The following is a 57,671-nucleotide window of genomic DNA, read 5'->3' as shown; positions in this document are numbered from 1 at the left end:
TTGCGCCTGTTTGAGCAATATCTTCTCTTGATAAAACTGTAATTGGTACTGTTGTTTCCATATCAGTACGTTTGATACGAGAACCAGTAACTTCAATACGCTCGACTTTTGCACCATCTTCTTCCGCAGCAAATACGCCGAATGTACTTAAGGTTGTTGCTGTCACACCGCTAATCAATGCGAAACGCACTGATTTAGCTAATAAATTATTCTTATGCATTGCCTATCTCCCTTGACATACTATGTCTTTATTATTTTTCATCGACATCTCACTGACGACTTTTCCTCTAAGCTCGACACCAAAAAATCACACGCCGACACATAGATAAACCAATAAAATCACATTTAAAACACTTAATCAACAATTGAAGCGGAAATAACACAACAATCGCCGTTTGTGAATAGTTTAAAACTGATGATTAGCCATAAGCTTTATCTAGTGTCAAATTGAATAAAACTCATAAGAACATGAAAATTAAGAATTTATTTTAAGATGATGGAGAGTTCACCATTATCAAATTGAAAAACAACTCAAACATAAATACTTTCAAAAAATTAACACTTAAACCCACTTTTAAGTATAAGTGCTCAAAAAACCTGACATTTTATGGCTAAATTTTGTTCAGCAAAAAATGGGGAGATCATTACAACATGGGAATAATTTTCAACAAACAACCTCAATTCTGCTTAAACATGCACTTTTAACCAAAGTGATTTTAATACCGATATTTGACTGGATTTGACTTGTCCTTGATTGCCAATAAGAACAATGACCAAAGACGTCTGTAATATTTAACGTGCACGGGCAGAACTGACGAGTTCTGAAAATGTGTCGAACAGATAACAATAAAAAATTTAATTACCTTCCATTTGAGAAGAACTCGTTATTTAAGGTGACCAAATCATTGAAATAAATGACTTAATCTAAATGACCATTACGCTATTACCAGTTAGTTTTCCATTTTTTCATTCTGATGATAAAAAACCCCAAGTTGCCTCAGGGTTTTTATTATTAAAGCTGGAACAGAATAATGACTCCCGCTAACGAGGATTTAGAACTTCATACTCGCACGAACAAAGAAATAACGACCTAACATTTCATAAGTATATGGATCTGTGTTTGAGTCATTATTACCTGTGTAATAGGGAGGCTCTTTATCGAACAGGTTATTGATACCACCTGATAGGCGAATATTTTGAGTTAAATCATAAGATCCTGATAGATCATGGTATATAACACTCCCTACCGTTGGCGCATAACAACTAGATTCTTTGCCTTTACAAGCAAATGAGTCCATCCCATCAATATAACGAGCTTCATAAGTAAAGCTCCAGTCATCTGCACTAGCAGTGATGTTCATATTACTCTTGAATTTAGCATATGCTCCCGTACCGCCGGTAATGTAACCACGATAATCCACAGCAACACCATCAGGATCGAATTCTTCATATTCGGTCAGAATTGATGTATCCCAACCAGCTTTCCAATCCAATCCCATAGCTGAAAATGCATAAGCAACATTAATGTCATAACCCGCGGTGTTCGTCGCACCGATATTTTGTAGACCATTGTCAAACTTAATACGACCACTGTTATCAATCTGAATATTAGAAGATTGACACAATACAGTATCTGTATTGATCTTATTACCTGCAGCATCTAAACATTGGTTAGCAATATAATTGTTGTCAACAGAAGTTATAGTGTTTGTTAATTCAATATCGTAGTAATCAACAGTCATAGACAGACCATCTACGAAGCTTGGTGAATAAACTAAACCTATCGTCGTAATGTCGGCTTCTTCTGGGGTTAATAACCCATTACCGCCAACAGTGACTTCAGCTTGGTCTTGTTCTGTTGCAGGATGAACAATTTGTTCGAAGGATGGTGACTTACCACCATATAACTCATCAACAGTTGGAGCACGGAATGCAGTAGACAACCCCCCACGGAACATAAGGTCATCATATACTCGCCAAGTTAAGCCTAGTTTCCATGTAGTGTCATCACCAAACGTGCTGTAATCAAAATAACGCATTGCAGCACTTAGATCGAGTTGTTCCACTAGTGGTAACCCACTTAACAATGGGATAGCCAATTCAGCATAAATTTCATTAACGCTAAAATCACCACCGGTAGGTTCTACCCGAGGATCATTAGCTAACCCCTGTGCTGTTAATGAATCTGGTGTAAACTTTGCTGCTTCTTTACGATTCTCGTATCCAGCAGCAAAGCCCATCATACCCGCTGGTAACTCAACAATATCACCGGATAAGGTTGCAGCAATAATATCTAACTCACTTCCACCACTATTTACTTCGGTATAGATGAATGGAGTGATGCTCTCACCCTCCCATGAAGACTGTAAAAAAGGATCAAATTCCCCCTTTAAAACTGCTGCATTAATTGAACCTAAATTATGTAGATTTGCCAGAGTATCAACAGAGTCGTTGCGACCTTTATTATAAGAGGCATCCCAACTCCAGCCATTATCAAATTCACCTTCAACGCCTAAAACAATACGGATAGTGTCTACAACTTGACTAAAGTCACGGGTACCGGACTCAACCATGCGACGACCATAAGAGAGTTCCTCTCCAGGCTTAACCCATGGCAGCAGGTCATCGGTCATCCAACCACCAGCTGAAATAGGATTATAAACCCATGCATCGCTGTTCCAAATTGGTTGAGGAGCCATTTGTTGATTTGACCAACGCTTTGAATACATAGCCTCAGTAAAGAAACGAGTTGTATCTGTCAACTCATAGGTTCCAGCAGCCGTGAGATTCAAGCGTTCCATTGGCGTCGATAGATAACTATCTTTCGCATAGTTATATGCATCATTTGCAGTAACATAATCATGGTAAGTACCACCTCTACCACTTAGATCTGCAGTATCGCCCCAAATATGACCACCTTGAGAATAACCACTACCACCGCAAAACAAGCTAATTTTACCACTTGCTTCAGGCTTAGTTTCTGTTACAGGGCAATCAGAAAAATCACGGTCAGCTTGGCTTGCCTCGCCACGCTTTGTATACTGTGCGCCTATAACGACATTGCCTTTATCAAAGGTGTTACCCAAAGTCATATCAATCGTAGACTCGTCAGCATCACCTTCTCCAGAAATGCCGGTTTGGGCGTTGACTTCAAAACCTTCAAAGTCTCTTTTCAAAATTACGTTAACCACACCAGCAATAGCATCTGTACCATAAACCGCAGAAGCACCATCTTTAAGTACTTCAACTCTTTGGATCATAGAAACTGGAATCGTATTAAGGTCAACAGTAGAAGCAGCTCCTGTACCAGAAGCAATCATTCGACGACCATTAACCAAAACTAGAGTACGGTTAGTGCCTAATCCTCTGAGGTTTATGCGAGAATTACCACCAGAACCATTATTTATGCCAGCGTTAGTCATAGCACCGCCAGCCGAAGTCATTTTCTGCAAAACATCATCAATCGATATTGCACCAGAGGAAATAATGGCTGAAGCATCAATCACGCTAACAGGGCTAGCCGTTTCCATATCTGCGCGTTTAATTCGCGAACCAGTTACAGCTATACGCTCAACTTTTGCTCCATCTTTATCATCTGCAAATGTAAAAGGTACATTTAATACCGTAGCAGTCACACCGCTAATCAGTGCAAAGCGCACAGATTTTGCTATCAAGTTTTTTTTATGCATTGTCAATCTCCCGGGAAAATCATGTTTTTATTATAATTTGCTTATTTAATAAGCAGTTTTAAACAAGAGCACCTTAAACATTCCGAAGTGCTGCGGGAGCATAAAATCATATGAGAGACATTTAATCAACAAAAAGATAACCAAATACAAACAAAAAATACACAACGCCATTTTGTTACAAATTGACTTATCGTTAAAAACAAAAAAGCCAGTCATTACTGACTGGCTTTTTGTTAAAACAGTGGTTTCTACTATATAGAAACTGGAAACTTAAAGTGTGTAACGGATACCAATTGCAACACCGTCAGATTCTGAAAGCGCCATTCTAGCTTCTTGTTCTTTATCTGCACTGGTAAAATCGCTGTAATCTTTACGTGCTTCTACGTAAAGCACTGTGTTTGGGTCCCATACAAAGTGCAAACCAACCACGACAAACTGACGTTTGAACTCATCATTAGGATCGGCATTAAAGTTAGGTTGAATGACATAGTCTTTACCGGCATCAAGCACGTTGTAAGAAATGAATGGGCGTAATCCATTGTCAAACTTGTAAGAAACTAAACTTTCAATACCATAGGCGTCTTTAATCAAACGACCAATATTGTCTGTGTCATGATTTTCTTGTCTGTTAACGTTTGCAGCAGCGTATAAGCCATTGCTATCGAAGTTACCCCAAGTGATACCCGCACCGTAGATAAGATCAACCGCAGTGGTTTGTTCGCCGTTACCAAAACTCACATCAAACTCACCGCGGTTAACACCCGCAGTTAAGGTCAGCATATCAGTGGCTTTATAGGTCAGCGCGCCACCATAAGTATAATTGTATTCTACTTGTTGAGCCGCTTTATCACCGCTTTCCCAGTTCGCTTGACACTGAGCTTGTGAAATATCATCCGTTGTATCACAGGTATAGAAGCTGCTGTTTTTCAACTGTGCTTGAACTGCAAAGCTTACATCGCCAAATGCATTGCGATATTGAACTGTTTTATCACCACGGCCAACACCGTTTACCGCGCCATCATCTTTATTATAAGTGTAAACACCTGCAGTGTTACCGTCCCACACAAAACCATAGTTAGTGTTGTAAACGACATCGTACCAAGCGCCCCACTGCTTACCAATAGTCAGTGTTCCATAAGTGTCATGGGACAGACCAGCGTAACCTAAACGGTTATAAAAGAACTCTTCTTGAACAGATTCGAAGCGATTGTTATAGACTATGTCGCTACTACCTACAGGGTTCACACCCCATTCCAATTTAGCAAATGCTTTCCAACCGTCAGTCAACTCACGATTAAAACCAAAATTAATGCGAGATGCGCCGTTAACAACCTCTGTTTCCCCTTGAGTGTTGATCACGCGTGCATCAATAAAACCACCGATTTCTACGGCATTTTTATTATCTTTATAGATCTCGATAGCTGAGACTGATGGAACTAAAAAAATTGCTGCAAGCGCAGTTGCTACTAACGTCTTGTTCATTTGGTGCTTAACCTTTTTTGTTTATGTTCTGTCAACGTCATTCCGTTGTTATATTTCCTTACAATTTCCTCTTAAAGGGTAGCAAACTTTCAATATTCCCTCAAAGCTAAACCTAAAGAATATGTCGATTAACATCACAAAAACAAACCAGTTAACCTCTACAAAACAGGTTAAAACGCTACATTCGCCACCCTACGCAACACATAAAGAACATTAAAAACACTATATTAACAGTAACTGCTTTGACGCAATATCCATGTAGTTTAGTTTCATTATCGAAAAAACAGGCTCGGCAATAGGGCCAATTTGCTTATCAATGTAGTATTGGTAATCAATTAGTGACGTTCTGTACAGTAAGGATTCCGGTCCATTTACAGTAATCAGATAATCAATCTGCGCCCCACGCTTGCCAAAAGAGGCATCTCCTGTTAAGTCGCATAATTGTTGAGCGACTTTAACATGGGGAGAAGATTTAGCCGTGTAATCTTCAATATTGCGTCGCATACGTTTGCGAAATACCAAATCATCATCCAACTCACCATCAAGCAGCTTTTCAAACACACTGGCCAAATAAACACTGATATCCCTTTGGTTAAACATCCGTTCATAGAGTGACTCTTGAACTTTGCGCGCTAAAGGGCTCCAATCACTGCGCACTTGCTCCATACCTTTAAAAGTAAGCTCAAGTTCATCGCTCGCATTACGCCACGCGCCAACATAACGTTTTTTACTGCCTTCTAACGACCCTCTTAAGGTCGGCATAAAAAACTGCTCATAGTGGCGTTCAAACTGTAACTCGAGAAAACTCTCAACTTGATGATCTTCAGCGATCTTAGCCTGCCACTTAGCATTAATTTCCCGCGCCAGAGTGTTACCTAAGGCGTTAATGTCTGAGAGATCAGGCTCGCTGCCAAGCCAGACAAAGGTCGAATCCGTATCGCCGTAAATCACTTGATAGCCCATCTCTTCTATCCATGCGCGGGTTTGTTTCATGATTTGATGGCCACGCATAGTGATCGAACTTGCTAACTTTGCATCGTGGAAAACACAACCTTGAGAACCTAAAACCCCATACAACGAGTTCATGATAATTTTTATCGCTTGGGATAAAGGCGCATTGTGCTCACTTTTGGCCTTTTCGCGCTGCTCAGATAATGTTTGGATAAGCTTAGGTAAAATGGGCTGTTGCCGACTGAAACGGCCACCGAGAAACCCCGCAACACATTCAAACTCGGGCAATAGCAAACCTTCAATTAATCCCTTAGGGTCAATCAAAAAGGTACGAATAATGGAGGGATATAGACTTTTAAAATCGAACACTAAAATATGCTTATAAAGTCCCGGCACAGAATCCATCACATAGCCACCGGGGCTTTCGATCCCATCACTCGCAGGAGCATCGGGTGCGACGTAACCGGCTCGATGCAAATGCGGTAAATACAAATGATTAAATGCCGCCACCGAAGCCCCAACCCGCCCCAGCTCTAAACCTGTTAGTTCAGCTCGCGCGAGGGCGAACTCCCATAATTGAGTATAACTAAAAATATCCCACACCAGACGGCTGTCAGTAAGATTGTAATGCGCTAATGCTTGTTTATTGGCCTTAAACAGCTGATCAATTTCTTCAACGCGATTATCCACGTTATGAATAGCCTTGCCTTCACCCAATAATTTCCGCGAAACAAATTCCAACGAGAACCGCTCAAAATGATAGAAAGCCGCCTTGAGCCAATCAATACCATCAAGAACCACTCGGCCCGGTAAAACTAAGGTTTCTGGCCGAAATTTATTGTCAACTTTCCACTCAAGCTTTGCCCCTCCGCGGCCAATGGTGAGCGGAATACGGTGTAATAATGCACGGCGTGACAAGAGTGCGAGGTCAAAACTCACCACTGACCAACCTATGACAAAGTCAGGATCAAACTCATGGAACCACGCGATTAATCGATGAATGAGTGCAGCTTCATCGGCCACCCATTCAATATATTCGGGAGAGTTTGATTCAGCCTCACCCACCATAATCACTTTTTCATAAGTCTGCTTGAGACTGTCTTGCTCTTCGTCTCGGCCACTGTCTTGACCATATAGTGCAACCGAATAGAGTAAACCCTCAAAGCTACATTCAAAATCCAGTGAGATACAGCGCAAATGTACAGCCGTTAAAGGGGCAATACTCTTAGCACGCTCGGCGATAAACACAGGCAGCGAATTAGCCTCAAAACTGTCGCTAGTCGGCGCAGAGAAATGCCCTAAAAATGCCACATCCAGCGCCACAAACCGCTCGATTAAATAACGCTGTTCAGGGCGAATGTCGGCTTCAAATAAGGGGATGTCGGCATCTTTAGCGATGCGTTGTAAGGTACGTAAGCTATTGCTCGATTTGGCATAAACACCACTGACCGCGCCGCCTTTAAAGCTTTTGAGCGCTAACGGTACAAACCGCAATGCTTGACCCGGCGTTTGCAACTGCAAAGCCGTGACATCAGTTTGATGACAAAAACAAATGTGTTCAGTGCCTTGCACTTCCACCAGCACAGGGCCTTGGGCGGTAGCCAGATAATACTGCAACACTAAACTCCCATGACGATGAATCGCATGGCGTGTTAAGACTCGACCTTGTACACTAACGGCCGCGGTAGCCTCTGACTTCATCGCATGGGTTCCCAAATCGCGTAGCTAGTCAATTTAGATGGTTCCTCAATTTAAATGCCGCCAAATGGCAGAAAAGTTTCTTAGGCTATGCAATCACTGTTATTATGTACAGCATTAATTCGATAAAGTAGTGACGCATGTTACCTGACAATGTAAAAACCCAGATCCGCGCCATCTATAAGGATATTGCTACCGCCTTGCCTAATTTTAGGCCGCGCCGCGAACAAAACTATATGGTGGCGGAAATCTCTAAGACCCTCGCCGGCGACTATGATAAAGATAGGCGCATCATTGTGGTCGAAGCAGGCACTGGGATCGGTAAATCATTGTCTTATATCCTCGGTACCATTCCACTGGCATTAGCGAGCAAGAAAAAGGTCTGCATCGCTACCGCAACCGTCGCTTTGCAGGAGCAATTACTGCATAAAGACTTGCCCTTCTTCCTTGAGCAATCCGGCTTAAATTTCCGCTTTGGCTTAGTTAAAGGTCGACAACGTTATGTGTGTCTATCGAAACTGGCGATGCTCATCGGTGACGACAACAGTACACAAATGGCCATGTGGCAAACTAAACCAGACAATAGCCAAGTGGCTATGATGCACGGCCTATTAAAAGACTATAACGAAGGTCGCTGGAACGGCGAAATCGATACCTTAGCCGTGCCGCTGCCCGATCACCTGTGGCAACAAATCGCCTGCGACAAACACAGCTGTCATCGTCAAGTCGCCAGCCACAGAAATTGCCCGTTCCATAAAGCCCGCGAAGATGTTGATACCTGGGATGTGCTCATCGCCAACCACAGCTTGTTATTTGCCGATTTAGAATTAGGTGGCGGCGTGATTTTGCCCGATCCCGAAGACGTGTTTTATGTTATCGACGAGGCACATCACTTACCGATTGTGGCGAGGGATTTCTCCAGTGCGCATGCCACGCTGAGGGGTGCCTGCGACTGGCTCGAAAAAATTGGTAAAACCTGCGCCAAGTTACAAAACCAAATAAAGAGCAACAATATCATTGCCCCCGCGCAGGCGATGCAAGATCATTTAGGCGATCTTATCAGCCAGCTCAATCAAGTGGCCCACTATTGCGATACCCAGACAAAGCACTTTGCCAATCCTGAAAACCGTCTGCGTTTTGAGCACGGCAAACTGCCGGACTCATTACTCATTCTCGCCGAAAACCTCGCCGTGACCTCTAATCTAGCCCTCAAACAGTTTAATAAAATGCTGTCACTGCTGGCCGAGGCGATTAAAGATGGCGACATTCCTAAGCATCAATCCGAAGCGCTATTGGCCGAAACCGGATTTATGCTGCAAAGGCTCGAGAATCTACAAAAATTGTGGAGGATGATGGCCAAGGAAGATAAACATAAAGGTGCCCCTATGGCGCGCTGGGTTGAACTTATCACAGGTAAACAAGTGGATTATCTGTTTAGCGCTTCACCTATCGAAGTCGGCTTTATGCTGGAATCCATGCTGTGGCAAAAGGCCGCGGGCGTGGTCTTATGTAGCGCCACGCTACGCGCACTCAATAACTTTGACCATTTCGTGCATCAAGTAGGTTTGTCACTCAACGATGGCAGTCGTTATTTAGCCTTACAATCGCCCTTCGATTACCCCAATAATGCGACACTTTATTTACCCAAAATGCGCACTGAGCCGACGGACGATGCCTATACGGCTGAACTTGCCGAACAAATCATCACCCTTATTGAAGGCGAAATGGCAACCTTAGTGCTATTCGCCTCCTACTGGCAGATGGAAAAAGTGGTTGAATTACTTGAAGGTAAACTCACCATTGAGCTACTTATCCAAGGCAATGCGCCACGGCAACAATTGTTAGAAAATCATAAAGCTAAATGCGATAAGGGCGAACCAAGTATCTTGTTCGGCACCGGCAGCTTCTCTGAAGGTCTCGACTTGCCCGGTGATTATCTGACTAACTTGATCGTCACTAAACTGCCCTTTGCCGTGCCAACCTCGCCCGTTGAGCAAGCGCATGCAGAATATGTCAAAGTCAAAGGCGGTAATCCCTTCTTACAACTGACGATCCCAGATGCTTCACGTAAGCTTATTCAAAGTTGTGGTAGATTACTGCGTAAAGAGCAAGATTATGGCCGAGTGACCATTTTAGATAGGCGGTTAGTCACTAAACGCTATGGCAAGTCCTTACTGGATGCCTTACCGCCCTTTAGACGTGTTATAGAGTAGGATTAAAATTTGGAGTTGTTACTCGAACCCAGTCATTGGGCCCTGTTGGCAGTCATAGGTCTTATCGCTGGATTCATTGATGCCGTCGTGGGTGGCGGTGGCCTATTGTCGATCCCCGCACTGTTAACCTTAGGCATTGCGCCGCATACCGTATTAGGCACCAATAAGTTAGCCGCAAGCTTTGGCTCTTTTATGGCGGCTTGGACCTATTATCGCAAGCACCTCTTTAAACCCTCGTTTTGGTACATGGCTTTTATCGCCACCTTTATCGGCGCGGTATTGGGCAGTTTTTTAGTCTATTTAGTCGATACCCAATGGCTCGAAAAAGTCCTGCCGCTGCTGATCATTGGCATCGCCATTTACAGTTTAGTCAGCCCCAATGCGATGTCAGACGTTAACTGCCAAGCACCAACCAGCAAGCCGCCAGCCAAGCAACAATGGCTACAGGGACTGGCTTTAGGCACTTATGACGGTTTTGCTGGCCCAGGCATTGGCGCATTTTGGACTGTCACATCCGGCTCTTTGTATAAACTGCCTTTACTGCACAGTTGCGGCCTCGCCCGTGCGATGACCTTCACCAGCAACTTGACCGCATTGACTATCTTTGGCTGGCTTGGGCAGGTAGAGTGGCAAATAGGTTTGTGGATGGGATTGTGCATGATGTTAGGCTCATTTATCGGCGCCCGCTGTGCGATTAAATTTGGCATGCCCTTTATCCGCCCACTGTTTATTTTGATCGTGCTAATGATTGCAGCGAATTTGGCATGGAGCGCATGGTTATGAACACCCAACAATTAATGGTGATGCTGAAGAATCAGCTTAAAGCCTTAGAACAAGAAGTGCTGCAACACGATAATCGACTCGCGCCGCCACAGCGCAAACTCCTGCAAGAAACAGAGCGTTTTAATCACTCGCTGTTTGTCCAACACGGCGCCCAACTCGGCCCCTGTATTGAACAAATTCGTAGCAGTATTATGCAGCTCGAAAAACAAATTAAGCTTAAACTCGCCCCCCAGACCATTGCCCTGAGCTGTGAGCGGATCCAAGATAGATTTACCGCAGTCAAACGAGCCTTGCTGACCACTTCTATTGACATTAAGTCTAAAACTCAGCAGCGTGCCAGTAGCCGTGCCCGTTTTGCACAGCGCCAGAATCAGTCTCACCAAGCCAGTGGTTTCGATTGGATCGCCAATAACGTGATGCAAAATAGTCATGAGATCTACGAAGAATTGAACAAACATCTTAATTGGGCGAAAAAATTTGAACAAAAAATTGAAGAAATGGAATCAAAACTTGAAAACTGTCATAGTGCTGACAAAATAAAATTGCAAAATGACATCCTTTTGATGCATCGTCGTCTAGGAAAATGCAGGCAAGCTATTAGTTATATAGAAGATCGCATTCAAATATTCGAACGCCCGTATCAGAGTAATAACCGTTAAGGAGTAACAATGAAATCACTTTTGCCAATTAGCAGCCTGCTAGTATTACTCGGTTCTGCCTCAGCCTTCGCTGCAGATCTGAACATTCCTATGTCATTTGAGTACCTTGCTCTTGATGGTAAAAAAGTCGAGTCGAGCGTATTCAACCATAAAAGCAGCTTAGAATTGGCCCCCGGCACTCACAAAATCGCCATTCGTTACCATGAAATGGTAGAGGATGATTTTAGTGACAGCCAAACCTTTGTTAAATCAGCTCCTTTCATCGTTACTTTAGATGTTGATGGCGACCATCAATATTACCTGCAAGCGGCTGAAGGTGAAGTCGTTAAAAAGCCTAAAGTTTACGCGCAAAACCCACAAATCAAATTAACCCGTAGTGACAAAGGCAACGTAAATTACCAAGTGGTGAATACCAATTTAGAAGAAGAAAGCTTCGTCTCTCGCCTTTTCAGTGGTAATCAAGCCGTTGACGTATCCGGTACTGCCGCAGCAGCAACCGGTGCCGCAGGTGCAGTAGTAGCCGTTGCACCAGCACCCGTGACAACATCGGCGACCGTTAACGCAACATCACTCACCGCCCCCGTAGACACATCTAAAGCAGCAGGAGCCAACCCACAACAAATGTTGCAATACTGGTGGCTACAAGCGGATGAAAAAACCCGTAAAGAATTTATGAGCTGGGCAATTTCACAGCTATAACAACTTGCGATAACGAGGTTTAGTCAATATTGACTCTGATCCCACTGGTTTATCACGCCAGCTATTCCAAGCTGGCGCTTCCTCCCCATCACAGATTTCCCACCACTAAATACGCACATTTACGGCAGTACTTACTCGATAACCACATTGCCACGACTGCACAGTTCCACACGCCAACGGCCATGACTGCAGAAGATGTAATGCAAGTGCATCAACGCGAATATGTAGAGCAATTTATCGCGGGTACCTTGCCAACAGCGGCGCTTAGACGGATTGGTTTCCCATGGAGTGAAGCCTTAGTTGAGCGTACCTTGCATTCTGTGGCTGGCACCACACTCACAGCTTCATTAGCCATAAATCAGGGTATTGCCCTGCATCTCACGGGGGGGCTACCATCACGCCCATTACGATTTTGGCAGCGGCTATTGTATTTTCAACGACCTTATCCTCGCGGCCAGAAATGCCATCGCGAGCCAGCAAGTACACAAGGTACTGATTTTTGATTGCGATGTGCATCAAGGTGACGGCAGTGCAACCCTTAGCCACCAACATCAAGGGATCATCAGTTGCTCGATTCACTGCAAAGAGAATTTCCCGAGTCGTAAGCAGCATTCCCACCATGATATTGAGCTAACCAAAGGCAGCGATGACAATCTGTACCTCGAAACAGTGGAGCAGACACTCGCCCTCCTTATCCGAATCCATCAACCAGATCTGATTCTTTATGATGCTGGGGTCGATATTCATCAAAATGACGATCTTGGCTTGCTCAATATCAGCCAAGAAGGACTGTTCAGACGGGATTTAACTGTGTTATCAATGGCAAAATCGGAAAATATTCCAATTGCAGCCGTGATAGGCGGCGGCTACAGCAGAGACGCACTACAATTAAGCCAAAGACACAGCCAACTTTTTATTGCGGCAAATCATTTGTGGTAGCAAACTCAATGAAAACCGTCATGGAGCATAACAATGCAACTCGAAATCCGTAATTACTACGAAGTTCTTTTAATGGAAATATTGTCAGATGAAGGACTTATGGACGAACTTCCTGAAGACTATCTCGCCGACTTATGTTGCGTGACCTTAAATCAACTGCCAGTGCGCTACATACGCCACCTCGTCGATACTTACTTCTTTGAAGACTATAACGAGCTACAGGAATTAAAGCGTGAGATCCAAACCGCACTCGAAAAGTCCCGCGCTTTTCTTAAACAAAATCTGCAAAAAAGATTACAGGAAGAAGCCGAAGCCAATCGTTGATTTAGTTAAAGGTTACTGTTGAGAGTATTTTTAGCCGTTGTAGTGGCAAGAACAGAAGCAGGCAATGGATTATCTCATTGTGCAGAAATATTAACGCTATAAATGATTAACAGCAGAAAACGGAAATAGTCTGCAAACTAAAATATTGAATAACATAAATTGAGTAGATATAGAGAAGTACAACGGAATAAACAGAGGGAAAGTTGAATTGGAGGTTCCCCTAGAGCCGACACCCCGGCACACGAGTCGCTTGCTGCGGTTGCTCCCTTCCGGGCCTGGCCGAGTTCACAAGTTATCATTGCGGGGGGACCCTAGGGTCACCATAACTTCGAACATTACTTTGAATGACATAAACCAAAGCATTGCTTGAACGCGAAGGATTATCCCCCATGGCCCCTATGGGATCAAGCGCTAATCGATAAGATCTCTTAATATCCCACCTAACTGCACAATCTATAAGCAAATGGAGTGATTGAAATGATAAAAGCCTGCAAATGCAGACTTTTATATATGTTTTACTGAATCTCTTATCATAAAAATCAGTAGGCTACAGCGCAATCATCGCCAAAGGTGGTTACAACTTGATCAAATGGCGATTTTGCTCAATTATCTTAGCCCCAACACCAGAGACATTCGCTAAGTCATCTATGGCATTGAACTTACCATTTTTAGTGCGATAGTCGACAATCGCTTGAGCCTTTGCGGCACCAATCCCTTTGAGTACGAGTAACTGCTCGGCTGAAGCGGTATTGATGTTGACTTGAGCGGCATCTGGCATAGCTTTCTTCACATCCGATGCCATTTCACCCGCTTCAGTTTTAGCCTCTACTTTCACGGCGGCCTTGGTTGGGGTTTCTGTTGCGATTGCTGGGCTTGCCAAAAAAGCCGTTAATGCTATGGCACTCATAAAAGCAGGTATACGATTTGTGGTTTTCATAACAATTCCTCTATTCCATGATTTGCGGCCTTTCGTCCTACTTCCGTGGCCTCAAATCAAAAATAGTCTAAGCTGTCCCGAAATACCAAATCGGCGTCATAAATATTCACTATCGCTAAACTTCTGTCTTCGGCTCAATGAGCCAGTGCTTGACTATGATAAAAAGATGCAAAAAGCATCCTTTTATCATTCAAATAGCTAACGGTCTTTAAAATAACAACATTCATTAAGCTAATCGAGCTAGCGCTTGGTTCAAGTCGGCGATGATGTCGTCACAATCCTCTAAACCAATAGAGATCCGCAGCAGGTTATCACCAATGCCAGCCGCCGCTCTTGCCTCTGGCGTATAAGGTGAATGCGTCATCGATGCAGGATGTTGGATCAGGGATTCAGCGTCACCTAGACTCACCGCAATTGAGAACAACTTTAGATATCCGACAAAGGCCATGGCTTCTTCTAAATTTGCCGCCAGTTCAAACGCGATAACACCACCAGCACGTTTCATCTGCTGGCCAATGAATTTATGCCCTTGATGAGATTTAAGCCCGGGATAATACACATGTGTAATGCTTGGATGTTCCGCCAAAAACTCTGCAACGCGCTGGGCACTATCGCAATGGCGCTGCAAACGCACATCTAAGGTTTTAAGGCCGCGTAAGATCAGCCAAGCATCATGTGGCGATATCACAGCGCCAATATCCTTTAAAATTTCATACTTCACTTTATGGAGCTGTTCTTCACTGCCACACACTATCCCCGCAATCACATCACCATGACCATTGAGATATTTAGTCGCACTGTGGATCACCAAATCAATACCAAAATCCAGCGGTCTCTGCAGTAATGGGGTCATAAAGGTATTATCGACAATACTGACCAACTGATGACGTTTGGCAATATTCGCAATTGACGCTAAATCAAATACCTGCAAATGCGGATTGACAGGGGTTTCACAGAAAATGACCTTAGTATTGGATTTGATCGCCGCTTCTATTTCTGTTACCGATGAAAAGTCCACTAGGGACACTTCAATACCAAAGCGGGCAAACTGAGTCGTCATTAGCGCATAAGTACAACCGTATACGGCATTCGACGCCACTAAGTGATCGCCCATCTGCAAATTAGCCAGCAATGCGGCGGATACTGCGCCCATACCAGAAGCGGTTGCGGCTGCGGCCTCAGCCCCTTCTAAAATCGCCATTTTACGTTCAAGCTCGGCAGTTGTCGGATTACCTAAACGCGTGTAAATATACCCCAGCTCATTGCCCGCAAATCGCTCACCACCTTGCTGTGCAGACTCAAACACAAAAGTCGCACTTTGGTAAAGCGGCGTCACTAAGGCACCAAAGGCCTCTCGCTCATGGCCGCCATGAATAACCTGTGTTGCCGCCTTCCACATCTTGCCTGACTCATCTTGCATACCTAGCTCCTTGTCATTGGCATTGAGCAGTTCCCGTTCTTGATTGATTGTTGGTGTGGAGCGCTCAATGCCCACATTATGGATAATCTAATAGATAAGTTAATGAAACATTAGTCCTATCGAATAAGCCCTACCATAACGCGGCCAAGCACTTAAGCCAGTAGCATGACGAAAATAGCAGCGTTCAAAAGTGTAATTAACTTGTTACATAGCACTTTTACGTCGCACTTAGTCATTCTCTTTATCTGCAAGAATCATAAAAAATGCGCTAAGGAACAAGTCCATTAGCGCATCTACTTTCGGCTATTTGAATCGTTTAATCATATGATATTCAATAGCATCTACTCTTTAGACTTATCTTTAGATGACCGCGATACCCTATCATCAACATCGGCGAATTGGCCTTTTAATGCGTCGCGACCTTCTTTGGTAAACAGCTTGCCTGAAAACTGCTTAAGTTCGATCAACAATTCCTGATGCACTTTAGACAATTTAGGCATTTGATCTTCTCTAAACACAATCGGCCGACACAGCGCCATGGCTTGATATCCAAGACGCGCCGTTAGCATACCGCCGCCTAAACCTTGGGCCAAGCGAGCAGACAATTTACCTGTCATTTCAACCGATAATAGCTGTGTTCCTAAATCTGTGACTAACTCACTGGTGCCCGCATAAATAATATTGATGATGATACTGCGGATAAGTTTAATTCGGCTCCAGTAACCCAGTTCTATGCCATAACAGCGGGCGACATCACGCAACATACGTTGATTACGCCAGAGGATAATCGCCATATCGAGCACTGCTAACGGACTGGCCGCCAGTAGCACTGCCGACTCAGCCGCATAGCGTCGCACGACTTTTTTGGCCAGTTCATCTCGCTCCGTCAGCACTAAGTCCTCGAATAACAAGACTTTCTCGGCATCATTATGTTCATCTTTTAATGAACGGCGAAGTTGCTGCAAACCTTGGCTGTCTTCATAGTGACAAACGATATTATCGATAAAGCTGTCTGCTTCCCCCATTTGCATGCTCTGCGCTAGCCTTGCACCCGTTTCTTGAGTATCGGCGACCTGTTTGAGTCGCTTGAGCTTACGGTATTCACTGACTGCACCCGCTAATGCCCACGCACTGACCACCCCAAGCACCACACCATAAAAACTAAACAACCAAGGGCTCTCAAGCCAAGCATCCCTCAATCCTAATCCTGTTTGAACGACTACAAGCAGCAATAAACTCACAGCTGCTAGACGAGCGAGCCAAGACCAACGCCGTGACTTGACGAGTTTAGGCGATACCGATTTAGCATCAATCATTTGGGGATGGGCTGACAGCGTTTCATCCATCAATTCCTCAATATCAGCAGCCACTTCTTGCACTGGCGTATGGGGATCAAAGGCTTTCGCCCCTTTGAGATCCTCTTTGCTGGGTTTAAGCTCCACTATTTGTGGGTCAAATAGCTGCTGCTTTTTCAGCGCCTTATACTCAAATGAGTGTACAGAGGAATTAGATGCCTGCTCATTTGGATTATCAGATAGCTTTAACGTCATTCCAACTTATCTCCCAGTAAGTACTGCAGCAGATGATCGAGACGAATATGGTCAAAATGCACTTGAGAAGGGTCAACATTAACATTGCTCGGCGGCGCGAACCCAACAAAATTAAACCCTTGGTCACGCCAAAAATGCGCTTCAGGTAAGCGAGTGGGCACTTCGCCGGGAAACAAGGTCAGGGCTTTACCATTGAGTCCCATCCCCCGCACGACTTCCACCTCGCCCTCTTGGGTCGTTACCATGCCATGGCGAGTCGCTTTAATGGCGCTAATCGCCATAGTCTCCACTTTACAACCATCGAAACTGGCAAAATGCTGGCTGTGTTTCAACATATCGGTCAGCAGGGACAAAACATGGCTCTGCTGATCGCGAGTCACATGGTCAACCTTGCTCGCGGCAAACAACAAACGGTCGATGCGGGGGGCAAATAAACGCCGTAAATAACTCGATTGGCCAAACTGAAAACTTTCCATAATGGCATTGAGCGCCGCGCCCATATCCTCAAATTGCTTTTTACCGCGATTCAACGCACTAAAACAGTCAACGAGTACTAGCTGCCGATCAAAACCGGCAAAGTGGTTTTTATAGAAAGGCCTAACCACTTTAGCCACGTATTCTTGATAGCGTTTTTCCAGTACATGGAATCCACTGTGTTTATCGCTTTGCGAAAGCGCAGCAAACTTTTCATCATTAACCAATAACAGGGGGAAAAAAGCCAATAAGGGAGCGCCCTGCCATTCACCCGGCAATAACATGCGTCCAGGTTGCGCTTGGTAATAACCTTGCACGTGCACTAAATCATTGAGTAATAGCTGATATTGATCGGCAATCTGCTTTAATTGCTGTTCATCGGCGCTCGCGGCTAAATCCAATGATGTCAAAGATTGCTCAAACTCGGCATACAAGGGAGAGCTTTTAAGATTCTCGATGCGAACTTGTTGAGCGCGACACCAAGTTACAAAGTCTTGGCGCAGCATAGGTAAATCGAGTAACCATTCGCCAGGATAATCGACTATATCCAAATACAAGGTGGCGGTATCAGAAAACTTGGCCAGTAAGCCCTTCTTAGGTTGGTATTTAATAGCCAATCGTAATTCAGAAATAGTACGGGTAGAGGCTGGCCAAGTCGCAGGTTCGGAAGTGAGCGCTAACATGGCGCCTTGATAATCAAAACTAGCGATTTCAAGATCCGGCTGCATGGCACGCTTAACACCGAGTAAACGCTGATCGCGGCTCACCTGCCACAGTGGCAAAGCGCTGTTGTTACGGGCGTGAGGTAAGGTTGAGACAGGTCCAGAATTGAGTAACTGATTGACTAACCCCGTGATAAACGCCGTTTTTCCCGCACCAGAAAGCCCCGTCACGGCCAAACGTAAATGCCGGTCCGCGGTGCGATGTAACAGGGATTGGCCCTTTTGGGTTAATTTATGGAGCGAGGCATCAAGCATTCCCATAGAGACTTCCCTTATGTCGAATGATGTTAACTTATGTCAAGTGATGTTGACTATACACTGGAATGGAGCAGAGATTAAGCAACAAGGGCGGACATGGCCGCCCTTTAGAAGGGTTACAAACTATTGATTTGTCTTTTTAAATCAAAGTTGTCAGAGGTGACATGGCGTTCTAAATTTTGTAGCCTGACTTCCAGACTTCGAAATTGACGACTCACGTCGCTTAGCGCTTGCTTTGCGGGTTCTCCCGACTGCCACGGCTTCTTCTTCACCTCGATATCGTCTCTATCGTAATGCTTTTGCGGCTTGATGTCTAAAATCACCCACAAAGCGACATAGATGATAAATACCACACCTGAGCCGCCGAGTAAGAAGATAGACACAGTCAGCACTCGCACTAACCAAGTTTCAATCGCAAAGTACTCGGCAATCCCTGCACATACACCCGCTATTTTGCCTGACTGGGGAATGCGGTACAAAGTACGGCCATTAGATCCTCTCATGTTTCCCCCTCCATTCGGGCGATTCTGTATCCAGAATGGCCTCTAAGGTCTCGATACGCACCGCCATTTTATCGGCCTTGGATATCAAGTCATTGAGTTGTGAAAACTCTTCCTCAGTGAGTCCCTGGCTCACTTGTCGCTTACTGCGATAATGAAGAACTAACCATATTGGCGCGACTATCACCATGAAAATAATAATCGGCGCCATTAGCACGTCCATATCCATAACTCACCTCTGAATTGTTATTCTTTTGACTTAGTTGGTGCTTTACCTTTTACCTTGGCTTTTAGCGCTGCCAGTTCTGCATTCACAGAATCTTCCGCTTCTAGCGCCGCAAACTCATCGGCTAAGGTCTTTTTGCTACCAAGATCGTAAGATTCAACTTGGGCTTCTAAGCCTTCGACACGGCGCTCATATTGCTCAAACTTGAGCATAGCGTTGTCGATCTTGCTTGAATCTAACTGCTTTTTCACTTCTAAGCGTGATGACGCTGTTTGAGTGCGCAAAATAATGGTCTTTTGGCGCGCTTTTGCATCGAGTAGCTTTTCTTGCAACATGCCCACTTCATCTTTCAAGCGTGTGATATGTTCATCGATAACGGCTAACTCTTGATTTAGCGTGTCTGCTAAACCGGTCGCTTTTTGTTTTTCAACTAAAGCGGCTTTCGCTAAGTCTTCACGGTCTTTGGACAGTGCTAGTTCAGCCTTATCCTGCCAATCTTGCACTTGCTCTAACACGCGGTTGATACGACGTTGCAGCTCTTTCTTTTCAGCTAACACTTTAGCTGAGGTAGAACGCACTTCAACGAGTGTGTCTTCCATTTCTTGGATAATCAGTCGAACCATTTTTTCTGGGTCTTCGGCTTTATCCAGCAATGCGCTGATATTAGAGTTAATGATATCGGCGAAACGAGAGAAAATTCCCATAATCCTATCCTCAAATTGATGTTGGTCTCGTACAAGGTAATACACTAACCGTGCCAACTTTTATTTTTTATTTAAATACAGCATCTTAAACAAAATATTAACTTTTACTTCCTTTTACGCTTCAAGCCACTTATTATCATTTTCACCAAATTTTAGCGCGAAAGACTAAAAAATATCGTGGATAATAAATTTCAGCAAGACAACCTTATCGGTCAATCCAACGCCCTGCTCGAAGTGTTAGAACATGTGTCGCAAATAGCGCCTCTGTCTAAACCCGTACTGATTATTGGTGAACGAGGTACAGGTAAAGAACTTATTGCCGAACGCTTACATTATCTGTCTAAGCGCTGGGATCAAAGTTTTATTAAGCTAAACTGTTCATCTTTGAGTGAAAATTTACTCGAGAGTGAATTATTTGGCCATGAGTCAGGAGCCTTTACTGGCGCCAAAGGCAAACACGAAGGCCGCTTTGAGCGCGCCGACGGCGGCACCTTATTCCTCGACGAATTAGCCAACACCTCAGGACTTATCCAAGAAAAGCTCCTGCGCGTCATTGAATATGGCGAATTTGAGCGGGTCGGCGGCAGCAAAACGGTGCAGGCTGATGTTCGTTTAATCTGCGCCGCCAACGAAGATTTACCATCACTTGCTGACGCAGGCGAATTTCGTGCCGACTTGCTCGATAGACTCGCCTTCGATGTAATTACTCTGCCACCACTGCGTTGCCGCCCAGAAGACATAATGACGCTGGCGGAATATTTCGCCGTTGGCATGGCGCGCCAATTAAAGCTGCAGCTATTCAGCGGTTTCAGCGCCCATGCGGTCGAGCAATTAATGACCCACGACTGGCCGGGTAATATCCGTGAACTTAAAAACGTAGTCGAGCGCAGCGTTTACCGTAATGGTGGTGAAAATAGACCCATCGATCATATTACCCTCGATCCCTTTGCTTCACCGTATCGGCCTAAAACTCGGATCAAGACCCGCGAGCGTCAAATCACCTCAGTTGCGCCAACAACAGTTGCCAGTACGCCACAATCTGCGCCGATATTTGAGGCTGAAGTACAAGTCAATACTGAGTATTCAACAAATTGCTTTAATTTTCCGCTGGATTTTAAAGAGCAAACTGAGAAGTACGAAATGGATCTGATCCAGCAGGCACTCTCAAACAGCCAATATAACCAAAAGAAAACCGCCGACATGCTCGGATTAAGCTACCACCAACTGCGTGGCATCCTTAAAAAGTACAATTTACTTGATAAAGCATAAGCAGATTGCCCACGGGGGAGATGCACTGCTAAAATAGCCGTTCATAGTCGATAAAATAATGATTTATAAATGAGTGTGCTAATTAGACGCCTGTGCCTAACAACTGCAGTTTCTTGCATGAGTTGGTTGTTGGTCGCGTGTGGTCCCCAACGACTCCCTTCTGGTTTGGTGTATTGCTCCGAAGGGAACCCTGAGTCTTTTAATCCACAATTGGTGACATCTGGCACGACAATCGATGCCACCTCGCATCAAATTTATAGTCGCCTAGTGGATTATGACACCCAGTCAGGCAAGCTTGTCCCTGCCTTGGCGACGAGTTGGGCCATGTCTGATGATGGCTTAAGCTATCGCTTCACTCTCAGGGAAAACGTGCAGTTCCAGCATTCAAAGCGTTTTTACCCAACTCGCCCCTTTAATGCCGACGATGTGTTGTTCTCCTTTAATCGTATTATCGATACCCAGCATCCTTATCATTTTGTCTCCCGCACGGGTTATCCCTTCTTCCAAAGTATTGGCTTTTCTCAGCAAGTTAAAGGGATAGAGAAGATAAACGATCATGAAGTGGTCTTTTACTTAACCCGCAAAGACGCTTCTTTTCTGTCGAATTTAGCCACCGACTTTGCGGTGATCTTATCAAACGAATACGCGCAGCAGCAGTTAGCTTTAGGTCATCCTGAAAACGTCGACCACTTTGCCATTGGTACAGGACCGTTCACCTTAGTGCAATACGCTAAAAACGAATATATCCGCTATCGCCGTAATCCCGATTTTTGGGGAGAGCCAGCAAAAATTGATATGTTGGTATTTGATATCACGCCCAAAAGTACAGTTAGGCTCGCTAAGCTTATCGCAGGGGATTGCAGCGTTTCTGCGCTGCCCAAAGCAGGTGAACTGCCTGTTATCAAACAGCATCAAGAATTAAACATCGAATCACAACCAGGGCTTAACGTAGCATTTTGGGCCTTTAATACGCAAAAGCCACCGTTAGATGATGTTCGCGTACGTCGCGCACTTGCCTATGCTGTTGATAAACAAAATATCCTGCGAGCGGTTTATCAAAATACTGCCATTGAAGCCACGGGCGTTCTACCTCCGGCATCATGGGCCTACGAAAATAACAAAGGACTTGTCGATTACAATCCGCAAAAAGCACGCGACCTATTAAAAGAAGCTGGTATAAAAAATCTCAGCATCAATATTTGGGCCATACCAGTTGCCCGCGCTTATAACCCCAATTCGTTGAAAACGGCCGAATTAATTCAATCCGATCTAGCTAACATCGGCGTAAAAGTGAATATCGTCAGTTACGATTGGAGCGTATTTAATCAGAGACTGAGCCGCGACGACTATGATTCTGTGCTGATTGGCTGGAATGCTGATAACAGCGATCCCGATAACTTTTTTAATCCGCTGCTGAGCTGCGCAGCAATGCAATCAAACAACAATCGTTCTCGCTGGTGTAACCCTGAGTTTGATGCCATCTTAAACAGCGCAAGGGAAGTATCAGATCAAGCGGAACGTAAAGTGATTTATCAACAAGCAGAAGCCTTTTTAGCTGAACAAGTACCTATGCTGAGTCTGGCCCATGCCAAACGTGTGGCATTAACTCGCAGTGATATCAAGGATATGCAGCTTACGCCTTTTGGTGGGATTTCCTTCACCCATACTAGCCAAGCACCACAGGAGGCGAATTAATGTTTACATACCTACTGCGTCGCCTCAATCTGTTCCTCGCCACCTCTTTAGTGATGATTGGTGTATTATTTTACGCTACAGGCTTGTTTCCGGTTGAGCGCACCTATGCACTCACTGGCATACATACACCGACGGCAAGCCAACTGGTTCAAATAGAACAGGACTACAAATTAGATAAAAACCAAGCGTGGCAATTTATCGCTTACTTACAACAAAGGCTTAGCGGTAATTTAGGGATTTCAGTCACGTCACATCAAGAAGTCGCCGAAGAACTCAGTGCCGTCCTACCCGCCTCCTTCGAACTTGCTGTGATGGCGGGCATTATCGCAATTTGCTTGGGCGTGCCCTTGGGCGTGCTCGCCTCCCAGAGTCAACATAAGCTCACCCAAAATACCATTATGGCGATTACCCTAACGGGCTACTCTGTACCCGTATTCTGGTTAGGTCTGTATCTTTCGCTTTGGTTTGGCGTCGATCTTGGTTGGTTACCAATTTCGGGACAAATCAATTTGCTCTATGAAATCAAGCCCGTCACTGACTTTATGCTAGTGGATACCTTGTTGTCAGAGTCTGAATACGGCATGTCGGCATTTAAAGATGCCCTGCTGCATATCATTTTGCCTGCCACAACACTGGCCGTGTTACCTTTTACTGTAGTGGTTCGTAGCACCCGTTCGGCAATGGTGAATGTGATGAATCAAACCTTTATCCGCGCCGCCGAAGCCAGAGGCATGCATACTGGCACGATTATACTGCGCCACGCCCTGCCCAATGCGCTGATCCCCGTACTTAAACATTTAGGGCTAATGCTTGGCTCATTTGCCAGTTATGCCATAGTGGTTGAAATGATTTTCTCTTGGCCTGGTGTAGGATCTTGGCTGGTTTCAGGGATTTACCAACGGGACTATACTGTTATCCAAGGTGGGATTTTGGCCGTGGCCCTATTGATTATCTTCCTAAGTATCTTGATTGAAGTGCTGCACACAGCCTTTAATCCACTGAGCAGAAAAGACCTTTATGCCACCAGTTAAAATTTATCAAGAAGATCAAATTGCCTCCCCGACTATGCGGGTTTGGCTTAACTTTTCGGCTAATCCTTTCGCCTTAGCGGGTCTGTGGACGATTGCATTTCTGCTCTTGCTAACCCTGTTTGGCCCTATGATTGCGCCCTTCCCACCAGAGGCACAAGATCCAAGAGCCTTGCTGCTGCCACCCTCTTGGGACCCTTCAGGCACAGTGGCACACTTTTTAGGGACTGACGATCTCGGCCGCGATATTTTTAGCCGATTATTACACGGCGCGCACTTGACCTTTGGCATGGCGCTGCTGATCGTCGTTACCGCATTATTCACAGGCTTTATCATAGGGTCGTTGTCGGGCATGATGCGGGGCTTAAAATCCAGTATTCTCGGTCATTTGCTCGATGCGCTGTTATCGATTCCTTCATTATTAATGGCCATTTTAGTGGTCGCTGTAATGGGACCAGGGCTTGAAAATGTGTTCTGGGCGGTCGGGATTGCCTTAACCCCACAATTTGTACGCTCCATACACCAGTCAGTGCATGAAGAATTACAAAAAGAATATGTCACAGCCGCACGTTTAGACGGCGCTAACTCGATGCAAATTTTTTGGTATGTCATTATGCCAAACGTGTGGGAAGTGGTGATTATTCAAACCACACTTGCCATTTCAGCTGCTATTTTAGATATCGCTGCCCTGGGTTTTTTAAGCTTGGGCGCACAGGCCCCGAGTCCAGAATGGGGCGCAATGGTCGCCCAAGGGATGGATAATTTACTAACTGCACCTTGGGCCGTAACTATCCCAGGCTTAGCGATTCTTTTCAGTGTGCTTTCCATTAACTTGGTTGGCGATGGCCTACGGTCGGCGCTTGCGCCCATCAGAAACTAACTTATGCCCTTACTCGACGTACGAAATCTAACGATTGAACTCGATACGCCCCACGGTAGAGTGCGGGCGCTAGAAAAAGTCAGCTTAACACTCAATGCGGGCGAAATTCATGGGCTAGTGGGCGAATCTGGCTCAGGACGAAGTTTGTTAGCAAGAGCGATTTTAGGCATCCCCGGCCCCAACTGGACTATTACTGCAGACCGCATGATGTGGGATGGCAATAACTTGATGGCCATGAGCTCAAAAGAGCGCCGTAATCTGATGGGGTCAGACATGGCGATGATCTTCCAAGATCCGTCTGGCAGCTTAGATCCAGAACAAACCGTCGGCAGTCAGTTAATGCAAGCTATGCCTAAAAATCCCAACGCCTATTTTTGGCAACGGCGCAGGCATGCACGACTTACAGCACAGAAATGGCTGCATAAAGTCGGGATCAAGAATCCGCGGCAGGTGATGTCTAGCTACGCATGGGAATTATCCGAAGGCGAATGCCAAAAGGTGATGATTGCGATGGCGGTTGCTAACCAGCCTCGCCTCTTAATTGCAGACGAACCCACAAGCTCGATGGAGCTCAGCACTCAGGCGCAAATTTTCAGATTATTATCCCAATTAAATCAATTACAAAACGTATCGATTCTATTGATCAGCCACGAGCTGGAAACCTTAGCCCAATGGTGCGATCACTTATCCGTGCTCTATTGCGGTCAAGTCATGGAATCTGGGCCGACGGACGAAGTTATTAAGCAGCCTTATCATCCTTACACTAAGGCGTTACTCGAAAATATGCCCGACTATTCAGGCTCAGGTGGTCACAAGGCGATTATGCCTACCCTACCGGGTTCTGCGCCCGCCTTACAGCATTTGCCTATTGGTTGTCGTTTAGGGCCACGCTGCCCTGAAGCACAAAAAAAATGCGTTAATCAGCCAAATTTGAGTCATATCAAAGACCGCTATTTTGCCTGTCATTTCCCTTATCACGGCGAAACCCATAATGACGACCCCACTGCTTAAAGTTAATGACCTTTATAAAAGATATGATACTGGTTATAAGGGCTTTTCCCGCCAATATAACGATGCATTAGCGCCCGTATCCTTTGAACTCGAACGCGGTGAAACCTTAGCGATAGTGGGTGAGGCGGGTTCAGGTAAAAGTACCCTCGCCCGCATTTTAGTCGGTGCAGAGCCCCGCAGCGGTGGTGAGATTTTTTTCGAAGGTGAAGCCTTAGACAGCCGCAATGTGAAGCAAAGATGCCGCTTAATTCGGATGATTTTCCAAGATCCGAATACTTCACTGAACCCGCGCCTAACGATTGGTCAATTGCTCGATGAGCCGCTGCGTTTCAACACCCAAATGACTTCGCAATCGCGGCACACCCAAGTGGTCGATACCTTACGAAAAGTAGGTTTATTACCCGAGCACGCGGAGTTTTATCCGCACATGATTTCCGAAGGGCAAAAACAACGAGTCGCAGTAGCACGTGCCTTAATGCTTAATCCTAAAATTATCATTGCCGATGAAGCATTAACCGCTCTGGACCTTTCGGTGCGCTCGCAAATTCTTAATTTGCTGTTAAAACTGCAAAAAGATCTCGGCTTGTCTTATATCTTCGTGTCCCATAATCTCAATATTATTCGCCATGTCAGCGATAAAATCATGGTACTGCACAAAGGTGTAATGGTTGAAAAAGCTGATACAGAACAAATATTTAACTCACCAAAACATGAATACACCCAGAGGTTGGTCCAAGAGCAGAGTCTGTTTGTTCACAAACGCTAAACTGCTCCAACCACTTAAATAATCAGGTGAATTGGCTAAAAATAGGTGCCATTTACCCGCCGAAATATTTATCCTATTGGTCATTTTGATAGAAGAAGCTTAAACATGATTATCAAACCAAAAATTCGTGGATTCATTTGTACCACTACACACCCTGTCGGTTGTGAAGTAAACGTTCAAGAACAAATCACCTTAACTAAAGCAAAAGGCAAGATCGCTAACGGCCCGAAAAAGGTATTAGTGGTCGGTTCATCAAGTGGTTATGGTCTGTCTTCACGTATCGCAGCCGCTTTTGGTAGCGATGCTGCAACGATTGGCGTGTTCTTCGAAAAGCCTGGTACTGAAGCGAAACCAGGTACTGCAGGTTGGTACAACTCTGCCGCTTTCGACAAATTTGCTAAAGCGGAAGGTTTATATTCTAAAAGCATTAACGGCGATGCCTTTAGCCATGAAGCTAAACAAAAAGTCATCGAGCTTATCAAGCAAGATCTCGGTGAAATTGACATGGTTGTTTACTCACTGGCATCACCAGTGCGCAAACTCCCAGATTCAGGTGAGCTTATCCGATCAGCTTTAAAACCCATTGGCGAAACTTACACAGCAACTGCCGTTGATACCAATAAAGACTGCATCATTGAAGCCACCGTTGAGCCAGCAACTGAGCAAGAAATTGCCGATACTGTCACCGTTATGGGCGGCGAAGATTGGGAACTGTGGATCAAAGCCTTATCTGAAGCCGGTGTATTAGCCGATAACTGCAAAACCGTAGCCTATAGCTATATAGGTACAGAACTGACATGGCCAATTTACTGGCACGGCGCCCTTGGCAAGGCCAAGATGGATCTGGACCGCGCTGCAAAAGCGTTAAATGAACAACTGTCAGCCACTGGCGGCAGCGCAAATGTTGCAGTGCTAAAGAGCGTTGTGACTCAAGCGAGTTCGGCCATTCCTGTCATGCCTTTATATATCGCTATGGTATTCAAGAAAATGCGTCAGGAAGGTCTCCATGAAGGTTGTATGGAGCAAATCTATCGCTTATTCAGTGAGCGCCTATTCCGTGCCGATGGTGCAAAACCTGAGACCGACAGTGATAATCGCTTACGTTTAGATGACTGGGAACTGCGTGAAGATATTCAGCAACACTGCCGTAATTTGTGGCCACAAGTGACCACAGAAAACTTATCAGAATTGACTGATTACCGTGAATACAAAGCTGAATTTATTAAGTTATTTGGTTTTGGTATCGAAGACATTGATTACGATGCCGACGTTAACCCATACGTTGAATTTGACGTTATCGAACTCTAATCAACTCGATAGCGAATCACTGCTTATCACAAACGTTAAACGCCACTTTTTAGTGGCGTTTTTATTTATAACTCCCAGATTAAGATGCGCTACACTAGCTGCAGTTGACCCCTAATAATCCCTCAATAAGGAAAATCAATGAAAATTAGCGCAAGAAACACCCTCAGCGGTACAATCAAATCCATAGAAATGGGCGCTGTAAACAATGAAGTGACAATAGAACTTGCACCCGGTGTCGTACTGACCTCTGTGGTGACTAAAGCTTCCTGTGAGCGCCTAGGGCTCAAAGTGGGTGATTCGGCTTATGCCCTCATCAAAGCCAGCAGCGTAATGATTGGCGTTGATGATTAACCATTCAATTCAGTAACGTGGCGATTGAAGTAATGGAATATGGAGTCTGACAGTGTTGCTATAGCGGATATCCTTCGAACTTCATTGGTAAACTTTATCGAATTAAAAAACAAAAAGGCCAAGTGAACTCACTTGGCCTTTTCTATTTAATCAGTCGGATAGCAAATTTAATTCACTATCCTCACTGAAATTATTCTTCTACAGGGTAAAGCACCTTGGCATTGGCTTTAAGCGAATCGATCAAGCCACGGTAGTCTGCTTCACTGTATTGTGCGTTCAGACGTTGTTTAAGTGCATTAACTAGCTCATCACTCACGCCTTCTGCAGCGTTGACTTTATCCAGTGCAACCACAGCATAACCGTTTGCTAAACCAACGGTATCGACAACAGGAGTTGTACTTGGTGTTGGCATTTGGAACGCTTTGCCTACAATCGCAGCATCAACATCTTGCGCGCCACGGCCTAGTTTCGCTTTAGACACTAAACCAAGATCAGTTGCACCCGCTTTAACTTGTGCCATCAGTTCCTGTGCTTTTGCACGGGCGGCTTCGTTTGCTTGATCTTGCTTCAAGCGCTCAGTGATGTTGGCTTTCACTTCAGCTAAGGCCAAAGTACCCGCATCGTGATGTTCTTTCACTCGGATAACAACCACATGGTTAGGTTCAAGCTCAATCACTTCACTGTTTAAACCTTTCAGCATCACAGTTTCAGAGAAGGCTGCTTTAACTAAGTCAGGCTTGTTTAGCTCAGCTGGTGCGTTATCGCGAGAAAACAGTGCTGTAGTCTTAACATCAACGCCAACAGCTTTTGAGGTTTCAGATAGTGTATCTGGCACTTCATAGCTGGTATCCGCTAATTTACTTTGTAAGCTATAGAACTGGTCAACCGCTTTCTTATCTTGCAATTGAGCCACTATCTTAGCTTTCACATCAGCAAACGGTACAGTCGCGCCAGATTGCACATCTAATAGTTTGATAATGTGGAAACCAAAGTCTGTTTTAACCACCGCAGAATGTTGGCCTTTATTTAATGCAAATAAAGCGGCATCAAATGCGGGGTCCATTACACCAGGTTCAAACCAATCCAGTTTACCGCCCTGCTCTGCACTCAAAGTATCATCAGAGTTAGCTTTAGCCAGATCAGCAAAATCGGCACCGCTATCTAATTGCTTAGCGAGATCTTCAGCCTTGGCTTTTGCTGCCGCTTCATCGTTACCTGGCATAACCAAAATATGCGCGGCAAGACGCTTCTCGTTAGAAACATATTGTGCTTTATGTTCTTCGTAATACGTTTGTGCTTCTTCATCAGAAACTGGATTATTTTTAGCAAAATCAGCAGCATTCAGTTCAACATATTCTAAGCTCACCATCTCTGGGCTCATAAACTGCCCTTGGTTTGCGTCATAATAGTTTTTCACTTGCTCGTCAGTCACAACCGCTGTCGCTAAGAATGGTGCAGAATCGACAATAACATAGCGCACATCACGGGTTTGGCCTTGTAACTCAGCCAATTGCTTAGCTTCGCCAGGTAACACGAATTCAGTACCCACAAGGGCTGCAGTTAACTGACGACGGGTCATATCGACACGCATCATGTCTCTGAAAGTCTGTGGCTGATAACCTAACTGACGCAGAATCGCCTGATAACGATCGTTATCAAATTTGCCATCAGTTTGAAATGCCGGTTCAGCTCTCATTGCAGCAACAATTTGCTCATCAGATACACGTAGACCCATAGCCTTAGCAGCTTGATCTATCAACTTGTCAGCCACTAAGCGTTCTAATACGCTCTGCTTAATGCTTTGTAAGTATTTTTCGTCAGCAGATAACGCAGCAAACATTTCACCTAGCTGTTGCTCCATGCGAGAGCGCTCGCTCTGGTACGCCTGCTCTAGCTCGGCTTTAGTGATCTTGTCACCGTTCACTTCTGCCGCAGGCACATCAGTTGTTGAACCTAAGTAACTACTGACTCCTGCAAATGCAAAAGATAAAATCACAAGTACGAGAATGCCTTTAGCAATCACGCCTTGCGAACCATCGCGGATCTTTTCTAACATCAGATTTCTCGCTTGTTGCGATTAACAAAATAAAAAGGCGCATCAGGTTGAGATGCGCCTTTCTGTAATTTATGGGGAATATTCAGACGCTACCACTGGTAAATTCTAAAACCCCGAGTAATGGTAGAAATTAAGCTTCATATTCCATTACTTTCAATTCGTAAAAAGCACTGATAAACAGTGCTTGTCATTACGAACGCCTTACAAAGGCTACGATATTAATGATTAATTAACAGCGTCTTTCAGTGCTTTACCAGCTTTGAATGCAGGAATTTTAGCTGCTGCGATTTTGATTTCTTCACCCGTTTGTGGGTTGCGACCAGTACGCTCAGCGCGTTCACGCACTTCAAAAGTACCAAAACCAACAAGAGAAATTTTATCACCTTCTTTCAGACCTTCGGTCACAGCAGCGATAAAAGAATCCAGTGCTCGGCCAGCAGCGGCTTTAGAAATGTCAGCACCAGATGCGATTTTCTCGATTAGTTCAGATTTGTTCATGTCATCCCCTTGAATGTAATTTTTTTGCGCCGCAACCAAATCCGTCTCTAGAGCGGTCTGCGGAGGCTTTTATAACAAGCTTGAATTCAAAGTTCAAGCTGAGTTCGAAAACCAAAGAATTAAAACTGGATACAGCTCAAAGCCAGTTGCGCCAAGGGCTTGGAGCAGCTGGCTCTCCACAGACCTAGGCTACCACAGGTCTGCGCTTTGTTAAGCCCCTTTTTTCATTTTTTTTAACGTGATAGCGCAATTTCTTGCGTTATGCCAAGTTTTTAACCACTTCGAAGCCTTCCACTGGTCTTTCTAGGGCCAGTTTTAACACTTCATCGACCCAACGCACGGGACGAATTTCTAAATCGGCAATCACATTGGCAGGAATTTCTTCCAAATCGCGCTCATTTTCTTTTGGAATAAGCACCAATTTTATGCCGCCGCGGTGTGCTGCTAGCAGTTTTTCTTTCAAACCACCGATAGGTAACACTTCACCACGTAAGGTTATTTCACCTGTCATGGCCACATCAGCACGCACGGGGTTACCCGTTAAGCTTGATACTAACGCGGTACACATTGCCGCACCTGCAGATGGACCATCTTTGGGTGTCGCACCTTCTGGCACATGCACGTGGATATCACGCTTCTCGTAGAAATCAGCATTGATACCTAATTGTTCCGCACGGGCGCGAACAACTGTCATCGCTGCTTGAATCGACTCTTGCATCACGTCGCCAAGGGAACCGGTATAGGTTAACTTCCCTTTACCTGGCACTGAGGTTGCTTCAATCGTCAGTAAGTCACCGCCCACTTGAGTCCACGCTAAGCCAGTCACTTGACCGATTTGGTTCTTAGACTCGGCTTTGCCGTAATCAAAGCGCTGCACACCAAGGAAAGACTTAAGATTCTCTTGGTTGACAGTCACAGACTTGACAGACTTATCGAGCAAAATCATTTTCACGACTTTACGGCAAATCTTAGACAATTCACGCTCGAGTGAACGCACACCCGCTTCACGGGTGTAATAACGGATAATGCCAACGATAGCACTATCATCTACTTTAATTTCAGTGGCTTTTAAACCATTGCGCTCAATTTGCTTATTCAGCAAATGTTGCTTAGCAATATTCAGCTTCTCGTCTTCGGTGTAACCCGACAAACGAATGACTTCCATACGGTCAAGAAGTGGCCCAGGAATATCCATAGAGTTTGACGTTGCAACAAACATCACATCGGATAGGTCGTAATCGACTTCGAGGTAATGATCGTTAAAGGTCGCATTTTGCTCAGGATCTAACACTTCTAATAAAGCAGAAGCCGGATCGCCGCGCATATCTGAACTCATCTTGTCGATTTCATCGAGCAAGAATAACGGGTTTTTCACGCCGACTTTAGCCATCTTTTGAATGACTTTACCCGGCATAGACCCAATGTAAGTACGGCGATGACCACGGATTTCCGCTTCATCACGCACGCCACCGAGGGCAACACGCACATACTTACGACCGGTCGCCTTAGCGATCGATTGACCTAGCGAGGTTTTACCCACACCTGGTGGCCCCACTAAACACAGGATTGGCCCTTTAAGCTGACGCACTCGGCTTTGGACTGCCAAATATTCCAAGATACGTTCTTTGACTTTTTCAAGGCCAAAATGATCGGTGTCGAGTACTTCTTGGGCTTTGGCTAAATCACGTTTGATTTTAGAGCGTTGGCTCCAAGGCACAGCCGTCATCCAATCGACATAACTGCGAACAACCGTCGCTTCAGCCGACATTGGTGACATCATGCGTAACTTGTTAAGCTCGGCGAGAGCTTTCTCTTTCGCCTCAGCGGGCATATTAGCCTCTTCAATCTTACGATTTAAGGCTTCAAATTCGTCATGGCCTTCATCTAGGTCACCCAGTTCTTTCTGGATGGCTTTCATCTGTTCGTTCAGATAGTACTCACGCTGACTCTTTTCCATCTGTTTTTTAACGCGAGTCCGGATACGTTTCTCAACCTGTAATAGGTCGATCTCCGATTCCATCATCGCCATTAGATATTCCAGACGTTCGCCGACGTTGACCATCTCAAGCACAGATTGCTTATCTTCAAGCTTAAGTGGCATGTGTGCGGCCATAGTATCGGCCAGACGCGCCGCTTCATCGATACCCGATAAAGAGGTCAAGACTTCTGGCGGGATCTTTTTGTTCAGCTTGATATAACCTTCAAACTGACCAATAGCACTGCGCACTAACACTTCTTCTTCTTTGTCTTCCAGCGGTTCTGATTCCAGATACTCAGCCTTAGCCACAAAAAATTCTGTTTCTTGGGTATAACGGGTAATACGGGCGCGACGACCGCCTTCAACCAGCACTTTGACTGTACCGTCTGGCAGCTTAAGTAACTGTAAAATAGAGGCAACCGTACCCACTTCGAAGATGTCATCCTTTGATGGTTCATCGAGCTCGGCATCACGCTGCGCCACTAAAATAATTTGCTTATCCTGCGCCATTGCCGTTTCGAGACATCGAATAGATTTTTCTCGTCCGACAAATAACGGAATTACCATATGGGGATAGACCACCACATCTCGCAGTGGCAGCACGGGGAGTTCGATATGCGCTTCACGCTCTTGGGTCATAGTTCGATTCCGTTTTGGTGAAATGGATTAATACTGGAGTATATTGGGACGCTTTATGGAGTTTCAATGGCTAATACGAAAAAAGGAGTCCATTGGACTCCTTGTTTTTCAGTTTATTAGCGATCAGTACAATTATTGTTCGCCTGATGCCACTTGGGCCTCATTGTGCTCGTAAATCAAGATTGGGGCAGACTCCCCTTTCACTACTGATTCATCCACAACGGCCTTCACCACACCGTCAACGGATGGGATATCGTACATAGTATCCAGCAGAATACTTTCAACGATGGAGCGTAGGCCACGGGCACCTGTCTTGCGAGACATGGCTTTGTGAGCAATCGCTTTAAGCGCATCTTCGCGGAACTCAAGCTCAACCCCTTCCATCTCAAATAACGCACTGTATTGCTTAGTTAGGGCATTTTTAGGTTGAGATAGAATTTGTACTAAAGCTTCTTCATCCAGCTCAGTCAGAGTCGCAACCACTGGTAGACGACCAATAAACTCAGGGATTAAACCGTATTTGACTAAATCGCCAGGCTCTACTTGCGATAAGGTTTCAGAGATCGTCGCTTTCTCTTTCTCGCCTTTCACCTGTGCACCAAAACCAATCCCCGAGCCAACGTGCGCACGTTGCTCAATCACTTTCTCAAGCCCAGCAAACGCACCACCACAGATAAACAGGATCTTAGAAGTATCGACTTGTAAGAATTCTTGCTGTGGATGCTTACGGCCACCTTGTGGTGGAACCGCGGCAACAGTACCTTCAATCAGCTTAAGCAGCGCTTGCTGTACACCCTCACCCGATACGTCACGGGTGATTGATGGATTGTCTGACTTACGGCTAATTTTATCGATTTCATCGATATAAACGATACCACGCTGCGCTTTCTCAACATCGTAGTCGCACTTTTGCAGCAACTTTTGAATGATGTTTTCAACGTCTTCACCCACATAACCCGCTTCAGTCAGCGTAGTAGCATCTGCCATTGTGAAAGGCACATTGAGTGAGCGCGCAAGGGTTTCAGCCAGTAGGGTTTTACCGCTACCCGTTGGACCGATAAGCAAAATATTACTCTTACCCAGCTCGATACCATCTTTAGGCGATGCATTTTTTAAACGCTTATAGTGGTTATACACTGCCACAGAAAGCACTTTTTTCGCTCTGTCTTGGCCAATAACATAATCGTCTAAATGTGCACGCAACTCATGTGGTGTCGGTAATTTATCGCTATCACGCTTTGGAGAGATTTCTTTAATCTCTTCGCGAATGATGTCGTTACATAACTCAACACATTCGTCGCATACATACACTGATGGGCCAGCAATGAGTTTTCTGACTTCATGCTGGCTCTTTCCGCAAAAAGAGCAGTACAGCAATTTACCGCTGTCACCATTATTTTTGTTGTCGCCCATTAATTACCTCATTTGCAGTCTGCTCTACTGCCTGTCTTAAATTTGCTTAACTTTTACAAAGCATAGCTCAGTCAAAAGCAAAAATCAGCCGCGTTTCGTCATCACAGAGTCAACTAAGCCATATTCGACGGCTTGAGTTGCACTCATGAAGTTGTCACGATCGGTATCGCGTTCAATCACTTCGAGCGGTTGACCTGTGTGTTCAGCGAGCATTAGGTTAAGCTTATTTTTAATGCCTAAGATTTCTTTGGCATGAATAGCAATATCTGATGCTTGACCTTGGAAACCACCCAGCGGTTGATGGATCATCACGCGAGAGTTTGGTAAACAGTGACGCTTACCCTTCTCACCACCGGCTAACAAGAAAGCGCCCATACTAGCGGCTTGGCCAATACAGACAGTGCTAACATTCGGTTTGATAAACTGCATGGTATCATAAATCGCCATGCCTGCGGTGACAGAGCCACCTGGGGAGTTAATGTATAAAAAGATATCTTTATCTGGGCTTTCTGATTCTAAGAATAATAATTGCGCCACGATAAGGTTTGCCATGTGTTCTTCAACTTGACCTACCAAAAAGATAATCCGCTCTTTCAACAAACGAGAATAAATATCGTATGAGCGTTCACCCTTAGCAGTCTGTTCGATCACCATAGGCACTAAAGCACTTTGTATGTCTGACGCATTATGCATTATTCACTTCCCTAAATAAAAATGGCTCGCATGAGGAGCCTCATACGAGCCATTATAAATGGCGAACAGCTAATCAAGTCAAGCTTAGCTTATGCGCGACCGGTAGCCTTGTTCATAAATTCTTCAAAAGCGACTTGTTTTTCGGTCACTTTGGCAGATTTCAACAGTGCTTCAACCGCTTGCTCTTCTAAAGCAACGTTGCGCATGTTTTGCATCAGCTCTTTGTTGCTGTTGTAATAAGCAACTACTTCACTTGGATCTTCGTAGGCTGAAGCCATAGAAGCGATCAAGCCTTGTACGCGTTCATCTTCCGCTTTCAGTTCGTTAGTCTTGATGACTTCGCCTAATAGCAGACCGATTTTAACACGACGTGCAGCTTGTTCAGTGAACAATTCAGCTGGCAGTTCTGGCATGTTAGCCGATTGGCCGCCAAAACGTTGCATGGCTTGTTGACGCAAAACGTTAACTTCGCCATCGATCAATGCTTTTGGCAAAGTGATATCGTTGTTAGCTAACAGACCATTGATCACTTGCTCTTTCACGTTAGCTTTTAACGCTTGCTCAAGTTCACGGTTCATGTTTTTACGGATTTCAGTTTTAAGGGCTTCTAAGCCACCTTCGCTGATACCAAACAGAGCAGCAAACTCATCGTTTACTTCTGGCAGGTTAGCCGCTTGCACTTCTGTCAGCGTAATCGCAAACTTAGCCGCTTTACCTTTCAGGTTTTCAGCGTGATATTCTTCAGGGAAGTTCACGTCGATAACAAATTCTTCGCCCGCTTTGTGACCTAAAATACCCGTTTCAAAACCAGGGATCATACGGCCGCTACCTAATTGCAGTTCGAAATCATCAGCTTTGCCGCCTTCAAATTCTTCACCGTCAACTGAGCCAACAAAGTTCATTTTCACTTTGTCGCCATCAGCAGCTTCACGCTCAACAGCAGCGAAAGTCGCGTGTTGTTTACGTAAGGTTTCAATCATAGTGTCAACGTCAGCGTCAGTCACTTCAGCTTTTGGTTGTTCTACTTCGATTGCATCTAAGCCTTTCAGCTCAACTTCTGGATAGATTTCAAAGGTAGCGATAAATTCGAATTTTTCGCCATCAGTAGAACCAGGAACAAAAGTCGGTGCACCCGCTGGGTTTAACTTCTCAGCAATAATTGCTTCGATGAAGTTACGTTGCATCACTTCACCCATGATGTCTTGACGAATCGCTGCGCCGTAACGTTTGTTTATAACAGTAACAGGCACTTTACCAGGACGGAAACCTGGGATACGAGCACGCTTAGCTTCACGTTGTAAACTGTCTTTAACCAGCTTTTCAATTTGTTCAGCAGGAACAGAAATGGTCAGGCGACGCTCTAGGCCTTGGGTTGCTTCAACAGAAACTTGCATTGTTTTACCTCGAAATTTGTCTAACGTCCTTTGTAATAGCCGATTCATCAACTATTCAGGTATTCGTTTCTTGATCATTAAATTTGACTACAATGCCCACCACAACTGGTTTTAGGCACAGGTCGCTCATAGTTGATATCTATCAAGACGCGACATTATAGCCACCGTTTTCTGCAGAGTCGAGCCTCAACAGCCGAATCTGGGGTATAAAAAAAGCGACACAAGGTCGCTTTATTTAATTTGTACTCAAAGTACTAAAAATGGGGTGACTGATGGGGCTCGAACCCACGACAACCGGAATCACAATCCGGGACTCTACCAACTGAGCTACAATCACCAATGAAACTGGTACGCCCGGCAGGATTCGAACCTGCGACCACCCGCTTAGAAGGCGGGTGCTCTATCCAACTGAGCTACGGGCGCATGGTTTACAGAATTTTCTGTATCCTAACCGATTTGGAAAGCATTTATGCTAACCCTATCATTTGCCTATTTTAGTTCAAATTATTTTGAATTCATCGAAGCAAACGATAATAAAGTGGTCGGTGATAGAGGATTCGAACCTCTGACCCTCTGGTCCCAAACCAGATGCGCTACCGGACTGCGCTAATCACCGAAGGTCTTACATTTTACTTGGTATCAACTCAGAGGGTTTCCTCTGGTCCACTCTCATCCAAAATCTGGATGCACTATCGGACTGCGCTAATCACCGAAGGTCTTGCATGAAAGTTTCAGCGCAAGATGAACACATCTGCCTGAGAACGGAGCGCATCTTATCCCCTCACTTTACACCCGTCAACGATTTTTTTATCGTTCGACTCTAGGTGCTGAATTATCAGGCTAATCTGGTTTTTTTTATCCACTTGGCAACGGCTTTAACCATGACACAGTAGCTGTGCCCTGTTAAAATAGCCACGATTGCCAATCTCTGTGTTAACTACTGTTTTCACCATCGCCCATATAAAGGATATCCTACACCCATGACAGCCCAAATAATCGACGGCAAGGCGATTGCTCAATCCATCCGCACTAAGCTCAGCGAAAAAGTCACCGCCCGCAAAGAGGCTGGACAACGCGTACCGGGTTTAGCCGTAATATTAGTGGGAGCCGATCCGGCATCACAAGTTTATGTTGGTAGTAAACGTAAGGCTTGTGAAGAAGTTGGATTTATTTCTCGTTCATACGATTTAGAAACAAACTGCACTGAAGATGAATTACTCAACCTGATTGATAGTCTTAATGATGATCCGACAATTGATGGCATCTTAGTGCAACTGCCATTACCCGCACATATCGAAGACTCAAAAGTCATCGAGCGTATCCGCCCAGATAAAGACGTCGATGGATTTCACCCGTACAACGTCGGCCGTTTAGCCCAGCGTATTCCGGTGCTGCGCTCTTGTACCCCAATGGGCATAATGACACTCATCAAATCCACTGGCGTTGATACCTATGGTTTAGATGCTGTTGTGGTTGGCGCATCCAATATTGTCGGCCGCCCAATGACCTTAGAGTTGCTGCTGGCTGGCTGCACCACCACTACTTGCCACCGCTTCACTAAGAATCTCGAGCAAAAAATCCGTCAGGCAGATCTCGTGGTCGTTGCTGTGGGTAAACCTGGCTTTATTCCTGGCGAGTGGATCAAGCCCGGCGCTATCGTCATTGACGTAGGCATTAACCGTTTAGATAACGGCACCTTAGTCGGCGATGTGCAATATAACATTGCAGCGCAAAATGCCAGCTTTATCACTCCAGTCCCCGGCGGTGTTGGCCCGATGACGATTGCAAGCCTATTAGAAAACACCTTATATGCTGCCGAGCAGTATCATGACTAGGTTCTAGGTTCTAGGTTCTAGGTTCTAGGTTCTAGGTTCTAGGTTCTAGGTTCTAGGTTCTAGGTTCTAGCAAGCATAAAAAAACCTGCATGATGCAGGTTTTTTATTTACTGAAGATTTTCTTGAATTAAAAATATAGCGAATAAGCTTATTTCTTACGCCAAGTGGTGCCACTTGGACCATCTTCAAGCACAACGCCCAAAATATCTAAACGATTACGCGCCACATCCGCAGCAGCCCAATCCTTTTCGGTACGAGCACGGTTACGCTCAACGATTAAGGCTTCGATTTCGGCCACTTCATCGTCACTACCGCCGCCTTGAAAGAAGGCCTCTGGCTCTTGGCTTAATAGACCTAACACATCCGCTAATTGCTTCAAGGTGACCGCTAACGCAGATGCCTGTGCCATATCGGTCAGTTTTAAACGATTGATCTCACGCACCATGTCAAAAAGGACTGAATAGGCTTCAGGTGTATTAAAGTCATCATCCATCGCCGCTTTAAACTTAGCGACAAACTCTTCTGCAGGCGCCGCAACGACAGTTAAGTCGACATCTTTAATCGCCGTATACAAACGCTCTAAGGCTGAACGCGCTTGTTTCAAGTTATCTTCTGAATAGTTCAGTTGGCTACGATAATGGCCCGATAATAAGAAATAACGCACAGTTTCAGCATCATAGTGACCAAGCACATCTCGAATGGTGAAGAAGTTGCCTAAGGACTTAGACATCTTTTCACGGTCAACCATCACCATGCCAGTGTGCATCCAATAGTTGACGTATGGTGTGTCATGGGCACAGCAAGACTGGGCGATTTCATTCTCATGATGTGGGAACTGTAAGTCAGAGCCGCCGCCATGGATATCAAAATGCAAACCTAAATGTTTGCTGTTCATGGCCGAACATTCGATATGCCAGCCAGGACGACCCGGTCCCCATGGAGATTCCCACGTTGGTTCGCCAGGTTTAGACATTTTCCACAACACAAAATCCATTGGATTTTGCTTGGTTTCGTCCACTTCAACCCGAGCACCGGCTTGCAGTTGATCTAAATTCTGGCCCGATAAACGGCCATAATCAGGATATGAGGCCACGCTGAAAAGCACATCACCATCGCTCGCCACATAGGCATGACCACGGGCGAGTAATAACTCAACCATGTCGATGATTTCAGCAATGTGAAGGGTCGCGCGCGGTTCAAAATCGGGGCGCAACATATTTAAGGCATCGAAGTCTTGGTGCATTTCACCAATAAGACGCTCGGTTAAGGCTTCACAGCTTTCGTTATTCTCGTTAGCGCGCTTGATGATTTTGTCATCAACATCAGTAATATTGCGCTGAAAATTCACTTCATAACCCGCGTAACGCAGGTAGCGCACTATCATGTCGAAGGAAACAAAAGTACGGCCATGACCAATATGACAGAGATCGTATATGGTCACACCACACACGTACATCCCAATTTTCCCGGGATTAATTGGCTTAAATTCCTGTTTTTGGCGGGTAATACTGTTGTAAATCTTCAACATCGATATTCTCTTCAATGATACATTCAGGTGTAAAATCAAGGAGTCAGTCTATCACGGCCTGACAGGTTTTGAATACTGCACTTTGCGCGCAATCCGAGATAAGTTAGAATCGCGCCACTATTTACACTGAGTATGAAAACATGATCACATTACACACTAATTTGGGCGACATTAAACTGCAACTGAACGCTGAGAAAGCGCCGTTAACAGTAGCAAACTTCATGAAATATGTTGACGAAGGTTTCTTCGACGGCACTATCTTCCACCGTGTGATAGACGGTTTCATGATCCAAGGTGGTGGCTTCAACGAAGACATGAGCCAAAAGCGTTGTAACGAGCCAGTGAAGAACGAAGCCAATAACGGTTTATCAAACCGTACTGGTACTGTCGCTATGGCGCGTACTTCAGATCCACATTCAGCTACTGCGCAGTTCTTCATTAACGTGAACGACAACACTTTCCTCGATTTTAAATCAGAAACCTCACAGGGCTGGGGCTACTGCGTATTCGGCGAAATCGTTGAAGGCATGGACATTATCGAAAAAATTAAAGCCGTTAGCACAGGCAACCGTGGTATGCATCAAGATGTGCCATTAGAAGCCATTGTGATTGAAAAAGTCAGCGTCGCGGCATAATACGGCGAATGCGAACTCTATTTATAGGCGATCTGCACCTGAGTGCAGATCGCCTTGATATCACCCAAGCGTTCACTCGCTTTCTCGACACTGAACTCGATGATGCCGACGCCCTTTATATCCTAGGCGATTTGTTTGAAGTCTGGGTTGGTGATGATATTGCCTTGCCTTTTGCCCTCGACATCGCCGAAAAACTCAAGCAAGTATCACAAAAGTTGCCCGTGTATTTTATCCATGGCAACCGTGACTTCATGCTAGGCAAACAATTTGCGCGCGCCGCAGGCATGCAAATTTTACCCGAAGTCACTCGCCTCAATTTATACGGTGTCGACACTGTAATTTTGCACGGCGACAGCTTATGTACTTTAGATAAGGCCTACCAACGCTTTCGAAAACTGCGCAGTTTATCGCTGTCTCGTTGGCTGTATGGTTGTTTATCCAAGAAAACCCGTCAGGGCATTGCTGATAAAATTCGCAGCAAGAGCAAGAACAGCAATAAGCAAAAGAGCTACACTATCATGGATGTAGAGCCCAATGCGGTCGATGTGTTATTTGCCAAGACACACACTAAGCATATGATCCACGGTCATACTCACAGACCGGCCATTCATCAACTTGCCAATGGCTGTAAGCGTATAGTGGTTGGCGATTGGTATGAGCAAGGCAGTGTGCTCAGTGTGAGCGCTGAAGGGATTAATTTACAGTCCTTACCCTTCGACCCGACGATGACCTAAAGGAATAGGCTTAAGTAGGCCTCATTTAGCGTTACTTAAGCTTAAATTTTTAGCTTTAATAGCTTGAAAATACTGTGATTAATGGTTTGTTAGAACCGTTAATCGTTTCAGCTATATGGACTTAACTCTACTCGTTTGGGGAAGCAAAGCCGTTCAAATTAATTTAGTAGAGGCGACCCACTGTGGAAACGAAACTCATCATCCTGCGCCAAAATCAACTCAGCTTCTAACTCGCCAAAGTACTTCACTCGCTCGCTAATATCCTCAGGTGAAACCAACTGAGCTAACGCAAGATAATCTTGATAATGTCGCGCTTCAGAGCGCAGCAGTGACACATAAAACTTACTCAGCTCACCGTCTAAATAAGGCGCGAGTTTAGCGAAGCGCTCGCACGAGCGAGCCTCAATATATGCCCCTACAATCAACTTATCCCGCAAAATATCTTTCTCATGGGTTGTCACATGACTCATCATGCCCTTGGCATAACGACCCGCGCGAATATTGCGGTAATCAATACTGCGCTTGTGCATTAAATCCAATACTTGTTCAAAATGATGAAACTCTTCTTTAATCAAGCGGATTAAAGGTGAAACTAAATTCGCAGCAAACTTAAAGTTGGGCTTAGGTATAAGGTCAGTTACCAACTCATTCTTTTTCACATCACGGGCTAAAAAACTTTCCACATCATGTTCTTGCGAATAAATAAACTCTTCATAGGGTTTAGCCCACGCCAACAGAGCTCGACCACTGTCTTTATCTAACGCATATTTTCGTAGCAAAAAAATCGCTGTCTGAGCGGCTTTTAACTCACAGTTACAATGGTCGATCAGCAACTCATCCAAGGAATCTGATTTTATCGCAACATCAATCCAAGTTTGCGGTGTTTCACAGTGAAGAAATGCGTGGATGGGGGCAAGAAGTTGCAGCATGGACTCACTCAATATCATTCTGAATATCGCACTATTTTACGCATATTTACTCATAAGCTATAGCATTAGGCTTAAGTAAACTTGACGCGCTGAACTTTTTGTTCAATAAATAATCTACACTCTAAAGAACTGAGATCCTGATCACACAGCCTCTCACTTCTCTATGTGTAACCAATCGATGGATAAAGAGACAGGACACCATTTTAACCTCGATTGTAGAGCTGTTATCAGCTCGTCTGACGTTTGGCGAGCCATTCATCAATGCTGAACAAGGATAATTATAATGATACTGAATCACTTAATGGGGCTATACACTCATCCAAAACAAGAGTGGCAAACAATTGAAAAAAACCATGAGGCACTGAAAAGTAGCTTAAGCCATGTAGTACTTATCGCCTTAATTCCGGCGGTGTGCAGCTATATAGCTACGGCTTACATTGGCTGGAATCCTGGCGCTGGCGATCCTATTTACCTTACACCACAAAGCGCCCTGTTTATGTCCGCAGGCATGTATTTAGGCCTGATTGCAGGCGTATTCGCCCTTGCCTATTTAGCCTATTGGATGGCAAAAACCTTCGATGCTAACCCAACTTACACCCAAGCATTAGAGCTCGCCTCCTACACTGCAACCCCGTTGTTTATGGTCGGTTTAGCCGCATTATATCCAGTGCTATGGTTTATCATGATAGTAGGGTTGATTGGTTTAGCCTACTCAGTGTATTTACTGTACGCGGGGGTGCCTATCATTATGAATATCCCCGAAGAGAAAGGTTTTATCTACGCCAGCTCTATGGTGACAGCAGGCTTAGTACTCTTGGTGGGGCTAATGGCAACTAGTGTCATTTTATGGAGCTTAGGCTTTGGTCCTATGTACCAATAACCATTTTAATTCATCACAAATTTAATCAACAGCAACTCAAGCTCTGCGTCGCAATTGATTTGTAGCAGAAAATAAAAAAGAAGGCCGCAAAGGCCTTCTTTTTTGAGTTGAATTAACGCTCTGAGCGAGTTAGCAGATCTGTTTGACTCATTCAGTCAAACAGATCCACTTAAGCAAAATCACTCGAAAGAATCACGCAGCGCTACGGTCAAGTTAAACACTAAATTATCCGGCGATGAATCTTTGCTGTCAGCGCAGAAATAGCCTTCACGCTCAAACTGATAGGCTTGTTCTGCAGGTGCATTCACTAAGCTTGCTTCTGCAAAACCTTGTACAACGATCAATGATTCAGGGTTCAACACTTCATCCACAGTCTCTGCCGCAGCAGGATTAGGATCGGTAAATAAACGCTGATAGAGACGGAATTCAGCAGGCTTAGCAGTAGATGCCTCAACCCAATGGATCACGCCTTTGACTTTACGGCCATCTGCAGGGTTTTTACCTAAAGTTTCAGGATCATAAGTACAGTAAACCGTCGTGATATTACCTTCACTGTCTTTGTCACAACGTTCAGCTTTAATCACATAGGCATTACGTAAACGCACTTCTTTACCTGTAACTAAGCGTTTGTATTGTTTGTTGGCTTCTTCTTTAAAGTCAGCCACATCAATCAATATTTCTCGGCCAAAGGCTAATTCACGCGTCCCCATGCTCTCATCATTTGGATGAGCGGCCGCTTGAATGTACTCAAGTTCATCTTCAGCATAGTTTTCAATGATGACTTTCAATGGACGTAATACGGCCATCGCACGCGGTGCATGTTCGTTCAATTCTTCACGAATACACGCATCTAACATGCCGACTTCAATCATATTTTCTTGCTTAGTCACGCCGATACGTTGGCAGAACTCACGAATTGAAGCCGGTGTGTAACCACGGCGACGTAAGCCTGCAATCGTTGGCATACGTGGGTCATCCCAACCTGACACGAGTTTACGGGTCACAAGGTCGTTCAGCTTACGTTTAGACATCAAGGTATATTCGAGATTTAAGCGTGAAAACTCGTATTGACGAGTACGATTCGGCGCTTGAAAATCATTCAAATTATCCAACACCCAGTCGTATAAACGACGGTTGTCTTGGAACTCTAAAGTACATAAAGAGTGGGTAATATGTTCTAACGCATCAGAAATACAGTGCGTGAAGTCGTACATTGGGTAAATGCACCACTTATCACCTGTTTGATGATGATGGGCAAAACGAATACGGTAGATGATAGGATCGCGCATGCACATGAATGGCGATGCCATATCAATTTTGGCACGCAATGCGCACTCACCTTCTTTAAAACCACCGTCGCGCATCTTAGCGAATAAGGCGAGGTTTTCTTCGACTGATGTGTCGCGGAAAGGACTGTTTTTACCTGGCTCTTTTAACGTACCACGGTATTCACGGGTTTCATCTGCATTCAAAAAACACACATAAGCCAAACCTTTATTAATCAGTTCAACCGCATATTGATGTAACTGATCAAAATAGTTTGATGAATAGCGAACGTCACCATCCCACTGGAATCCAAGCCAACGCACATCCGCCTGAATAGAATTCACATAATCAATGTCTTCTTTTTCAGGATTAGTATCGTCAAAACGTAAATTACACAGACCGTTATAGTCTCGCGCTATCCCAAAATTTAAGCAGATAGATTTAGCATGACCAATATGAAGATAGCCATTCGGTTCCGGCGGGAAACGAGTCTGTACACTCGTGTGCTTACCGCTTTGTAAATCTTCATCTATGATATTACGAATAAAGTTACTCGGACGTACTTCAGTGTCCACATGACTCATGGAATTCCTCTTTGCGAACAATGGCAATTTTAAGAAAACCAGCATGATCCTACAGATCACTACTAGTTACAATGCCTAGGGTTAAAAACTCTGGTTTTTGACTGTTTAGGGTTATAACCGCGATAGTAAAACAATAAAAGCAGCCATGAAAGCTGCTTTTATCTTTGACCTAACTAAGCTGACATTTATTATTCAGTCATGCTGACTCAGTAAATCTTACTCGGTGATAATGCGGATCCCAGGAATAATCTGCTGGCTTCTTTTACCCTTACGTTTCAACCACAGATAAAAAGCGGCTAATGCAAACAAGAAGAAACCAATCCACAGACTTGATTGAACTGGGTGCTGCGTAAAGGTAGCGGCTTGATAAACTACCGTTGCAGAACCATAAGCCAGTGAGAAAGTCCACGTTGCCGCGAACGTCGCCCACCGAGAACCAAACTCATGCACTAAGGCGCCCATTGCCGCAACACAAGGAGTATAAAGTAAGATAAACAGCAAATAGGAGAAAGCCGCAACTTTACCACTAAAACCTGCTTGTAAAGCACCGAAAGTCGATGTCGCAACACCTTGTTCTTCAGCAACGGTTTCTTTATTGGTTAAATCACCGACCGACAGTTTAAGCGGATCTTCAAGATCTAAACCAAACAAGTTAGCTGGAATCGTTGCCAGAGCCGCATTAAAGCTTTCACTCAATGGTGCAAGTTCTTCATCTGTCGGCGCCGCGCTGCTGTATAGACTGTTTAAGGTACCAACAACCGCTTCTTTGGCGAAAATACCCGTGATAATACCGACGGTTGCAGGCCAGTTATCCTGCTCTATGCCCATAGGCGAGAAGATAGGCGTGATTTTTTGACTCGCGACACTCAGCAAAGATGCTTGGCTATCTTCATGGCCAAATGTGCCATCAACACCAATAGCATTGATGAAGTTCAATAAGGTCACGACTAGAACAATCGTTTTACCTGCGCCTAAGATAAAACTCTTAGTGCGTTTACCTGTACGAACCATAACAGCTTTCAGCTTAGGTAGTTCATAACTTGGCAGCTCCATCACCACAGCGCTACTGCTGCCGGGTAATAAAGTGCTTCTGAGTAATAAACCCGTACCGATAGCGGCAAAGATACCAATAATATACAGCAAGAAGACTAAATTCTGACCTGAATCAGGGAAGAAAGCCGCCGCAAATAGTGCATAAACAGGAAGACGTGCACCACAGGACATAAATGGTGCCATCATCCCTGTCACAATACGCTCACGCTCACTGCCTAAGGTTCGCGTCGCCATAATTGCAGGCACTGAACAACCAAAACCGACAATCATAGGAACGAATGCTTTACCAGGCAGGCCAATACGACGCATTAAACCGTCAACCACAAATGCAGCGCGTGCCATGTAGCCAGAACTTTCGAGGATCGACAAACCGAGGAAAAGCGCCGCAATAACAGGAATAAAGGTTGATACGGTTTGAATGCCTTGGCCGACACCGCCCGCTAAGATAGTGACTAACCAAGCTGGAGAGCCCATGCTCGTCAAGAATGAACCGAAGTGATCGACAAACAATGCGCCAGCAAAAACATCAAAGAAATCAATAAAAGCACTGCCAATATTAATGCTGAACATAAACATCAAATACATCACAAACAAGAACACAGGAATGCCAAGCACAGGATGTAAAACGAGTTTATCTAATTTGTCACTGAGGGTGAGGAACCCTGACTCTTTCACTGAACCTTGAAAAACTTGTTCAACGAAATTAAAGCGCGTGGTCGCCACCATCACTTCAATATCATGGCCTTGCTGAGCGATAATCTGAGTACAGGAATTCACTTCATCCTGCAATTCAGCATTTTTACAGCTACCACAACCCGAACCATTACCAAGCATAGCCAAAGCGCGGCCGCGACTTAATTGGGTATCTTTGCTGCAGAGTAACTGCACGCCCGCTTCAATTTGTTCATCGTAGTGAAGCACTAATGGGGCTTCTGAGACTCGGCCTTGAAGTAAATCGAGTACCTGTGCCTGCACTTTAGCGACATCGGCAGGATCTCGCGAACACACGCCAATTACAGGGCAACCCAGCTCTTGGCTCATTTTCTTTAAATCGACTTTAATCCCACGTTTGACAGCCGAATCAATTTTATTCAGCACCACCACCATAGGGATAGCGAGTTCACGCAATTGGGCAGTGAGATATAAGTGACGTTCGATATTAGTGGCATCAACTAAATTGATAATGCCATCGACACGTTGCTCGGCAAGGTATTGCTGCGCAATTTGCTCATCAAGTGAACAATCGCAACTATTACCCGCAGGAAGAAGGTCGTAAATACCCGGTAAGTCTGTCAGATAGACGTCAGCACCGTTTAAGGTGAAATGACCAGTCTTTTTTTCGACCGTAACACCAGACCAGTTACCCACTTGTTGATTTGCGCCTGTTAGCGCGTTAAAGAGTGTAGATTTACCCGCGTTAGGGTTTCCTACTGTGACGCAATGAAACTGCTTAGCCATTCGTCTTTTCCACCTCAATGATGTCTGCCAAATCTCTGCGCATACAAAGTTTACTACCACGAATATCCAGTTCGAGACCAGAGCCCATAGGTGCGTATCGGATCAATAAAAAACGCGTATTTGGCGTGATCCCCATGGACAACAACTTGCGCTTCACGGTTTGTGGCAGCGCCAAACGCCCCACTTCAGAAATAAGACCGCGATCGCCGGGACTGAGTTCGCTTAACTTCATTACGTATTCCACCTTGCAACAGGTTCAGCTCGAAAAACTGCGCCCATTGTAACCGAGCGATGACACTAATAACTTTACCTAGATCAAGATTTTTGATTGGTAACGATAATAGTTTTCAATTGTGTTGGGTATTATGTGATAAAAATTCCAATGAATAAACGACCAACCGAAAATAAAAATCTGCACCTTTGCATTAGTGACTATAAAGCGATGCACAGAAGTCAAAACGCTGTAAACAAATCCCACCCGAAACAAGTGTGATCAAAATCACACTTAATCTATATCGCCTGTAAAATCATCCCTCTTTACAGTGAAAAGACCACGCAATGTTAAGCACGTGTCACGCACTTGTTCTAATATTAACCGAGCTCAATAAGCTAAATTAGCAATGTCGAAAGCGTAAAAATAACAAATATAAATGCACTCGGGAAAACATAACCATGGAAATAGGGCTAAAGTTCAGAAGCATAGCTAAGGCTATGCTATGTATTTTGTTATCAATCGCAAGCGTTTCGGCCTCAGCGACCCCTTGGGATGACAAAAAACCAGAAGAAGTTGTTGCGACATTAGACAAAAAATTCGCCGAAGGTAAGTATTCCGCTAAAGGCGCTGATACTTGCCTGATGTGCCACAAAAAAAGTGCCGTGGTGATGGCGATATTTGAGGGGGTTCATGGCAACCCCAAGGTGAAAGGTTCACCCATGGCCGATTTGCAGTGCGAAGCCTGCCACGGCCCGTTAGGGAATCATAATAAAGGTGGCAAAGAGCCGATGATCACCTTTGGCGCAAACTCCCCTGTTCCCGCGCAAAAGCAAAACAGTGTCTGTATGAGTTGCCACAATGACAGTCAACGTACCGCATGGAAAGGCAATCACCACGATAACGCCGATGTCGTCTGTAGCAGCTGCCATCAAGTGCATACCGCAAAAGATCCTATCAGCGATAAAGCCAATGAAGTCGCCATTTGTACCCAATGCCATACCCAACAAAAAGCCGATATGCACAAGCGCTCGGCGCATCCATTACAGTGGCAACAAATGGTGTGCAGTGACTGCCATAATCCCCACGGCAGTTTAAACGATTCAAGCTTGAAGCAAATGAGTGTTAATGAAAATTGCTATAGCTGTCATGCCGAAAAGCGCGGCCCTAAACTGTGGGAACATGCCCCCGTCACCGACAACTGCGCTAATTGCCACAATCCCCATGGCAGCGTGAACGAAGCCATGCTGATCAGCAAACCGCCACAACTGTGTCAGCAGTGTCACGCTTCGGATGGCCATAGCAGTAATGCCTATTTTGGCAATCAAACCAATGCCTTCACTTCTGGTAATTCCTGTATGAATTGTCATGGACAAGTGCATGGCTCTAACCATCCTTCTGGCAAATTACTGCAGAGATAACAAGGGAATGATCATGCGAACAGCTAAAATGTCTCACCCTAGCGCTTATTTCTCCCTCACTTTGCTGGCTTGGGCGATAAGCGGTGTTTTGACTCAAGCACACGCCGAAGGTTATGAGCTGCAAGAAGCGAATCGAAGTAGCATAAAGACAGAGGCATGGAGCTGTAAGCAATGCCAACCTAAGACAGGGCATATTGGCAATGTCAGTGCCAGCCTCGCTTACAACGATAGTGAGGACAGCCGTTTCGGTAACAGTAGTGGGACAGATAACGAGGGTCTCGTTGGCGCCGTCGGTGCGGATATGATGTACAAAACGCAGACGGGTTATCAAACCGAGCTGGTCGCGGATAAGTTAGGTTTTGATGCGGGCTCAGCCAAGCTCACAACAGGAAGGCCGGGAAACTATCAAATCAACTTAGGTTATAGAGGCTTAGCAAACTATAACCATAATCAACTCAAAAGCCCCTATACCTCAGTGCAAGATAAAATGTTATTGCCCGATAACTGGATAACAGGCGGCACAACGCAATCTATGCCTATGTTACAGAGCAGCCTTGTTAGCCAAGATTTAAGTATTCAACGTGATCGCTTTAGTATCGGTGGTTACTACGCGGGCAAAATATCACCTGAAGGTGACAATAACAGTCACTACAAAGCCTCGCTAAACTATCAGCATGAAGACCGCAGTGGCGCAAAAAAGACCAGTGCCAATATACTCACCAATAGCGTTATGCTAGCCCAACCAATTGATGACAGTACTGATGAAGTCGATGCGAGAATTTATTTTAACGGTTCAGGCTGGCAAGCAGGCATCAATAGCCAAATCAGCCAATATAAAAATGATCACCAAGCCATGCTGTGGCAATCAGCCTACACGCCCACCTTTGGTGCAGCATACCTAGGTCAGAATGCGGTCGACCCCGACAATAAAGCCTACAGAGTTGCCGCAGAAGCCTCAGGGGGGGCAAATGGTCAAAATGTATTGATGCACGCAGGCTTTAGCCGCATGACCCAAGATGACACCTTTATTCCTGCCACCATCAATGGCCCATCGCCCGTCCTGCCTGCGGATACCTTAAATGGCCAAGTCGATATTGTAGAGATGGACCTTAAATATTCAGGACGGATCAGCCAAGATTTAAGCATGCAGGCAAGTTACAACTATCAAGACAGAGATAACAAAACGGCTCAATTAGACTTTCCGCAGATCGTCACCGACAGTATTAATCAAGGCACAGCCCAAAATAGCCTTTATGATAAGCGCACCAAAAAACTCGAACTTAAAAGCAAATACCGTTTTACCTCAGCGGCTTATGCCGAAGCGGGTTACAGCCATAATGAAAACGATTATGCCGAACTCGACCGCCAATCCGTCGACGAGTCCGGCGTGTTTGCTAAACTAAGTTATCGCTATTCGCCCGCATGGTCAGCTTGGTTGAAAGGAGAAGCACTAGAGCGAGATGGCAGTGAATATCATCCCGTCGCAACCACTCAAAGTTCAAGTAATCCTTGGCTACGTAAATCCTACCTTGCCGATAGAAAAAGGCAGAAAGTCACCTTACACACGGATTATCAGAGCGATATTGGTCTATCTCTTGGTGCCAGCTTACACAGCATTAATGACGACTATCATCATACCTTCGTTGGTCTAACTCAGGTGTCCTATCTCGGTTACGACTTGTCAGCCCAATATGTGCTGAGCAGTGACCTCAATTTAACCGCCTTTGTTAACCAAGATTGGCGCGATTCAGACCAAGCGGGCAGTAATTCCTTCTCGACACCCGATTGGAACAGCACTGCCGAGGAAAAATCGACCTTGATTGGTGCAGGGCTTAGTTATCAAAACCTGTTCGATCATCACCTCGATATTGGTTTGGATTACAGCTATTCCGACGGACAGAGTGATACAGAAGTGACCTACGGCATCACCAGTCCCTATGGCGATTTTTACGCCCGCAAACACAATATTAATGCCTACGCCAAATATAAGTTTGCCGACAGTATGTCGCTGCGCGTCGATTGGTTATTCGAAAAATATCAAGATGCTAATTGGCAAAACCAAGGCACAAGCTGGGACACGATCCCCAACGTCCTCAGTTTTGGTGATATGGGCCACGACTACAACGCTCACTACTTAGGCTTGACCTTAAGCTACCAAATGTAACTTAGGCACTGACAGCGCATTCCAAGGATAGAAATATGAACAAGTTTGCAAAAATTCGCACTCAATTCAGTCTTATGCTGGCGTTAGTCTCGCTATTAAGCGCCTGTGGCGGTGATAACGGCCAAGATGGTAATCCCGGTGAGCCTGCGAAACCGCCTGCATTAACGATAACTAGCCTTAACATCATGGTCGATAAAGTCGCGATGACAGATGGCATTGCTCAAGTGGATTTTCAAGTAAGCAATCAAGATGATGAAGCCGTGATTGGTATCCCATCGGCGACATTTATTGCCGCGCAGCTTCTCCCCCAAGGTTATACAGGCGCGGGGAATAGCAGTGAATGGCAGCACTTTACCGCTGAAACCTGCGCGGCAACTTGCCTTGGCAGTCTCACAGATCATAAAAACGGTCACTACAGTTACATCTTCAGCACCGCATTTAATGGCATGAATGGAGTTACATTTATGCCCGAAGCGACCCAAAGAATGGTGGTCAAAATTGGCGGCGATAAACTTGCCGATAACACGCCCTTACCTATAACCAATCAGCATTATGACTGGCAATCTTCAGGTAGTAATGTCGCTTACACCCGCAACTTAGTCACAATAGAGACCTGTAATAGTTGCCACAGTAATCTTGCTTTCCATGGCAGTAGATATAATCAAATCGAAACCTGCGTCACCTGCCATAACAGCAAAAAAGTCAGTAACCCTGCGGATATTTTCCCACAAATGATCCACAGCAAACATTTAACCGGCTTCCCGCAACCCATTAGTGACTGCCAAACCTGTCACGTCGATAAGGCTGAGTTAACCGAACAGCAAAACTGGCGCAGAGTCCCGACCATGCAAGCCTGTGGTGCCTGTCATACACAGATCAATTTCCCCGCAGGCGAAGGACACCCAGTGCAAACAGATAACAGTAACTGCGTGGCGTGTCATAATGCCGACTGGACCGCAAGCGTACACAGTGATGAAGCTAAAAACGCGGCACTGATGCAATTTAGCCCAAGCATCACCAGCGCCAGTATGGATGCCAATGGTACGGTCACTGTTGCGGTTAAGCTGATGAATCCAGCCACAGGAACTGTGTATAGCAAAAGTGCCGATAAACTAAAATTTATCAATGATTTAAGGGTATATGCCAACTGGGGAACCAGTTTTGATTATGCGACCCGTTCAGCTCGCTCGATTAAACTGCCGGAATCCACACCCATATCAGGCTCTAATGGCATTTATACCTATACGATAGCGGGCCTTACCGTGCCAGCAGGCACTGAAACGGATCATGGTGGACTTGCGATTCAAAGCAGAATCTGTGCCAAAGATAAAGTACTGGTTGATTGCACGACTGAACTGGCGGAAGTGTTAGTGATTAAATCCAGCCACAGTTATTTTGATATGGCAGCATTGAGCAATGAAGGTCGTCGTAGCGTTGTGAGTAATGCAAGCTGCGGTAATTGCCATGGTGATCAAAAACTGAATATTCACGGCTCACGTAACGATCTCAGTGGTCAATGTCAGCTATGCCATAACGCCAATATGCTGGCCGATGCGACGGCAGCCAATCCTTCAATCACGTCATTTGACTTTAAGCAGCTGATCCACGGTATTCACACCAGTCAATTCACGGGGTTTGAAAGCCTAAACTACCCAGGAAAAATCGGTAACTGTGCCCAATGCCACGTTAACGATACTGCGGGAATTTCTACCGTCGCCCTCCCCTTAAATTCAGCGGTGCAACCCCTTGCCCTCAATAACGGCACTTTTACCAGCCCAATTGCCGCTGTGTGTAGCAACTGCCATTCAGATACCAGCACTCATAACCACATGGCTCAGCAAGGTGCTGTTTTTGCAGGTACAAAATCCGATGCAACCGCAGGAACTGAAACCTGTGCTTTCTGTCATGGACAGGGTGGAGTCGCGGACGTGTTGAAAGTGCATCCAATAAACTAACCCTATGATGCTGGCCTAAAAAGGCCAGCAACTGCAGATATAAAAGGAACTCATACGATGCAGTCATCTACTCCTAAAGAAATAGTCAGATCTCAGTCACATTACCCGCCTAAAGTGACTGATAAATACCAGTGACTTAGTTAGCCTTACAGATGGAAAACTAATTCCACACATCTTATGCGGGTAATGAGATTTATTCTTATTTGCCAAGCGTTTGATGATGATTACAACTATTGCAGGGAAATATCATGATGAAACGGTTCAATTTCAATACCGCAACAAAAGCGATGTTGGGTGCCGGTTTACTCTCTCTACTACTCGCCGGTTGCGGTGGTAGTGACGGTAAAGATGGTGAAGACGGAAAACCGGGCGTTGTCGGTGTTAATATCGATTCAACTCCTACACTGAAAGCAAGTTTCACTAACGCCACAGTCGATGCAGGTAAAGTGACTGTTAATTTCACATTAGAAAATGCGAATGGTGTGGCTGTACTTGGCTTGAATAAAGATCACGACATTCGCTTTGGTATTGCGCAACTTAGCCACGTAACAGTAGCAACAGAAGATCCAGCAAAACCCGCTGACCGCGGTTACCAATGGCAAGCCTATATCAATACGAAAAAAGAACCTGGCACAGTGCCTTCTGGCGTGGATAACCTCAATCCATCCGCTCAATATCAAGCCAACGTTGAAGCTGCAGCCAAGTGTGATACATGTTTAGTCGATCATGGTGATGGCAACTACAGTTATACCTATCAAGCCAATATCGCCAATGTCACTGAGCCCTTAGCCATCACTTACAGCGCTGAAGCGACTCAACGTGCGACCTTAGAGCTTGAGTTACCACAACTTTCAGCAAACGCACATTTTGACTGGCAGCCTTCAACAGGTAAAACAGAAGGAATCCAAACACGTAACGTTGTTTCAATAACAGCCTGTTACACCTGTCACCAACCAGAAAGTTTAGAGTTACACGGCGGCCGCAGAGTTGATATTGAGAACTGTGCATCTTGCCATACGGCAACCTCTGGTGACCCTGAATCAGGCAATAGCATTGAATTTACTTACATGATTCATGCTATCCATAAAGGTGGCGAACGTCATACCTATGATGAAACTGGAGCGGAAGTTCCTGCACCATATAAAATTGTAGGTTATGGCGGTAAAGTCATTGACTATGGCAAGGTTGGTTTCCCATTAAAACCTGCCGCTGATTGTGCAGCCTGTCACGTAGAAGGAACGAACGCGCCAGCTAATGCCGATCTATTTAAGGCTGATTTAAGTAATCAAGCCTGTATTGGTTGTCACACTGAAAAACCATCTGCTCACCACAGCAGCAATGACTGTGTTGCCTGTCATAATGCAACTCAACCCTATGGTGGAACAGGCAGTGCGGCTAAACGTCATGGCGATGTGCTGAAAGCTTACTCTGACACTAAAACTATGGGTATTAAGTTCAGCAATGTAGGTGTCAATGCCACAGGCAAAATCACTTTCGATGTTCAAGTTATTGATAAGGATGGCAATGCGATTGACAAAGCCTTCGTGAACCAGGGCTCGCGTGTTGTAGTTGCATGGGATTCTGATAAAGACTTCCCGAGTTCTGCTACGGCTTCTTACAGTAACCGTCGCATTGCTCTAAGTGAAGGTACCTATAACGAAGCCAATAAAACCTACTCATTGACTGGCACTAAGTTCAATTTACCCACAGATGCAAATGGTAAAACATTCGAACTATGGTCAACATTGGAAGTATGTTTCAACAATGGTGGCTATGGCGTTGCGGATGTTGTGATGACAGATTGTGCGACAGCTAACACACACAAAGTCCCAGTCAAAGAAGCTCCTTATCACTTCGTTTGGAAAGATAATGCTGTGGATAGCACAGCTAAAGCAGCTATTCGTCGTGATATTATTGACCCAACAAAATGTCAAGGTTGTCACAATCAAGAAATTCACCACTATGACAATGGTGTAAACTGCCAAACTTGTCATACATCAGACAAAACCCTTAAAGCCGATTCAAGCTATCCTGGTGGCAAAATCCCAACTAGCTTTGCTTGGAAAGCTCACGAACGTGAAGGCCATTATCTAAAATATGCAGGCGTACAATCGGGCACTGTGCTTAAAACCGATTGCGCTACATGTCATACTGTAGATAAATCAAACGTCATTACAGGTATTACCTTAGGCCGTGCACCTGAACGCACATGGCGTTTTGGTGACATCAACAATAACGGTACCGATATTTGGGTCTCTTCTGATGCAGGCGCATGTTTAAGCTGTCACCAGAAATATCTCTCTGATGCCGCTAAATCTCATATTGAAGCTAACGGTGGTATCTTAAACGGTACTAGCGCAGCCGATGTGCAAACCCGTGCATCTGAAAGCTGTGCGACTTGCCATACACCAGCTCAATTGAGTGAAGTCCACGGTAACTAAACAGAGATAACGCTCTCATTCAGAGCAATGTTTTTATCGTTATTAAAGAGAGAGGTTGTTACCTCTCTCTTTATATTCTTCCCTTTCAAAACCCTGCTGTTTTTTTGTTCTAAAATCATTTTTACCTCTCGCTTTAAATACCTCTTTAGAAATAGAAAGATCCAAGTCACACATTAGCAAAGGCCTTGGAGATTTTAAGGTCATGTTAGGTTAGCCTTTCCTTGGGGAATTCTATTTCCAGCATCCACTTAAGTCGCTTCTAGTGACCAAAAACACAGACATAGAATCTGTTGGCTCTAGAACATAGCGTTTAAGCAATGCCAAACCTATGCAGGGAAAAAAATGATGAACGCACAAACAACTAAAATCGCACTGCTGTTAGCAGCAAGTGCAGTCACTATGGCCTTAGCGGGCTGTGGTGGCAGCGATGGTAATGATGGTAATCCCGGTGAACCTGGTGGCGAACCTGCTCCAGCGATTCAAACCCTTAATTTCGCCTTTGACAAATCTGTCGTCACTAACGGTATTCCGAGTGTTGAGTTTACCGTCACTAACGAAAATGATTTACCCGTTGTTGGCCTACAAAAAATGCGTTTTGCCGCAGCACAATTAATCCCACAAGGCGCAACTGGTGCAGGTAATGCGTCACAATGGCAATACTTTGGTGATGAAACCTGTGATGTCGCTGCAACATGCCCAGGGACTTTCGTTGACAAGAAAAACGGTCACTACAGTTATACTTTTAGCATGAACCTGACCGCTAACACTAAAGTCACCTATAACGAACAGTTAGCTCAACGGGTATTAATCCGCGCTTATAACACTCCGCTTCCCGATGGTACTCAAGTACCAAACAGTAACGCCTTTGTCGACTTCACTGCCGATACTGGCGCACTGCCAACATATAGTCGCAAAATTGTCGCCACAGAAAGCTGTAATACTTGTCACCAAGATTTAGCCAATGTTAAACATGGCGGCGCGTATTCTGACGTTAATTACTGTGCAACTTGCCACACAGCCGGAAAAGTCGGTGTTGGTAAAGAGTTCAATGTTCTCGTTCACGCTAAACACAAAGACCTCACCTTAGGCTCATTAGAAGGCTGTCAAAGCTGTCACGTTGCAAATGAGGCTACGCCTGATTGGAGTAATTGGTCACGTATCCCAACTGCTGCCTCATGTGGAAGCTGCCATAGCGCAGTGGACTTTGCTGCTGGTAAAGGTCACTCACAACAGCTAGATAACTCCAACTGTATCGCCTGTCATAACAGCGATTGGACTGCAGAACTGCACACAGGTAAGACTGCAGACAAAAAAGCCGTTATCGCTCAGTTAGGTATGTCAGCAGCACTTGCTGGTCAAGCTGATGATAC

General features: G+C 45.0%; 45 protein-coding genes, 3 tRNA genes, 1 other RNA gene and 1 pseudogene (2 of these 50 running past the window's edge). 23 read left to right on the top strand and 27 right to left on the bottom strand.

Annotated features, from left to right (window positions below):
• From L5M49_RS07610 to L5M49_RS07595, 4 genes are all read right to left on the bottom strand, one after another.
• Positions 1-220: the 5' end (the start) of a TonB-dependent receptor gene (locus tag L5M49_RS07610; protein ID WP_263265772.1), read on the bottom strand. It extends 2,597 nt beyond the left edge of the window; the window shows 220 of its 2,817 coding nt (coding positions 1-220); its start codon is at positions 218-220; its stop codon lies beyond the left edge, outside the window.
• A gap of 832 nt (positions 221-1,052) precedes the next feature.
• On the bottom strand, positions 1,053-3,689 hold the full coding sequence (locus tag L5M49_RS07605; RefSeq protein ID WP_263265771.1) for a TonB-dependent receptor: 2,637 nt from the start codon (positions 3,687-3,689) through the stop codon (positions 1,053-1,055).
• A gap of 270 nt (positions 3,690-3,959) precedes the next feature.
• Positions 3,960-5,171, bottom strand: a complete 1,212-nt coding sequence (locus L5M49_RS07600; protein WP_028760445.1) for a porin — start codon at positions 5,169-5,171, stop codon at positions 3,960-3,962.
• Positions 5,172-5,393: 222 nt separating this feature from the next.
• On the bottom strand, positions 5,394-7,823 hold the full coding sequence (locus tag L5M49_RS07595) for a DNA polymerase II (RefSeq protein ID WP_263265770.1): 2,430 nt from the start codon (positions 7,821-7,823) through the stop codon (positions 5,394-5,396).
• A 137-nt stretch (positions 7,824-7,960) separates the two neighbouring features.
• Here L5M49_RS07595 and dinG point away from each other — a divergent pair, with 137 nt between their 5' ends.
• From dinG to L5M49_RS07565, 6 genes and pseudogenes are all read left to right on the top strand, one after another.
• Positions 7,961-10,033, top strand: coding sequence for an ATP-dependent DNA helicase DinG (gene dinG / locus L5M49_RS07590; RefSeq protein ID WP_263265769.1), 2,073 nt, complete (start codon positions 7,961-7,963; stop codon positions 10,031-10,033).
• A gap of 9 nt (positions 10,034-10,042) precedes the next feature.
• Entirely contained in the window at positions 10,043-10,816 is a 774-nt protein-coding gene (locus tag L5M49_RS07585) for a sulfite exporter TauE/SafE family protein (protein ID WP_028760448.1), read from the top strand.
• Positions 10,813-11,475 carry a primosomal replication protein gene (locus L5M49_RS07580; protein WP_105253146.1) on the top strand — a complete coding sequence of 221 codons (663 nt, stop codon included), beginning with the start codon at positions 10,813-10,815 and terminating at the stop codon, positions 11,473-11,475. The genes L5M49_RS07585 and L5M49_RS07580 overlap by 4 nt, the downstream gene beginning before the upstream one ends.
• A 9-nt stretch (positions 11,476-11,484) precedes the next feature.
• Positions 11,485-12,174 (top strand): DUF2057 domain-containing protein, encoded by a 690-nt coding sequence (locus tag L5M49_RS07575; RefSeq protein WP_131524308.1) that lies wholly within the window; start codon positions 11,485-11,487, stop codon positions 12,172-12,174.
• Between the two features lie 29 nt (positions 12,175-12,203).
• Positions 12,204-13,113, top strand: a pseudogene (locus L5M49_RS07570) (histone deacetylase).
• A gap of 33 nt (positions 13,114-13,146) precedes the next feature.
• On the top strand, positions 13,147-13,437 hold the full coding sequence (locus L5M49_RS07565) for a late competence development ComFB family protein (RefSeq protein WP_028760452.1): 291 nt from the start codon (positions 13,147-13,149) through the stop codon (positions 13,435-13,437).
• A 217-nt stretch (positions 13,438-13,654) separates the two neighbouring features.
• Here the strand turns inward: L5M49_RS07565 and ffs are convergent.
• From ffs to pspA, 8 genes are all read right to left on the bottom strand, one after another.
• Positions 13,655-13,752: signal recognition particle sRNA small type (ffs, locus tag L5M49_RS07560), an RNA gene on the bottom strand.
• A 259-nt stretch (positions 13,753-14,011) separates the two neighbouring features.
• A complete protein-coding gene (locus L5M49_RS07555; protein ID WP_263138186.1) occupies positions 14,012-14,374 on the bottom strand; it encodes a ComEA family DNA-binding protein in 363 nt (120 codons plus the stop codon).
• Between the two features lie 226 nt (positions 14,375-14,600).
• Positions 14,601-15,794: a methionine gamma-lyase gene (gene megL / locus L5M49_RS07550; protein WP_263265768.1), complete on the bottom strand. Its 1,194-nt coding sequence runs from the start codon at positions 15,792-15,794 to the stop codon at positions 14,601-14,603.
• Positions 15,795-16,135: 341 nt separating this feature from the next.
• The gene (locus tag L5M49_RS07545; protein WP_263265767.1) at positions 16,136-17,344 is read right to left on the bottom strand and encodes a YcjF family protein; all 1,209 of its coding nucleotides are present in this window, start codon (positions 17,342-17,344) and stop codon (positions 16,136-16,138) included.
• Positions 17,341-18,801, bottom strand: a complete 1,461-nt coding sequence (locus L5M49_RS07540) for a YcjX family protein (RefSeq protein WP_263265766.1) — start codon at positions 18,799-18,801, stop codon at positions 17,341-17,343. The genes L5M49_RS07545 and L5M49_RS07540 overlap by 4 nt, the downstream gene beginning before the upstream one ends.
• A 113-nt stretch (positions 18,802-18,914) precedes the next feature.
• On the bottom strand, positions 18,915-19,301 hold the full coding sequence (pspC, locus tag L5M49_RS07535) for an envelope stress response membrane protein PspC (RefSeq protein WP_028760457.1): 387 nt from the start codon (positions 19,299-19,301) through the stop codon (positions 18,915-18,917).
• Entirely contained in the window at positions 19,288-19,527 is a 240-nt protein-coding gene (pspB, locus tag L5M49_RS07530) for an envelope stress response membrane protein PspB (protein WP_263265765.1), read from the bottom strand. Before pspB ends, pspC begins: the two co-directional genes overlap by 14 nt.
• A gap of 17 nt (positions 19,528-19,544) precedes the next feature.
• Positions 19,545-20,228 carry a phage shock protein PspA gene (gene pspA / locus L5M49_RS07525; RefSeq protein ID WP_263265764.1) on the bottom strand — a complete coding sequence of 228 codons (684 nt, stop codon included), beginning with the start codon at positions 20,226-20,228 and terminating at the stop codon, positions 19,545-19,547.
• Between the two features lie 177 nt (positions 20,229-20,405).
• Here pspA and pspF point away from each other — a divergent pair, with 177 nt between their 5' ends.
• The 8 genes from pspF (at position 20,406) to L5M49_RS07485 (ending at position 28,536) form a co-directional block, all read left to right on the top strand.
• The gene (gene pspF, locus L5M49_RS07520) at positions 20,406-21,497 is read left to right on the top strand and encodes a phage shock protein operon transcriptional activator (RefSeq protein ID WP_263197631.1); all 1,092 of its coding nucleotides are present in this window, start codon (positions 20,406-20,408) and stop codon (positions 21,495-21,497) included.
• A gap of 69 nt (positions 21,498-21,566) precedes the next feature.
• A complete protein-coding gene (locus L5M49_RS07515; RefSeq protein ID WP_028760460.1) occupies positions 21,567-23,192 on the top strand; it encodes an ABC transporter substrate-binding protein in 1,626 nt (541 codons plus the stop codon).
• Positions 23,192-24,223, top strand: coding sequence for an ABC transporter permease (locus tag L5M49_RS07510; RefSeq protein ID WP_263265763.1), 1,032 nt, complete (start codon positions 23,192-23,194; stop codon positions 24,221-24,223). Before L5M49_RS07515 ends, L5M49_RS07510 begins: the two co-directional genes overlap by 1 nt.
• Entirely contained in the window at positions 24,210-25,100 is an 891-nt protein-coding gene (locus L5M49_RS07505; RefSeq protein WP_006081133.1) for an ABC transporter permease subunit, read from the top strand. The genes L5M49_RS07510 and L5M49_RS07505 overlap by 14 nt, the downstream gene beginning before the upstream one ends.
• A 3-nt stretch (positions 25,101-25,103) precedes the next feature.
• Positions 25,104-26,111: an oligopeptide/dipeptide ABC transporter ATP-binding protein gene (locus L5M49_RS07500; protein ID WP_263265762.1), complete on the top strand. Its 1,008-nt coding sequence runs from the start codon at positions 25,104-25,106 to the stop codon at positions 26,109-26,111.
• The gene (locus tag L5M49_RS07495) at positions 26,092-26,877 is read left to right on the top strand and encodes an ATP-binding cassette domain-containing protein (protein WP_263265761.1); all 786 of its coding nucleotides are present in this window, start codon (positions 26,092-26,094) and stop codon (positions 26,875-26,877) included. Before L5M49_RS07500 ends, L5M49_RS07495 begins: the two co-directional genes overlap by 20 nt.
• A gap of 105 nt (positions 26,878-26,982) precedes the next feature.
• Positions 26,983-28,185 carry an enoyl-ACP reductase FabV gene (fabV, locus tag L5M49_RS07490; RefSeq protein ID WP_263254890.1) on the top strand — a complete coding sequence of 401 codons (1,203 nt, stop codon included), beginning with the start codon at positions 26,983-26,985 and terminating at the stop codon, positions 28,183-28,185.
• 138 nt (positions 28,186-28,323) lie between these two features.
• Positions 28,324-28,536 (top strand): molybdopterin-binding protein, encoded by a 213-nt coding sequence (locus L5M49_RS07485; RefSeq protein ID WP_006085368.1) that lies wholly within the window; start codon positions 28,324-28,326, stop codon positions 28,534-28,536.
• A 190-nt stretch (positions 28,537-28,726) separates the two neighbouring features.
• On the opposite strand, the gene L5M49_RS07480 is transcribed toward L5M49_RS07485, so the two are convergent.
• From L5M49_RS07480 to L5M49_RS07440, 9 genes are all read right to left on the bottom strand, one after another.
• A complete protein-coding gene (locus L5M49_RS07480; protein ID WP_263256438.1) occupies positions 28,727-30,592 on the bottom strand; it encodes a SurA N-terminal domain-containing protein in 1,866 nt (621 codons plus the stop codon).
• Positions 30,593-30,817: 225 nt separating this feature from the next.
• A complete protein-coding gene (gene hupB / locus L5M49_RS07475) occupies positions 30,818-31,090 on the bottom strand; it encodes a nucleoid-associated protein HU-beta (protein WP_006081127.1) in 273 nt (90 codons plus the stop codon).
• A 259-nt stretch (positions 31,091-31,349) separates the two neighbouring features.
• Complete coding sequence (gene lon / locus L5M49_RS07470; protein WP_105252934.1) at positions 31,350-33,707, bottom strand: endopeptidase La; 2,358 nt, start codon at positions 33,705-33,707, stop codon at positions 31,350-31,352.
• Between the two features lie 132 nt (positions 33,708-33,839).
• Positions 33,840-35,120, bottom strand: coding sequence for an ATP-dependent protease ATP-binding subunit ClpX (gene clpX / locus L5M49_RS07465; protein ID WP_028760467.1), 1,281 nt, complete (start codon positions 35,118-35,120; stop codon positions 33,840-33,842).
• An 84-nt stretch (positions 35,121-35,204) separates the two neighbouring features.
• Positions 35,205-35,813 carry an ATP-dependent Clp endopeptidase proteolytic subunit ClpP gene (clpP, locus tag L5M49_RS07460; protein ID WP_063883148.1) on the bottom strand — a complete coding sequence of 203 codons (609 nt, stop codon included), beginning with the start codon at positions 35,811-35,813 and terminating at the stop codon, positions 35,205-35,207.
• 89 nt (positions 35,814-35,902) lie between these two features.
• Positions 35,903-37,207, bottom strand: a complete 1,305-nt coding sequence (gene tig / locus L5M49_RS07455; protein ID WP_263265760.1) for a trigger factor — start codon at positions 37,205-37,207, stop codon at positions 35,903-35,905.
• Between the two features lie 261 nt (positions 37,208-37,468).
• Positions 37,469-37,544 (bottom strand) — tRNA-His (locus L5M49_RS07450).
• Between the two features lie 9 nt (positions 37,545-37,553).
• Positions 37,554-37,630 (bottom strand) — tRNA-Arg (locus tag L5M49_RS07445).
• Between the two features lie 116 nt (positions 37,631-37,746).
• Positions 37,747-37,823: transfer RNA gene (locus tag L5M49_RS07440), tRNA-Pro, on the bottom strand.
• 364 nt (positions 37,824-38,187) lie between these two features.
• Between L5M49_RS07440 and folD the strand changes: the two genes are divergently transcribed.
• Entirely contained in the window at positions 38,188-39,042 is an 855-nt protein-coding gene (folD, locus tag L5M49_RS07435) for a bifunctional methylenetetrahydrofolate dehydrogenase/methenyltetrahydrofolate cyclohydrolase FolD (protein ID WP_263265759.1), read from the top strand.
• A gap of 148 nt (positions 39,043-39,190) precedes the next feature.
• On the opposite strand, the gene cysS is transcribed toward folD, so the two are convergent.
• Positions 39,191-40,570, bottom strand: coding sequence for a cysteine--tRNA ligase (gene cysS / locus L5M49_RS07430; RefSeq protein ID WP_263138180.1), 1,380 nt, complete (start codon positions 40,568-40,570; stop codon positions 39,191-39,193).
• A gap of 140 nt (positions 40,571-40,710) precedes the next feature.
• On the opposite strand from cysS, the gene L5M49_RS07425 reads away from it, so the two are divergent.
• Together L5M49_RS07425 and L5M49_RS07420 are read left to right on the top strand one after the other, a co-directional pair.
• Positions 40,711-41,205, top strand: coding sequence for a peptidylprolyl isomerase (locus L5M49_RS07425; protein ID WP_198572192.1), 495 nt, complete (start codon positions 40,711-40,713; stop codon positions 41,203-41,205).
• 8 nt (positions 41,206-41,213) lie between these two features.
• Entirely contained in the window at positions 41,214-41,939 is a 726-nt protein-coding gene (locus L5M49_RS07420; RefSeq protein WP_198572191.1) for a UDP-2,3-diacylglucosamine diphosphatase, read from the top strand.
• 158 nt (positions 41,940-42,097) lie between these two features.
• Here the strand turns inward: L5M49_RS07420 and miaE are convergent, their stop codons facing one another.
• A complete protein-coding gene (gene miaE / locus L5M49_RS07415) occupies positions 42,098-42,868 on the bottom strand; it encodes a tRNA isopentenyl-2-thiomethyl-A-37 hydroxylase MiaE (protein ID WP_028760473.1) in 771 nt (256 codons plus the stop codon).
• Between the two features lie 283 nt (positions 42,869-43,151).
• Here miaE and L5M49_RS07410 point away from each other — a divergent pair, with 283 nt between their 5' ends.
• Complete coding sequence (locus L5M49_RS07410; protein ID WP_105252940.1) at positions 43,152-43,748, top strand: Yip1 family protein; 597 nt, start codon at positions 43,152-43,154, stop codon at positions 43,746-43,748.
• 179 nt (positions 43,749-43,927) lie between these two features.
• Here L5M49_RS07410 and glnS read toward each other — a convergent pair whose 3' ends face one another.
• The 3 genes from glnS to L5M49_RS07395 form a co-directional block, all read right to left on the bottom strand.
• The gene (glnS, locus tag L5M49_RS07405) at positions 43,928-45,598 is read right to left on the bottom strand and encodes a glutamine--tRNA ligase (RefSeq protein ID WP_263192837.1); all 1,671 of its coding nucleotides are present in this window, start codon (positions 45,596-45,598) and stop codon (positions 43,928-43,930) included.
• 216 nt (positions 45,599-45,814) lie between these two features.
• On the bottom strand, positions 45,815-48,109 hold the full coding sequence (gene feoB, locus L5M49_RS07400; protein WP_263265758.1) for a Fe(2+) transporter permease subunit FeoB: 2,295 nt from the start codon (positions 48,107-48,109) through the stop codon (positions 45,815-45,817).
• Entirely contained in the window at positions 48,102-48,341 is a 240-nt protein-coding gene (locus tag L5M49_RS07395; protein ID WP_028760477.1) for a ferrous iron transport protein A, read from the bottom strand. The genes feoB and L5M49_RS07395 overlap by 8 nt, the downstream gene beginning before the upstream one ends.
• A 440-nt stretch (positions 48,342-48,781) precedes the next feature.
• Here L5M49_RS07395 and L5M49_RS07390 point away from each other — a divergent pair, with 440 nt between their 5' ends.
• The 4 genes from L5M49_RS07390 (at position 48,782) to L5M49_RS07375 (ending at position 56,301) form a co-directional block, all read left to right on the top strand.
• Positions 48,782-49,741: a DmsE family decaheme c-type cytochrome gene (locus L5M49_RS07390; RefSeq protein ID WP_263205662.1), complete on the top strand. Its 960-nt coding sequence runs from the start codon at positions 48,782-48,784 to the stop codon at positions 49,739-49,741.
• A gap of 13 nt (positions 49,742-49,754) precedes the next feature.
• Positions 49,755-51,905 carry an MtrB/PioB family decaheme-associated outer membrane protein gene (locus L5M49_RS07385; RefSeq protein ID WP_263265757.1) on the top strand — a complete coding sequence of 717 codons (2,151 nt, stop codon included), beginning with the start codon at positions 49,755-49,757 and terminating at the stop codon, positions 51,903-51,905.
• 35 nt (positions 51,906-51,940) lie between these two features.
• On the top strand, positions 51,941-53,860 hold the full coding sequence (locus tag L5M49_RS07380) for an OmcA/MtrC family decaheme c-type cytochrome (protein ID WP_263265756.1): 1,920 nt from the start codon (positions 51,941-51,943) through the stop codon (positions 53,858-53,860).
• 248 nt (positions 53,861-54,108) lie between these two features.
• Positions 54,109-56,301 (top strand): OmcA/MtrC family decaheme c-type cytochrome, encoded by a 2,193-nt coding sequence (locus L5M49_RS07375; protein ID WP_263265755.1) that lies wholly within the window; start codon positions 54,109-54,111, stop codon positions 56,299-56,301.
• A gap of 42 nt (positions 56,302-56,343) precedes the next feature.
• On the opposite strand, the gene L5M49_RS07370 is transcribed toward L5M49_RS07375, so the two are convergent.
• On the bottom strand, positions 56,344-56,505 hold the full coding sequence (locus tag L5M49_RS07370; protein WP_263265754.1) for a hypothetical protein: 162 nt from the start codon (positions 56,503-56,505) through the stop codon (positions 56,344-56,346).
• Between the two features lie 138 nt (positions 56,506-56,643).
• Between L5M49_RS07370 and L5M49_RS07365 the strand changes: the two genes are divergently transcribed.
• Positions 56,644-57,671 carry the 5' portion of a multiheme c-type cytochrome gene (locus L5M49_RS07365; protein ID WP_263265753.1) on the top strand. 925 nt of this gene lie beyond the right edge of the window, so only the first 1,028 of its 1,953 coding nucleotides appear in the window; it begins with the start codon at positions 56,644-56,646; its stop codon lies off the right edge, out of view.

The sequence above is a fragment of the Shewanella sp. SM74 genome (assembly GCF_025653725.1).
Classification (GTDB): Bacteria; Pseudomonadota; Gammaproteobacteria; order Enterobacterales; family Shewanellaceae; genus Shewanella; species Shewanella oncorhynchi.
Note: the sequence above shows the minus strand (reverse complement) of the source record. Positions and strands in the feature narration are given on the sequence as shown.

Bases quoted from the DNA above. Each gene is read 5' to 3' on its own strand.
- L5M49_RS07555 (WP_263138186.1), bottom strand. From the start codon at position 14,374: ATGAAAACCACAAATCGTATACCTGCTTTTATGAGTGCCATAGCATTA.
- pspB (WP_263265765.1), bottom strand. From the start codon at position 19,527: ATGGATATGGACGTGCTAATGGCGCCGATTATTATTTTCATGGTGATA.
- dinG (WP_263265769.1), top strand. From the start codon at position 7,961: ATGTTACCTGACAATGTAAAAACCCAGATCCGCGCCATCTATAAGGAT.
- L5M49_RS07545 (WP_263265767.1), bottom strand. From the start codon at position 17,344: ATGACGTTAAAGCTATCTGATAATCCAAATGAGCAGGCATCTAATTCC.
- clpP (WP_063883148.1), bottom strand. From the start codon at position 35,813: ATGCATAATGCGTCAGACATACAAAGTGCTTTAGTGCCTATGGTGATC.
- pspA (WP_263265764.1), bottom strand. From the start codon at position 20,228: ATGGGAATTTTCTCTCGTTTCGCCGATATCATTAACTCTAATATCAGC.
- tig (WP_263265760.1), bottom strand. From the start codon at position 37,207: ATGCAAGTTTCTGTTGAAGCAACCCAAGGCCTAGAGCGTCGCCTGACC.
- L5M49_RS07480 (WP_263256438.1), bottom strand. From the start codon at position 30,592: ATGTTAGAAAAGATCCGCGATGGTTCGCAAGGCGTGATTGCTAAAGGC.
- hupB (WP_006081127.1), bottom strand. From the start codon at position 31,090: ATGAACAAATCTGAACTAATCGAGAAAATCGCATCTGGTGCTGACATT.
- L5M49_RS07540 (WP_263265766.1), bottom strand. From the start codon at position 18,801: ATGGGAATGCTTGATGCCTCGCTCCATAAATTAACCCAAAAGGGCCAA.
- fabV (WP_263254890.1), top strand. From the start codon at position 26,983: ATGATTATCAAACCAAAAATTCGTGGATTCATTTGTACCACTACACAC.
- L5M49_RS07495 (WP_263265761.1), top strand. From the start codon at position 26,092: ATGACGACCCCACTGCTTAAAGTTAATGACCTTTATAAAAGATATGAT.
- cysS (WP_263138180.1), bottom strand. From the start codon at position 40,570: ATGTTGAAGATTTACAACAGTATTACCCGCCAAAAACAGGAATTTAAG.
- L5M49_RS07370 (WP_263265754.1), bottom strand. From the start codon at position 56,505: ATGACCTTAAAATCTCCAAGGCCTTTGCTAATGTGTGACTTGGATCTT.
- folD (WP_263265759.1), top strand. From the start codon at position 38,188: ATGACAGCCCAAATAATCGACGGCAAGGCGATTGCTCAATCCATCCGC.
- L5M49_RS07375 (WP_263265755.1), top strand. From the start codon at position 54,109: ATGATGAAACGGTTCAATTTCAATACCGCAACAAAAGCGATGTTGGGT.
- L5M49_RS07390 (WP_263205662.1), top strand. From the start codon at position 48,782: ATGGAAATAGGGCTAAAGTTCAGAAGCATAGCTAAGGCTATGCTATGT.
- L5M49_RS07515 (WP_028760460.1), top strand. From the start codon at position 21,567: ATGAGTGTGCTAATTAGACGCCTGTGCCTAACAACTGCAGTTTCTTGC.
- L5M49_RS07410 (WP_105252940.1), top strand. From the start codon at position 43,152: ATGATACTGAATCACTTAATGGGGCTATACACTCATCCAAAACAAGAG.
- miaE (WP_028760473.1), bottom strand. From the start codon at position 42,868: ATGCTGCAACTTCTTGCCCCCATCCACGCATTTCTTCACTGTGAAACA.
- L5M49_RS07595 (WP_263265770.1), bottom strand. From the start codon at position 7,823: ATGAAGTCAGAGGCTACCGCGGCCGTTAGTGTACAAGGTCGAGTCTTA.
- L5M49_RS07395 (WP_028760477.1), bottom strand. From the start codon at position 48,341: ATGAAGTTAAGCGAACTCAGTCCCGGCGATCGCGGTCTTATTTCTGAA.
- lon (WP_105252934.1), bottom strand. From the start codon at position 33,707: ATGACCCAAGAGCGTGAAGCGCATATCGAACTCCCCGTGCTGCCACTG.
- L5M49_RS07500 (WP_263265762.1), top strand. From the start codon at position 25,104: ATGCCCTTACTCGACGTACGAAATCTAACGATTGAACTCGATACGCCC.
- glnS (WP_263192837.1), bottom strand. From the start codon at position 45,598: ATGAGTCATGTGGACACTGAAGTACGTCCGAGTAACTTTATTCGTAAT.
- feoB (WP_263265758.1), bottom strand. From the start codon at position 48,109: ATGGCTAAGCAGTTTCATTGCGTCACAGTAGGAAACCCTAACGCGGGT.
- L5M49_RS07485 (WP_006085368.1), top strand. From the start codon at position 28,324: ATGAAAATTAGCGCAAGAAACACCCTCAGCGGTACAATCAAATCCATA.
- L5M49_RS07580 (WP_105253146.1), top strand. From the start codon at position 10,813: ATGAACACCCAACAATTAATGGTGATGCTGAAGAATCAGCTTAAAGCC.
- clpX (WP_028760467.1), bottom strand. From the start codon at position 35,120: ATGGGCGACAACAAAAATAATGGTGACAGCGGTAAATTGCTGTACTGC.
- L5M49_RS07575 (WP_131524308.1), top strand. From the start codon at position 11,485: ATGAAATCACTTTTGCCAATTAGCAGCCTGCTAGTATTACTCGGTTCT.
- L5M49_RS07565 (WP_028760452.1), top strand. From the start codon at position 13,147: ATGCAACTCGAAATCCGTAATTACTACGAAGTTCTTTTAATGGAAATA.
- L5M49_RS07385 (WP_263265757.1), top strand. From the start codon at position 49,755: ATGCGAACAGCTAAAATGTCTCACCCTAGCGCTTATTTCTCCCTCACT.
- L5M49_RS07605 (WP_263265771.1), bottom strand. From the start codon at position 3,689: ATGCATAAAAAAAACTTGATAGCAAAATCTGTGCGCTTTGCACTGATT.
- L5M49_RS07425 (WP_198572192.1), top strand. From the start codon at position 40,711: ATGATCACATTACACACTAATTTGGGCGACATTAAACTGCAACTGAAC.
- L5M49_RS07510 (WP_263265763.1), top strand. From the start codon at position 23,192: ATGTTTACATACCTACTGCGTCGCCTCAATCTGTTCCTCGCCACCTCT.
- L5M49_RS07600 (WP_028760445.1), bottom strand. From the start codon at position 5,171: ATGAACAAGACGTTAGTAGCAACTGCGCTTGCAGCAATTTTTTTAGTT.
- L5M49_RS07505 (WP_006081133.1), top strand. From the start codon at position 24,210: ATGCCACCAGTTAAAATTTATCAAGAAGATCAAATTGCCTCCCCGACT.
- pspC (WP_028760457.1), bottom strand. From the start codon at position 19,301: ATGAGAGGATCTAATGGCCGTACTTTGTACCGCATTCCCCAGTCAGGC.
- L5M49_RS07380 (WP_263265756.1), top strand. From the start codon at position 51,941: ATGAACAAGTTTGCAAAAATTCGCACTCAATTCAGTCTTATGCTGGCG.
- megL (WP_263265768.1), bottom strand. From the start codon at position 15,794: ATGCAAGATGAGTCAGGCAAGATGTGGAAGGCGGCAACACAGGTTATT.
- L5M49_RS07420 (WP_198572191.1), top strand. From the start codon at position 41,214: ATGCGAACTCTATTTATAGGCGATCTGCACCTGAGTGCAGATCGCCTT.